Genomic DNA, 55701 nt, shown 5'->3' with positions numbered 1-55701 from the left:
ACCATCGGCATCGCCGTCGGCGCCCTCGGACTCGTCGCGCTCGGCTCGACCGCCGCGTTCGCCGCGACGCCGTCGAGCACGCCGACCTCCAGCGCCACCCCGCTGCACTCCACCTCGACCGACGCTCCGTCCACCGGTGCGCCGTCGACCGGTGCGCCGTCGACGGACGCGCCCGCCGAGGGCACCGCTCCCGACACCGAGGACGCCCCCACCGGAAGCTGACACCCGACCACCCGCCCCGCTCGCGCGGGGGAACGCCGACGGCCCGGAGGACACTGTCCCCCGGGCCGTCGGCGTCCGTCAGCGCGCGTCGCGGCGGCGGCGCGTGACTCCGAGCGCGAGCGCTCCACCGGCGAGCAGGGCGAGAGCCGCCGCGGCGGTCCAGCCCGTCTCGACGCCGGTGCTCGCGAGTCCCGAGCCGGTCCGCGGAGGAACGGCGCCGGCCGGAGCGGGAGCCGGCGTGCGGCTCGGCTCGGCCGAGGGGTGCGCGGTCGGCGCCGTGGTCGGCTCAGTCGTCGGCGCGACCGTGGGCTGCGCGGTCGGCGCCGTTGTCGGCTCAGCCGTCGACCCCGGAGTCGGCACCGTCCCCGCCTCGAATACGGACTCCGCGGAGCCGAGCGATGCGAGCACCGTCTCGCCGTTCGCGTCGTCCACGCCGTCGTTGTCGGTCACCGCGAACACCTCGCCGGAGCCGGTGATCCCGAGGCCCTCGAGCTTCTCCTGGGTCCAGCCGTTCCCGGCCTGCAGCGCGGGCAGCACGTCGACCGCGAGGGTCTTCTCGAGCATCGGCAGCGTCTCGCCGACCGCCGCGCCGGCCTCCGTCGGCAGCGGCACCGTGTACACGGCCTTCAGCGTGGCGTCCGGCCCGTTGAGCTTGTCGCGCTCGATCACCGCGAGCGTGCCCGCGGGGGTCAGCGTGATCTCCGAGAGCCCGTTCCAGTCGCCGTCCGCCCCGGACACGGCCTCCAGCGGGTAGCCGAAGAAGCTCCAGCTGTCGGCGGCGACGTCGTAGCGCCCGATCCGGACCACTCCGTCGGCGTCGATCGAGGCCTCGCGCTGCAGCGCCGTCCAGACGATCTCACCGGCGGCGCCGTCCTCGACGGTCACGCCCTCGAAGCCCTGCTTGCCCAGCGCTGAGGCGAGCTCCGCGGGCAGGGCGATCCGCTCGGTCACCGCGGCGTCCGCGTCGAGTCGCAGGAGCGCGTTGCCGTCGCCTGTCCCGCCCTCCGTCACGGCCCAGAAGCCGCCGTCGATCCGGGCGGCGATCCCCTCCAGATCCAGAGCGGCGGGCTCGCCGCCCTCGGTCACCGTGAGCGTCGTGTCGAGCAGCGCCGGCGAGACGGAGGTGTCGATCGAGTGGAGGGTGCTCGGCGCGTAGGCGCTGTCGCTCACCGCGTACAGACGGTCGGGCGCCGCCGGGTCGGTCGAGAGGCCCGAGAGCGCGCCCCAGGGCAGCGGCGATCCGTCGACGTCGGCCGACAGCACGGTCGGGAACGCGGGGGCGGAGGCGCCGAGCGCGTAGAGCTGCACGCTCGCGCGGACGGCGGCCTCGGCGTCGTCGGTCTCGCTCGAGACGACCAGCAGGTCGCGCTCGGGCAGGGCGAGCAGCCCCTCCGGGCCGGGCGTCGACGGCAGCGCCTGCACGAAGCGCGGCGCGGTCGGCTCCGACACGTCGTAGACGGCCACGAAGTTCGCCCGCTCGGCGCCGACGAACACGTAGGGGACGCCGTCGAAGGTGGCCGAGAGCAGGCCCTCGGGCTCGGAGCCCTTCGCGTCGGAGCGCTTGTCCGGGTAGAGCCCGAGGCGCACCGCGAGGTGGTCGAACGAGTTCCCGGCGTCCCACTGCACGGCCCCGGTCGCGGCGTCGAGGATCGACCAGCCGCGCGTGCCGCCCTTCCAGTCGCCCTCGTTCGCGATCGCGACGTGGTCGTCGCCGACCCAGCCGATCGCGTCGGGCTCGCGCGGGACGTCGGTGATCGAGCCGGTCAGCGAGATCGAGTCGTCGTCGAGCGTGTCGATGCCGCCGACGGAGGCGGTGCCCGCGGTGTACGAGGCGGTGACGGAGCGGGTGGCCAGGTCGACGATCGCGACGGCGTTGTTCTCCTGCAGCGTCACGGCGACGGCCGTGTCGGCCGGGTTGATCGAGACGTACTCGGGCTCCGGGTCCGACGGGGTGTCGAGGCCGGCGAGACCGGTGAGGTCGACGTGCTCCGGCACCCAGGCGGAGGGGTCCCCTGCGAGGTCCATCACCACGAGCTCCCCGGCGGTCGCCTGCGGGAGGTCGCCCTCCTCGCCGCCCTCGGGGGCGAGGTCCTCGTCGCGCTGGTTCTCGATCGCGATGACCGCGGTCGAGCCGTCGGTGGTGACGTCGATGGAGTCGGGCTGGCCGCCGAGCTCGATGCTCGCGACGGGCGCGAGGTCGTCGGCGTGCAGCACGCTGACGTGGCCGGAGGGGTTCGCGAAGTCGCCGTCGCTCGTGTCGACCACCGCGAGGACGTACTCGCCGGTCGCGTAGACCGACGTCGGCTCGCCGCCCACGCCGACGCCGCCGCGCGGCTCGGGGGCGTCGGGGTCCGAGATGTCGAGGACGTCGATGCGCTGCCCGGCGGAGTCCGTCGAGTAGACCAGGCGGCCGTCGGGCGACGCGCTCGAGATCTCGGCGACGGCGGAGTCGGCGGACGGGTCGGCCGCGTTGAGGTAGGCCGGCACCGTGGCGATACGGGTGAAGAAGGAGTCGCCCGCGGCGGAGGCGGGCAGGGCCGCGGCTCCGAGGGTGCAGCCGGCGAGGGTGACGGTGAGGGCGAGGGCGGCGGTGCGGGTGCGGGTATGACGAGAGGACACGGGTCTCCTGAGCGGCTTCGAAGGAACCCGCCCACGCTGGCCGCCCCCGGTGAACGCGCCGCCGCCCGCAGGTGTCCGCCCGGCGAACGCGCGGTGGCGGAGCCGCGACCGGGCGGGGGTCTCGAGACGCCGCGTGCCGCAGTCCGCCGCACGGACGCCTCGAGATCCGCCAGGCGGCGTGGTCAGCGCGCGAGGCCCTCCGCGGCCGAGCCCCAGGAGCCGAGGGCCGCGCGGACTCGCTCGTCGCGCGCGAGCGTCAGCGCCTCCGCGTACCCCTCCTCCAGCACGTCGTCGAGCCGCACCCGCGCACCCGTCTCGGAGGAGCGGACCGCCGCCTCCACCATCGCGAGGCTCCGCACGTTCGAGTGCACCTCGCCCGAGGGCACCGCCCCCGAGCCCAGCACCCGCACGAACTCCGCGAGCGAGCCCGCTATCTCCTCGGGCACGGGCTCGAGCGTGGCGGTCCGCACCGCCTCCGACTCGCGCGACTGCCACTCCGGAGCGCCGTCGCCGTCCCAGTGCGCGGTGCCGCCGGCCCCGTTCACGCGCCAGTCGCCGTTCCACGAGGTCTCGAGGCCGTCGGCGCACCAGCTGCCGGTGTAGCTGAAGCGCACTCCGCCGGCGAACTCGAACACGGCGCTCGCCGCGGCTCCGTCGGCGTACCAGCTCCAGGCCGGGTTGTACTCCTCGCAGTAGACCGCGACCGGGTCGCTGTCGAGCAGGTACCGCGCCGCGTCGAAGGCGTGGATCGCCATGTCGACCAGGAGCACGTGGTCCATCTCGTCGCGGAAGCCGCCGAAGCGGGGCGCCTTCGCGAAGTGCACGGAGGCGGTGCCCAGCTGCCCGAGCCCGGCGATCTGCTCGCGGAAGGCGGTGATCGCCGCGTAGTAGCGGCGCGACTGGCTGGTCATCAGGAGCCGGCCCGAGGCCTCGGCCGTCGCCGCGAGCACCAGCGCCTCGGCGATGGTCGGCGCGATCGGCTTCTCGGAGAGCACGGGCAGCCCGGCGAACAGCGCCTCCGAGCTGACGGGCAGGTGCGCCCGCGGCACGGTCACGTTGACCACGGCGTCGGCGCCGGAGCGCGCGGCGACCTCGGCGACGGAGGTGCCGACCGCGACCGGGCCGACCCCCTCCTCCTCCGCGGCAGCCGTGGCGAGGTCGACGTCGAGGTCGACCAGGCCGACGAGCTCGGCGTCCGGGGAGTCGCGGATGGTGCGGATCCAGGCGCGGCCCATCGCGCCGGCGCCGACCTGGACGAGGCGGACCGTCATCGGACGAGCGCTCCCTCGTAGTCCTGGCCGTTGTGGAAGTCCTCGGTCTCGTAGCGCTGCAGCACCGGGAGGCGGCGCTCGGGGCGCGAGGAGCGCACCCACTCGACGCCGTTCGCGATCACGCGGCGCACCTCGGCCTGGTGGTAGACGGGGTAGTCCTGGTCGCCGGGGGAGAAGAAGAAGATGCGCCCGTGGCCGCGCTTCCAGGTCATGCCGGAGCGGAAGACCTCGCCGCCCGTGAAGGTCGAGAGGAACACGAGCTCGTCGGGCGCCGGCACGTCGAAGAACTCGCCGTACATCTCCTGCTGCGGGATCAGGAAGGGGTGCGGGATCCCCTGGGCGATGGGGTGCGTGGGGTCGACGGTCCAGACCAGCTCGCGGTCCTGCTCCGAGCGCCAGCGCAGCGTGCAGGTGGTGCCCATGAGCTTGCCGAAGATCTTCGACCAGTGGCCGGAGTGCAGGACGACGAGGCCCATGCCCGAGAGGACGTGACGCTGGACGCGCTCGACGATCTCGTCGGAGACGTCGCCGTGGGCCATGTGGCCCCACCAGACGAGCACGTCGGTGGCGTCGAGGACGTCCTCGGTGAGGCCGTGCTCGGGCTCGTCGAGCGTGGTGGTGGAGACGGTGGCGCGCTCGCCGAGGTTCTCGCGGATGCCGTCGGCGATCGTGCTGTGCATGCCGTCGGGGTAGATCGCGCGGACCTTCTCCTCGATCTGCTCATGGCGGTTCTCGCCCCAGACGAGGACGCGGACGGGGGAGGAGGGTGTGGTCACGGTGTTCCTTCTTCGACGGTGGAGACGGTGCGGCGGTGGGCGGCCCGACACGGGGTTAACCGCTTTACCGGCCGCGTCTCCTAGGATGCGGGAGACGTCCGCCCCGCGTCAACCACGGCCGGGCGGCGCGAGCGGAGGAGGCGCGGTGGCCACGATGAGGGATGTCGCGCGCCTCGCGGGGGTCTCGATCGCGACGGTGTCGTTCGTGGTCAACGACACCAAGCCCGTCTCGCCCGAGACCCGCGAGCGGGTGCGGGCGGCGATGCACGAGCTCGGCTTCCGGCCGCACGCCCTGGCCCGCGCCCTCGCGCGGCGCCGCTCGGGGATCGTCGCGGTCGTCTATCCGCTCGTGTCGAGCCGGCCGCTCAACACCGCCACCTCGTTCCTGCTCGGAGCCGCCGAGGCCGCGGCGGAGCAGGACCACTCGATCGTCCTGTGGCCGACGGTCGGCGGCTCCGACCGCCTCGCCGACCTGCGCGCCGACGGCCTGATCGACGGCGTCGTGCTGATGCAGGTCACCAGCGAGGACGAGCGCGTACCGGTCCTGCGGGACTCCGGCACGCCCTTCGCCCTCATCGGGCGCACCCGCGACCCGTCCGCCCTCGACTGGGTCGACATCGACTTCGAGGGCATGGTCGAGGAGGCGCTCGGTCGGCTCGCCGGCCTGGGGCACGCGCGGGTGGCGCTCGTGCTCGGCCCGGACCGCGACGCCGCGGCCGACTTCGGCCCCTACGCGCGCACCCAGGAGGCGTTCGCACTCGCCTGCGCGGCCCGCGGCGTCGAGGGCGTGCTGCTGCGCTGCGAGGAGTCGCCCGACGGCGGCCGCACCCTCGCCCGCTCGTTCGACCCCGCCTCCGCGACCGCCGTGGTGATCGTCAACGGGGGCGCCGCCGTCGGGTTCGCGCACGAGGTGCGGCACCGCGGGCTGCGCGTGCCCGAGGACCTCTCGATCGTCCTGCTCGCCTCCGACCCCGACGTCGCCGACCTGGCCGACCCGGCGCTCGACCTGCTCGTCGCGCCCGGCCGCGAGCTCGGCCGCCGCGGAGTGGAGGCGCTGCTCGCCCGCCTCGCCGACCCCGCGGCACCGCTCCTCCAGGAGCGCATCGGCGGCCCGTGGCGCCCCGGCGGCTCGGTCGCCCCTCCGCACTGACGGCCGGCGCCCCGGGAGCGCGCGCTACGGCACGATCGAGTCGATGTAGCCGCCGTCGACGCGCACGGCGGCGCCCGTGGTGGCCGAGGCGAGCGGGGAGGCGAGGTACGCCACCATGTGGGCGATCTCCTCCGGCTCGATGAGGCGCTTCAGCAGCGACTGCGGCCGGTGCAGGCGCATGAACTCGCGCTGCGCCTCCTCCCACGGGAGCTCGCGGTCGACCAGCTCGTAGACGAAGTCCTCGACGCCGCCCGTGTGGGTCGGCCCGGCGAGCACGCTGTTCACCGTCACCCCGGTGCCGGCGGCGGCCTTGGCGAAGCCTCGCGAGACGCCCAGCAGCGCGGTCTTCGACACTCCGTAGTGGATCATCTCGGCGGGCGTGACGACGGCGGAGTCGCTGCCGATGTAGAGGACGCGGCCCCACTCGCGCTCCATCATCCCGGGGAGGTAGGCGCGGGTGAGGCGCACGCCGGTGAGCACGTTGACCTCGAAGTAGCGGCGCCACTCGTCGTCGTCGATGGAGAGCGCATCGGCGGAGCCGAAGATCCCGAGGTTGTTGACGAGCACGTCCACCTCGGCGGCCGCGCGCAGGAGGGAGGCCGTGCCCTTCTCCGTCGACACGTCGGCCGCGACTCCGCGCACCCGCGCCTCCGGCACCGCCGCGCCGACCGCCTCGATCGCCCGGCGGATCGACCGCTCGGAGCGGGCGTTCACGATCACCTCGGCGCCCGCCTCCGCGAGCGTCGTCGCGATGGCCAGCCCGATGCCCTGCCCCGACCCCGTGACGAGGGCCGTGCGCCCGGTGAGATCCAACCCGATCATGCTGCTCCGCTCCGCGCCGCCGCCCGCCGGCCGCGCTCGGGGTCGAGCATGCCACCGAGCCCTGACATCCGGCCCACTCCCGGCTGAGGACGCCCGCGGGTCGCCGCGGCGTCGCTCGGAACGGCGGAGACCGTTGCCAACCGGACACTCGTGCGTTACGGTCTAATCAATCGGCAATACGTATTACCCGCGGGTAGTAGGCCGATGACCCAGACTGTCGACGAGGACGAGGCGGACGCGTGACCCCGATGCAAGCAGATGTCGCCGTGATCGGCGGCGGACTCGGAGGAGTGGCCGCGGCGATCGCCCTCGCCCGCAACGGCCTCTCGGTCGTGCTGACCGAGCAGTACCCGTGGCTGGGCGGTCAGCTCACCTCGCAGGGCGTCCCGCCGGACGAGCACACCTGGGTCGAGCAGTTCGGCGTCACCGCCGACTACCGGCGCCTCCGCGACGGCATCCGCGGCTACTACCGCCGCAACTACCCCCTCACCGCCGAGGCGATGCGCGACGACCGCCTGAACCCCGGCCGCGGACTCGTGAGCAGGCTCTGCGCCGAGCCCCGCGTCGCCGTCGCCGTGCTCGACGAGATGCTCGCCCCCTACCGCTCGAGCGGAGCGATCCGCGTCGTCACCGGCGTCGTCCCCTTCGCCGTCGACGGCGGCCCGGGCCGGATCGAGCGCGTCCTGCTGCGCGACCCGGTCTCGGGCGAGGAGCTCGCCGTCTCCGGACGGTACGTGGTCGACGCGACCGAGACGGGGGAGCTGCTCCCCCTCGCGGAGGTCGACTACGTCACGGGCTCCGAGTCGCGCGACGAGCACGGCGAGCCCAGCGCTCCCGCCGTCGCCGACCCGATGAACGTGCAGGCCGTCACCTGGTGCTTCGGCTTCGACAGCGCGGACGGCGACCACACCATCGAGCGCCCGGCCGACTACGACTACTGGCATGAGTACGAGGTGCCGTTCTGGGGCGGGAAGCTCCTCTCCTTCACCGCGCCGAACCCGAGGACGCTGCGCCCCGAGACCCGCACGATGCACGTGAACGCCGTGGGCGACACCCGCACCGCGGACCAGCGCGCGCAGGGCGGGGACACCGACCTCTGGATGTTCCGCCGGATCCTCGCGACCGAGACCCTCCGGCCGGGCGCGCTCGACAGCGACATCGTGCTCGCGAACTGGCCGATGCTCGACTACCTCGACAGCTCGATCCTCGACGTGCCGGAGCCGGAGAAGCACCTCGCCGGCGCCCGCGCGCTCTCGCTGTCGTACTTCTACTGGCTCCAGACCGAGGCGCCCCGGCCCGACGGCGGCCGCGGCTGGCCCGGGCTCCGGCTCCGCGGCGACGTGATGGGCACCGCCGACGGCCTCGCGCAGGCCCCCTACATCCGCGAGTCCCGCCGGATCCGCGCGCTCACCACGGTGCGCGAGCAGGACATCTCCGTTGCCGCCCGCGGGACGGGGAGCCCCGCGCGCTTCGACGACTCCGTCGGCGTGGGCATGTACCGGATCGACCTGCACCCGACCACCGGAGGCGACAACTACCTCGACGTGGAGTGCTCGCCGTTCGAGATCCCGCTCGGCGCCCTCGTGCCGCGCACCCCGACGAACCTGCTGCCCGGGGGCAAGAACATCGGGACGACGCACATCACCAACGGCGCGTACCGCCTCCACCCCGTGGAGTGGAACATCGGCGAGGCCGTCGGCGAGCTGGCGGCCCTCGCCCTCGCCGAGGACCTGTCGCCCCACGAGATCGCCGCCGACCCCGCCCTCGTCGCCCGCCTGCAGGCGAGGCTCGAGTCGCGCGGCGTAGAGACCCACTGGCCCGACGTCGTCGGGTACTGACCGGGAACACCGAGAAGACCATTGGAGAAAGAGAGACGATGAGACCAGCGAAGAAGCTGATGGCCTCGCTCGCCGCAGTCGGAGTGATCGCCGCCCTCTCGGGCTGCGGCGCCGCCGGCGGCGGGGACGACTCAGCACCCGTCGCTCTGAGGATGTCCGTCTGGACCTCCGACGAGAAGCAGCTCGCCCTGTTCGACTCGATGGCCGACGAGTACATCGCCGACCACCCCGAGATCGAGTCCGTGACCTTCGAGTCCCTCCCGTTCGCGGACTACAACTCGACCCTGACCACGCAGGCCGCGGGCGGCAACGCCCCCGACCTCGCCTGGGTGGGCGACATCGCGAAGGACCTGATCGACGCCGGAGCGCTCGCTCCGCTGACCGAGACCTTCGAGGGGACCGAGGGCTACGAGTACGACGACATCCTGCCCAGCGTGGCGCAGTCGTTCAGCCAGGACGGCGAGCTCTACGCGTACCCGTTCTCCAACTCGCCGTTCGCGCTGTACGTGAACCAGGACCTCATCGCGCAGGCCGGGCAGACCGTCGACCCCGCGACGCTCAGCTGGGAGGACGTCGACCGCATCGGCGCGGCCGTCAACGAGTCGACCGGCAAGGCCGGCTACATCATCCGCGACTTCGACTTCTCGGGCTGGCTGAGCCTCGCGAACCTCTGGGCGGGCTGGGGAGCCCAGCCGTGGAGCGACGACGGGACCCAGTGCACGATGGACTCGCCCGAGATGGTGGAGGCGTTCCAGTTCTTCCACGACTCGGTCTACGTCAGCGGCGCGACCCCCGGACCCGGCGTGACGGCGGACTTCTTCGCCGGCGACGCCGCGTTCACGACCGCGCAGGTCTCGCGCGCGAGCCTGCTCGACGGCTCGTTCCCGTTCGAGATCTACCCGCTGCCCGTCGGCCCCGCCGGCGAGTACGGCAACATCGGCCAGGCCGGCATGGCGGCGCTCGCAGGCGGCGACCACGTGGAGGAGGCGACCGGCTTCCTCTCGTTCATGACCAACCCGGAGAACTCCGCCAAGCTCGCGCAGTTCTTCCCGCCGCCCCGCGAGTCGCTGCTGTCCGGTGAGGAGCTGGCGAAGGTCAACACCCGCCTCAGCGCCGAGCAGCTCGACCGCGTCGTGGTCGACGAGCTCGCCGACGTGTCCGCCACCCCTCCGGTGACGAGCCCCGCCGAGATCACCTCGGTCGGCAAGACGGCGCTGGACCGCATGTGGTCGGCCGACGCCGACGTCGCCGAGGTGCTCGGAGGCGTCTGCGACGCCATCGCGCCCGTCCTCCAGGGCAAGTGATCCCGTGACCGCGACCTCGACGGACAGCCGCCGATCCGCTCCCGCCGGCGCCTACTGGAACCTCCGGCGCCGCGACGCGCTCGCCGGCTGGCTCTTCATCGCGCCCCAGCTGCTCGGTGTGATCGTGTTCGTGCTGCTGCCCGTCGGGCTCGCGGTCTGGTTCAGCCTCAACGAGTGGAACGTCTTCACCGGCTCCATGACCTTCGTGGGCGGCGAGAACTACGAGCGGGCGATCAACGACCCGAGCATCGGCGCGGTGCTCGGCACGACCGCGGTCTTCTCCGGGGGAGTGGTCGTCCTGAACCTCGCCCTCGGGCTGGGCCTGGCCGTGCTGCTGAACCGGAGGATCCCGGGCGGCGCCCTGTTCCGCACGCTCTTCTTCTCGCCCGTCGTCATCTCGGTGGTCGCCTGGACCCTCGTCTGGGGCTTCCTCCTCCAGGACAACGGCGCGATCAACGGCCTGCTCTCGCTGGTCGGCCTCGACGGGCCGAACTGGCTCCAGGAGGGACCCACCGCGATGGCGAGCGTCATCGTCACGCAGGTCATCCGCAGCGTCGGCGTCAACATGGTGCTCTTCCTCGCCGCGCTGCAGGGGGTGCCGGGCGACCTCTACGAGGCGGCCCGGCTGGACGGCGCGAGCCCCCGCGCGATCTTCTTCCGGATCACGCTCCCGCTCATCTCGCCCACCCTGCTCCTCACCGGCATCCTCACGATCGTCGGCTCGCTGCAGGCGTTCGCGCAGGTCGCCGTCCTGACCGAGGGCGGGCCGGAACTGTCGACGACAGTGCTCGTCTACTACGTGTTCCAACAGGCCTTCGAGTTCAGCGACATCGGCTACGGCGCGACGCTCTCGCTGATGCTGCTCCTCTTCGTCCTGATCCTCACGGTCGTGCAGTGGCAGCTGCGCAGGAAATGGGTCTTCTATGAGAACTGACGCCGTCGTCGAGCAGGGGACCCCGCTCACGCCACGCCTCGAAGCCGTCCCGGAGCCGCCCGTCAAGCGCCGCCGCGGCCGCAGCCCGCTCATGACCGCCCTGCTCGTCGTGACGCTGATCCTGCTCGTGCTGCCGTTCGCGGTGCCGACGTTCTGGATGATCGCCTCGTCGTTCAAGCCGGTGAACGAGATCTTCTCGAACCCGCCGACCCTGCTGCCGGACTCGCCGAGCCTGGCGGGCTACGCCGAGGCGTTCCGGTTCCAGCCGTTCGCGCTCCAGTACTGGAACAGCCTCTACATCGCGGTCACGGTCACCGTGGTCACGCTGCTGGTGTCGAGCCTGGCCGGCTACGCCTTCGCCCGGATCCCGTTCCCAGGCCGCAACGCGGTGTTCCTCGTCGTCCTGACCGGCCTGCTGGTGCCGACGGAGGTGACGATCATCCCGCTGTTCCAGATCTTCCGGCAGCTCGGCTTCATCGACACCCACGTGCCGCTGCTGCTGGTGCCGATGGTCGGAGCGCCGGCGGTGCTGGGCACGTTCATCATGCGGCAGTACTTCATCGCGATGCCCGGCGAGCTCGAGGAGGCCGCGCGCCTGGACGGCCTCGGCCGCTTCGGGATCTGGCGGCGCATCTTCCTGCCGCTGTCCAAGCCCGCGCTGTCGGCCGTCGCGATCCTGACCTTCCTCGGGTCCTGGAACATGTACCTCGAGCCGACGGTCTACCTGACCTCGCCCGAGCTCTTCACCCTGCCCCAGGCGCTCACCCGCTTCACCGACGCCTACGGCGGGGAGATGTGGGACGTGCAGCTCGCCGCGGCGACGATGACGGTCGTGCCCGTGCTGGCCGTGTTCCTCCTCGCTCAGCGGCAGTTCGTGGAAGGGCTCGCGCACTCCGGTCTGAAAGGCTGACCCGGTGTTCACGGATCGCCCCCTCGCCGCCCTCCGCGAGTTCCGTGCAGAGGTCGCGGAGCCCGACGACTTCGACGCCTTCTGGCGGGCCACCCTCGCGCTCGGGTGGGAGGGCGGCTCCGCCGTGAGCGCCGCGCCGGTCGACGCGGGCCTCCCGCTGGTGCGGGTGCGGGACGTGCGGTTCCCCGGCTTCGCGGGCGAGCCGATCGCCGCCTGGCTGGTGACCCCCGCGGTCGACCCGGGCGCCCCGCTCCCCGTGGTGATCGAGTACCCCGGGTACGGCAGCGGACGGGGCCGGCCGATCGAGCACCTCTGGATCGCCTCCGCCGGGTACGCGCACCTGGTCGTCGACGCGCGAGGCCAGGGAGCCGGCCGCCTCGCCCGCTCCGGAGCCACCCCCGACCCCCACGGCAGCGGACCCGCGTACCCCGGGGTCACGACCCGCGGCATCGAGTCGCCCGAGACGTACTACTACCGGCGCCTGATCGCGGACGCGGCGCTCGCCGTCGACGCGGTGGAGGCGCTCCCCGGGCTGGACCCGGACCGCGTGTCGGTCTTCGGCGGCAGCCAGGGCGGAGCGCTCGCGACCGCCGCGGCGGCGCTGCGCCCCCGGGTGCGCGCGGCGATCGCCCTGGTGCCCTTCCTCTCCGACGTCCTGCGCGCGACGACCGTCACGAACGAGGCTCCCTACGTGGAGATCGCCCGCTACCTGGCGACCCGCCCCGAGGACCTCGACGCCGTCGAGCGGACCCTCTCCTACGTCGACGGCGTCCACTTCTCGCGGCGCCTGCGCTGCCGGGTGCACCGCTCGGTCGGCCTGATGGACCCGATCTGCCCGCCCTCGACGGTCTTCGCCTCCCACAACGTCTCGGGCGGCGAGACGTCGATCGACGTGTGGCCGTACAGCGGGCACGAGGGCGGCGGGGTCGGCGACCGCGAGCGGGCGCTGGAAGTGCTGCGAGAGGTCCTGTGACCGGACGGGCGTGACCCCGCGTCTCAGGACGTCGGCGCCTCCTCCATCCCCAGCCGCATCGCCAGGTGCATGGCGCGCAGGCGGGCCGGCGAGACGTCGTAGGGCAAGCTCCGGATGATCTCGCCGGCGCTCCGGGCGCGGGAGCCCTGTGCGGGATCGGGGGCCGGCGCGGGGTCCTCGGGCGGGTGCGCCTCGTCCCACGCGTCGAAGATCGCCTCGTCCTCCTCGAGCTGACCGGACTCCTCGACGACGCGCATCAGCCGGGCCTCGAAGGCGTGCCGCTCCCGCGCCACCTGCTCCACCCGGGGGTCGTCCTCGGCGACCGTGTCGTCGAGGGCCTCCTCGGCGGCGTCGACGCGGTCGGCCTCCGCCCGCAGCGCCGGATCGGCGGCCAGGACCACGAAGCGGCCGGCCTGGGAGACGGCGCCCAGCGGGCCGAACATCCGCTCGGTGACCAGCAGGGTGTCGAGGTCGGCCTGGCGCAGCGAGCCCTCGGGTGCGCCCTCGAGGCGGCGCGAGACGATGTCGTCGAGCAGCCCCAGCCGGCCGCCGAGGGTCCGCATGCGCCGGACCGAGGCCCGCTTCCGCTGCAGCTCCTCCTCCTGCGCGGCGAGCGCGGCGTCCAGCCGCGCGAGGACGCCCGCGACCTCGTCCTCGCGGTCGGCGCTGTCCTCGGCGCCGGCCGGGGCTGCGACGGCGAAGGCGTCCCGGATGTCCTCGAGTGCGACCCCGGCGTCGGCCAGGCGGCGGATCCAGAGCAGCCGGATGATGTCGTCGTAGCCGTAGCGCCTGCGGCCGTCTCCGCCCCGCTCGCGCTCGGTGAGCAGGCCGAGCCGGTGGTAGTGGCGGATCGCCCGCGGAGTGACGCCGGCGAACGCGGCGGCGTCGCCGATCTGCACCTGGCGGGGCGGGGCGGGGAACGACTGCATGGGGGGCCTCTCCGATCGGGACGGTGTGCATCGAGCAGACCACATGACGCAGGGGCAGGAGCAAGCCGGCTCGGCCTGCTCCCGCCCCCGCGTCCCCTCGCGCTCAGCGCGCCAGGCGCACCGTCGCGATCTCGAACGGACGCAGCTCGAGGCGCACGTCGGCCGACTCCGCCTCGACGGAGCTCTCGATGCGGACCTGCTCGGTCGGGCGCTCCATCAGGTCGGTGCGGGTGACCGCCCGGACGGCGAAGGCGGCGCGGAGGGTCGCTGCGGCGCGGCGGCCGAGTGACTCGTAGAGCCGCACGATCACGTCGCCGCTCCCGTCGTCCGCCGCCTTCACGGCCTCGACGATCACCGAGGGGTCGTCGATCGACACCAGGGGAGCGACGGGCGCGGCGCCGGTGAGCCTGCGGACCGGGGTGTTCAGCGCGTAGCCGGCCTCGACGGCGTCGGGCAGCTCGGCGCCGACCACGAGCGAGACCGCGAGGCGGTGGCGGCCCTGGTCGGCGTCCGGGTCGGGGAACAGCGGCGCGCGCAGGAGCGAGAGCCGGACCGTGGTCGTCGGTGTTCCGGCCGCGGCGCGGTCGCGGGTGATGTCGTGCCCGTAGGTGGAGTCGTTGACGACCGCGACGCCGAAGCCCGGCTCGCCGACGTGCACCCAGCGGTGCGCGACGGTCTCGAAGCGGGCGGCGTCCCACGTCGTGTTCACGTGGGTCGGGCGGTGCACGTGGCCGAACTGGATCTCGGACGTCGCCCGGTCCGAGAGCAGGTCGAGCGGGAAGGCGAGCTTGAGCAGCTTGCGGCGCTCGTGCCAGTCGATGTCGAGGCCGAGGTCGACGGCCGCCCGGCCGATCTGCAGCGAGACGGTCTGCACGACCGTGGAGCCGCCGAACGAGCGGGTGATCACGACCGCCGGCACCTCGCGGCCGAGCGGGTCGCTCACGGTGCCGGCGCGGACCGAGTCGACGCCGACGAGGTCCTCCACCGTGCGACGGTAGTTGTCGTCGAGGTCCCAGGCGTCCCACTTGTTCGGGGTGTCGCGGTGGAGCTGGAGGAGCCCCGCGGCGGCGCCGGCGGGCACGACCTCCCGGCCGCTCGCGAGGTCCACGACCGACTCGAGGAGCCCGGAGGCGCCGATCCGCACCCGGACGAGCCCGTTGTCGAGGACGTGGGCGTCGCCGTCGGAGCGGAGCGTCGGGGCCGAGTGCTCCGCGGCGGGGTCGGCCGCGGCCGCGCCGAGCGCCGGCACGCCCCCGACGGCGAAGGGGGAGGAGTTCACCAGCAGCTCCGCGGAGCCCTCGCCGGCGAGGGCCCGGACGGTCTCGGCGATCATCTCCTCGATCCGCTGCGCGATGCGGGCGTAGTTCTCCTCCGCCTCGCGGTGCACCCAGGCGATGGAGGTGCCGGGCAGGATGTCGTGGAACTGCTGCAGGAGGACCGTCCGCCACATCTCGCGCAGCTCGTCGGCCGGGTACGGGACCCCGGCGCGGACGAGGGCCGTGGTCGCCCACAGCTCGATCTCGCGGAGCAGGTGCTCGCTGCGGCGGTTGCCCTGCTTGGTGCGCGCCTGCGACGTGTAGGTGCCGCGGTGGAACTCGAGGTAGAGCTCGCCCGACCAGGTGGGCGCGTCCGGGTACTCGGCCTGCGCCTCCTCGAAGAAGCGGCGGGGCGTGGACAGCTCGACGGTCGGCGAGCCCTCGAGGCTGCGCGTGCGGCGGGCGGCCGCGATCATCTCGCGGTTGGGGCCTCCTCCGCCGTCGCCGTAGCCGAAGGGCACGAGCGACATGGTGCCGCTGCCCTTCTCGGCGTACTGGCGCTCGGCGCGGGCGAGGTCCTCGCCGGAGAGGTCGGAGTTGTAGAGGTCGACGGGCGGGAAGTGCGTGAACACGCGGGTGCCGTCGATGCCCTCCCACCAGAAGGTGTGGTGGGGCATCGTGTTGGTCTCGTTCCACGAGATCTTCTGCGTGAGGAACCAGCGCCCGCCCGCTCCTGCGATGATCTGCGGCAGCGCGGCGGAGTAGCCGAAGGAGTCCGGGAGCCAGACCTCCTCGGTGTCGATCCCGAACTCGTCGAGGAAGAAGCGCTTGCCCTCGAGCAGCTGGCGCACGAGCGCCTCGCCGCCGGGCATGTTCGTGTCCGACTCGACCCACATCCCGCCGACCGGCACGAAGCGGCCCGCGAGCACGTGGCCGCGGACGCGCTCGAACAGCTCCGAGTGGTCGCGCTTCAGCCACGCGTACTGCTGCGCGGAGGAGGCGGCGAAGACGAAGCCCTCCTCGCGCTCGATCAGGTCGCAGACGTTCGAGAAGGTGCGGGCCACCTTGCGGGCGGTCTCGCGGGCGGGCCAGAGCCAGGCGGAGTCGATGTGGGCGTGGCCGACGGCGTGCAGGTGGTGCGCGCTGGCCGAGGCGGGGCGCTCGAGGACCGTCCGCAGCGCCTCCCGGCCCGCGGCGGCGGTGCCGGACACGTCGTCCGGATCGAGGACGTCGACGGCGCGGTCGAGGGCGCGGACGATCTCGGCGCGCCGCTGGGAGGACCCGGGCAGCTGCCCGATCAGCCCGACGAGCACGGCCGTGTCCTGCTCCAGCTCCCAGACCTCCCGGTCGAGCAGCCCGAGCTCGAGACGGCGGAGGCGGTAGAGCGGGTCGGACGGCAGGGCGCCGTCGGCGGGGCGGCCGCCGAGCGCCGTGGGGGTGAAGGACCAGTCACCGGTGATGTTCGGGTTGGCGGCGGCCTCGATGTAGAGCTCGACCGTGCGGTCGCCCGCCTCGCGGCCGGGCAGCCGGTCGAGCGGGACCGACTGGTTGAACGGCTCGACGGCCTTCACGACCGTGCCGGTCGCGGTGAAGACGAGCCCCTCCGCCTCGAAGCCGGACTGGGCGCCGGTGTAGCCGAGGTCGACGACGAGCTCGGGCTCGCAGCCGTCGACGCCGATCCAGGAGGCGGGGATCTCGCCGCGCACGTGGAACCACACGGTGCCCCACGGGGCACCCCACGGCTCCCCGATGCGGGCGGGCGCGTAGGACGCGGCCCGCGCCTGCTCGAAGGGGACCGGCTCGCCCGGAGCGGTCCACGACTCGATCCCGAGCGGCTCGACCGCCCGGTGGATAGCCGGCCGGAGGCTCTCGGCGCGGAAGCGGGCGATGCGGGCTTCGATGCGGGTGCTGTCGTCATGCATGCGTTCTGGTGCTCGTTCCGTGTGCAGTGGGGGAGGGCGGCGGCGCGGAGGGCGCCGCCGCCCGGGGTCAGGAGGCGATGACGACGCGGTGCCCGTCGGGGAAGACGGCCACCTTCCGCCAGGTGTCGCCGGAGCGCTCCCAGCCCTCGTTGACCTGTCCGGCCGGAGGGGTCGGGATGGTCTCGGGGGCGCGGGCGACTGTGGTGTAGCCGGCCGCGCGCTCCACCCGGCCGCGGCCGAGCTCGAACGAGGTCAGGCGTCCGTCGTCGACGATCAGCGAGCCCTCGTCCACTCCCGCGGCGCCGCGCTCGATGAAGGGGTTCACGAGGCGCGTCTGCGAGGAGTCGCTGCCCAGCACGATCGCCTTCTGCTGCGGGAAGCGGCCGAGGCTGAGCCCGTAGAAGCCGCCGAGGACGGTGAGGTTGCGCACCTCGAAGTCCGCTCCGCCGTTCGTCAGGCCGACGCCGAGGCAGTTCGCGCCCGAGGTCGGGAAGAAGTTCGGGTTCACGATCATGTGGCTCGTGCCGGCCTCGATCAGCACCTCCCAGCCGTCGCGGGAGCCCTCCGAGCGGAAGTTGACCAGGGTCAGGCCGGAGTTGACCGAGCGCCGGTTCTCGTTGCGGATCGACCGGAGGCCGACCGTGCCGCCGATGGCCTGGCAGTCGAGCAGCGTCATGTTCGTCGGCGCGAGGAGGAAGCCGCCGAGGCCGGGGCTGATCGCCTCGACGTTGGTCATCGAGCCGCCGATGGAGGCCTTGCCCGAGTCCTCCACGCCCCAGCCCGCGGGGGCGACGATCTTGATCTTGTTCCAGGAGTTGGCGTACGAGTACTCGTCGTCGACGCCCGAGACGAAGGTGGCGCGCTCGCGGAAGATGCCCGACTTGCCGGTCTTCTGGATCCACAGGTTGCGGAACTCGCAGTTGACCAGCGAGCGCAGCGACATCCCGTGGCCGCCGGAGGGCGTGCCCGTCATCTCGAAGTCGGCGAGGACGACGCCGGTGGCCTTGTTGTTGTTGGCGGGGCCGGCCGCGTCGCCGGTCTGGCCGGAGACGGTGAAGATGTCGCGGGTCGAGCCCTCGATCTGGACGATCCTCGTCTGGCGCATGCCGGCGCCGACGATCTTCGGCCCGGCGTAGCCGTAGGGCGGCCCGTTCTCGGGCTGCACCGGGTAGCCGCGGTAGTCGACCGCGAGGCCCGTCACCCGGATCTCGCCGGCGGGCAGCGACACCTCGCCGCCCGGAGCGGTCATCGCCTTGTCGATGGCCGCCTGCACTGCGCGGGTGTTGTCGGCGCCGGCGCGGTCGTCCCAGCGGAACTCCTTGTCGAGCGGCGAGATCGGCCCCTCGGTGACGCTCAGGCGCTTCTTCTGCCCGGGAGCGTCGGCCGGGGGTGCGGCGGCGGCCGGAGTGGCGGCGCCGACGGCCCCTGCCGCGCCGGCGAGGGCGGCGGCGCCCCCAGCGAGGAAGAGGCGGCGCGAGTTGTCGGGCCTGCGCTGCGGATCGTGCTCGGGCTGGTGATCGGGCTTGTGCTGCCGATCGGGCCTCGGGGAGGCCGTGGTCTGGTTGTCTGGGTCTGCGGGATTCATCATCGTCGACGTTCCGCCCTCTCTCGCCCCGGATGGGCGTACGGCGATCCTTCGTCATCGGTAGCCTGAGGTCAAGAAGTAATACCTATTACCAGGATGAAGCGGGGGTGTCCGGGTGCCGCGGATCACGCAGAAGGACATCGCGCGTCTCGCGGGAGTCAGCCAGACGACGGTGTCGTTCGTGCTCAACGACAAGGGCGAGCAGCTCGCCCGGGTCCCGGAGGCGACGCGGGCGCGGATCCTCAAGGCGATCCAGGAGACGGGGTACGTCGCCGACCCCATCGCGCGCCGCCTCAAGCAGGTCGGCACCGGCATGATCGGCGTCTACACCTACGAGAGCCTGTTCCCGCTCGATCGCGAGGACTTCTTCCATCCGTTCCTCGCCGGCATCGAGGAGGAGGCGCAGAACCGCGACATCGACCTCCTCCTGCTGACCAGCGGCCGCGTCGGCGGCCGCCGCGGCGGCCTGAGCGGCGGCACCACCCGGCTGCGCCTGGCCGACTCCTGCATCCTCCTCGGGCAGCGCATGCCCCGTGAGGAGCTCGAGTTCCTCAACGCGAGCGGCTTCTCCTTCGTCAGCGTCGGCCGCCGCGACGACGCCGGCGGGCCCGTGCCCTACGTGGCCGCCGACTACGCGTCGATCGTCCGCGAGCTGATCTCCTGCGCGCGCGCCCTCGGCCACACCCGCTTCGCCTACGCCGGCCACGGCGAGGGCGTCGAGTCGTACACCGACCGCATGGCCGGCGCGCGGGCCGAGCTCGGCGACGGCTTCCTCCACCTCGTCCCGGGGCCGGAGGCGTCGCCGCGGAAGTGGATCCGCCGGATCGCCGCCGAGGGCGTCACGGTCGTCCTCGCCGAGCAGGAAGAGCAGTTCGTCCTCCTGCAGGAGGCCGCCGAGGCCGAGGGGGTGGCGGTGCCGGGCGACCTGTCGCTGGTGTCGCTCTCCGGATCCGCCGATCGCACCGGCTGGCAGGCCGGCTTCGAGCTGCCCCGGCGCGACATGGGGCGCCGCGCCGTGCAGATCCTCATCGAGGGCGACCCCGCGCGACGGGAGCAGCAGCTCCTCCGCTGCACGCTCGTCGACGGCGCCTCCCTGGCCGCGGCCCCGGCCTGACCGGCCGGCCCTGACCGCTCGGCCCTGAACGGCCGGGCTCAGCCCGAGTGGTGGCGCCCGATCGGCAGCACCAGCGGCGTCCGCGAGACCGGGTCCTCGATCACGCGCGACTCCATCCCGAACACCGCGCGCACCGTCTCCGGCGTCACCACCTCGGCGGGCGTGCCCGAGGCGTACAGGGCTCCGTCGCGCACGGCGACGAGGTGGTCGGCGTAGCGGGCGGCGAGGTTGAGGTCGTGCAGCACGATCACGATGGTCGTCCCGCGCGAGCGGTTGAGGTCGGTGAGCAGGTCGAGCACCTCGACCTGGTGCGACACGTCGAGGTAGGTCGTCGGCTCGTCCAGGAGGAGCACGTCGGTCCGCTGGGCGAGGGCCATCGCGATCCACACCCGCTGGCGCTGCCCGCCCGAGAGCTCGTCCACGGGGCGGTCGGCGAGCTCGAGCGTGCCGGTGTCGCGCAGCGCCTCCTCGACGATCGCGTCGTCGTCCGATCCGGAGCCGCGGCCGAACAGGCCCCGGTGCGGGTAGCGGCCGCGGGCGACCAGGTCCGAGACGGCGATCCCCTCCGGCGCGATCGGGGTCTGCGGCAGCAGCCCCACCTGCTGCGCGACCTGGCGCGTCGGGAGCCGGTGGATCGCGCGCCCGTCGAGCAGGACGCTCCCCGAGCGCGGGGTGATCAGCCGCGCCATCGCGCGCAGGAGCGTCGACTTGCCGCAGGCGTTCGCGCCGACGATCACCGTGATCCGGCCGGGCGGCACGGCGAGCGAGAGCCCGTCGACCACGACGCGCTCGTCGTAGGCGAGGGTGACCGCGTCGGCGGCGAGGGTGGGCGGGGCGTCGGTCACAGGGAGCCTCCGGAGCGGTTGCGGCGGGCGAGGAGCCAGAGCAGGAAGGGCGCGCCGAGGGCGCCGGTGACGACGCCGACCGGGAAGCGCGCGCCCGAGAACAGCGCGCCGACGACGTACTGGGCGAGCAGGTCGGCGGCGAGCACCACGACCGCGCCGACCAGGGCGGAGGGGATCAGCAGCGTGCGCGCGCTCGGCAGGATCCGCCGCGCGATCGGCCCCGAGACGAAGGCGACGAACGCGATCGGGCCGGTGGCGGCGGTCGCGACGGCCACGAGGCCGACTCCGACCGCGAGCAGGGCCAGCCGGCTGCGCCGCACGTCGAGCCCGAGCGCGGTCGCCGACTCGTCGCCGAGCTGCAGCACGCCGAGCCGGCCCGAGAGCAGCAGCGCCAGCGGCACCAGCACGAGCATCGTCAGCGCGAGCGGCGGGACGGAGGGCCAGGCGGCCGAGTTGAGGCTGCCGGTCAGCCAGCGCAGCGACTCCTGGACGTCCTCGAAGTCGGCGCGGGTCTGCACGTAGGCGATCACGCTCTGGAACATCGCCGCGACGCCGATGCCGATGAGGATCAGCCGCGCCCCGATCACTCCGCCGCCCTCGGCCAGCCCGGCGATGATCAGGGCCGTCGAGAGCCCGGCCGCGACCGCGATCACCGAGACCGCGCCGCCCGAGAGCCCGAAGAACGCGATCGCGACGACGGCCGCCGCGCTCGCCCCCGAGGTGATGCCGATGATGTCGGGGCTGGCGAGGGCGTTGCGCAGCATCGTCTGGAAGATCACGCCGCCCATCCCGAAGCCCACGCCCACCAGGACGGCGGTGATCGTGCGCGGCAGCCGCAGCGTGCCCACGGTGAAGGAGGCGCCCGGCACGGTCTCGCCGAGGATCACGCGGACGACCTGCGGCACCGAGTAGACCGTGCTGCCGACCGTGAGCGAGACGACGACGAGCGCCAGCGCGAGCACCGCGAGGACCGCGCAGCCGATGACCGTGCGTTGACGGCGCAGCGTGCGGCCGGCCGCGATGCCGACCGCGGCGGGCGCCTCCGCGGTCCTCACAGCGCCCGCACCTTCGAGCGGCGCACGATCGCGATGAGCACCGGGGCGCCGATCAGCGCGGTCACGATGCCCACCTCGACGTCGCTCGGCCGGGCGACCACGCGGCCGACCACGTCGGCGACGAGCAGCAGCAGGGCGCCGAGCAGAGCAGAGGAGGGCAGCAGCCAGGCGTGCGCGGGGCCGGTGACGCGGCGGGCGAGGTGCGGGACGACCAGGCCGATGAATCCGATCGGTCCGGCGATCGCGGTCGCGGCGCCGCAGAGCAGCACGGCCGCGAGCCCCGCGACCAGGCGGATGCGCCCCACGCGCCGGCCGAGGCCGGTCGCCAGGTCGTCGCCGAGCGCGAGGGCGTCGAGCCCCCGCGCGCTGGACAGGGCCAGCACCGCGCCGACCGCGAGGAACGGGAGGACCTGCAGGATGCTCGCGGTCTCGGCGCCGCCGACTCCGCCGACCTGCCAGAAGCGGAAGCGGTTCAGCGTGGTCTCCTGGGTGAGCAGGACCGCGCTGATGAGGGAGGTGAGCGCGGCGGCGGTGGCGGCTCCGGCGAGGGCGAGCTTCAGCGGAGTGGCGCCCTCGCGGCCGAGCGAGGCGACCGCGTAGACGAACGCCCCGGCGGCGGCGGCTCCGAGGAACGCGAGCCAGATGAACTGCGGCAGGCTCGTCGCGCCGACCCCGGCGATCCCGAGCACGACCGCGAGCGAGGCGCCGGAGTTGAGGCCGAGGATGCCCGGATCGGCGAGCGGGTTGCGGGTCAGGCCCTGCATCACGGCTCCGGCGAGCCCGAGCGCGGCGCCGACCAGGATCGCGAGGACCGTCCGCGGCACCCGCCCCTGCACCGCCGCGTCGACGATGGACGCCGGATCGGGCGAGGTCAGCGCCGGCCAGACCTCGCCGAGCGGGATCTCGCGGGAGCCGTACACGAGCGAGAGGACCGAGGCGACGGCCAGCGCGACGAGGGCGACCGCCAGCGCGGTCGCCCTCGTCTTCCGGGTGGGTGCGGTGCGGGTCACGACACCTTGTCGGCGGCCGCGGCGAGGCCGGCGGTGTACTCGTCGAGCACCCACGGGATGCTGAGCAGGTTCGGCGACGAGGTGGCCATGGCGGCGGAGGAGCCGTCCTCGAGCACGTAGACGGAGCCCCGCTCGACGGCCGGGATCTTGGAGAGCAGCGGGTCGGCCTGCAGCGCGGCGAGGGTCGTGTCGTCGCCGTAGACGACGAGCACGTCGGCGTCGAGCTGGTCGGCGTTCTCGGAGCTGATGGTGCCGCTGAACGCCTCCGAGTCGCCGGAGAGCTCGGCGACGCTCGGGGCGACGTCGAGACCGAGGTCCTCGACGAACTTCACGCGCGCGTCGTTCGGCGTGTAGTAGGTGAAGGTGCTCGCGTCGGTCGGGTCGTACCAGCCGTACATGAACGTGGTGCCCGCGAGCTGCGGGTAGGACGCGGTGGTCTGCGTGATGTCGCTCTCGATCTCGCCGACCTTCGCGACGGCCTCGTCCTCGAGGCCCAGCGCGGCGCCGTCGAGCTTCGCGGAGTCCTGCCAGGTCGTGCCCCAGGGCAGGCCCGGGTAGGCGACGGTGGGGGCGATCTGGCTGAGGGTGTCGTAGTCCTGCCGGGTGATGCCGGAGTAGGCCGAGAGGATCACGGTCGGGCTGAGGTCCGAGATCGCCTCGAAGGGCACGCCGTCGGTCTCGTCGAACAGGGTCGGGGTCTCGGCGCCGGAGGCGTCGAGCGCCTCCTTCGTCCACACCAGCAGGCCGTCGCCGTCCTCGTCGCCGTAGGAGGCGCGGGTGAAGCCGACAGGGGTCACACCCAGCGCGAGCGCCACGTCCTGGTTGGTCCAGCTCGTCGCGACGACGCGGTCGGCCGACTCGACGGTGGTGCTGCCGAAGGCGTGGTCGACGGTGACGGGGAAGCCCTCGCTGCTCTCGGCGGCGCTGCTCTCGGACGTGCCCTCGGAGCCGGCGTCGGCTCCTCCCGAGCAGGCGGTGAGCAGCAGCGCGGCGAGGCCGAGCGAGGCGACGGCGGTCAGGCGGAGGGGGGTGCGAGTGGCGGGCACGGCGATCCTTCGAAGGGGGTGGTGGGGGTTGCGAAGGTTAACCTAACCTAACCGTCTGGACGGGGCCAGTGGCCGAGCGGATCAGCGGACGGCTCGCACAGCCACCACCGCATCCATCCGTCGTCTGCGGCCCGTGCCCGCCGCGGGGACGGGCCGCTGCTGACGGATCGATCGCGGGTGCGGCCCAGCGGGAGCATCGTTAGCGTGGAGGTCCGCGCCGACCGCCGGCGCCGAGGGGAGCCCCATGGATCAGACCGTCGAGATCGACGCCCGGGCGGAGGCCCTGCGCGCCGACCCCGAGAGCTTCGCCGCGATGGACGCGCTCTGGCGCAGCGTCTACGCCCTGCCGATGTGGTGCTTCATCGCGCGGGGGCCGGACGACGCGCCCACCCCCTTCGTCGGCGGCCTGGAGTCGGGGCCGATGGTCTTCGCCTTCACCACGGGGGAGCGCGCCCGCGCCGGGGCGCTGCACGCCGGCCTCTCCGACGAGGACGCGTCGCGCGTGCTGAAGGTGCCGATGCCGGCCGCGCTCGAGTGGATCGCGGCGATGGGGTCCTCCGGAGTCGCGGGAGTGGTCTTCGACCTGCCCCGCTTCGGGTACTTCGCGCCCCTCCAGAACCTGCTGCCGATGCGCGACTTCATGGCGGCGAACCCGCCGGCCTGAGCCCCGCCCCGTCGAGACCAGCGGATCCGCCGCTACCAGCTGATCCGGTGGTTGTCGCCGCCCCGAACGGGTCACTGGACGACACCCGAGGATGGTGGGCCGGAGGCGCGCCCGTCTTCCGAGGACGAGGCCGGGAGACGCCGATGGGGAAGCTGCACTACGACGGATCGGTCGAGATCGACGTCGAGGACCGGGTGCTCGCCCACCTGCAGATCGTCCTCACCGCGAAGCTGCGCCGGGGGGAGTCGTGCCTGCTCACCTGGCGCGACGAGAACGGGATGAGCGACGGCCGCAGCGCGATCTGGCTGCACCCCTCGCACACGCTCCGCTACACCTACGCCGGCGGCCGCATGCCCCGCATCAACCCCGCCTGGATCTCGGCGCTCACCGATCTCGCGAACTCCGCTGGCGGCCTCCGCTTCGTCCCCGAGCCGCCGGAGCCCGTGCATCCCCCCGGCGGGAGCGCTCGCCGGTGACCGGCGGCCGGCCCCGTGCCCGGCCTCGGGCTCAGCAGCCGGAGTCGGCGGCGTCCGCGTCGAGCGCCGCCGCGGTGCCGAGCGCGATCAGCGACTGATCCGTCGCGACCGCGACCCTCGGGAAGCCGAGCGCTCGCAGCAGCCCGGCGCGCTCGCGGTCGCCCGCGTAGGCCCCGGCGCCCTTGCCCGCGCGCCGGGCCGCCGCGGCGATCCTCGGCAGCGGGTCGTCCGGTCCGTCCGCGGCGAGCAGGTCGGACAGGTCCCGCCCGAGGCCGATCGCGAGGTCGAACGGGCCGACGAAGACTCCGCTCACGCCCGGCACCGCGAGAATCCGATCGACGGCGTCGAGGCCGGCCTGCGTCTCGATCATGACCCAGAGCGCGGTGCGCGCCTCGGCGGCCGACGGGGGAGCGGCGCCCCAGAGATCGGACATCGGCCCCCAGCTGCGGCGGCCGAGCGGCGGGTAGTGCGCGGCGCGGACGGCCGCGAGCGCCTCCTCGACCGTCTCGATCATCGGGACGACGACGACGTCCGCTCCGGCGTCGAGCGCCCTGCCGATCAGCGCGTCGGAGAGTCCGGCGACCCGGACGCCGACGGGCGGCCTCCCGCTCACGGCGTCGAGCGCGCGAAGGGAGGCGAGGACCGCGGCGTCGTCGAACGCGCCGTGCTGCGCGTCCAGGCACAGCCACGCGGGCCCGCCGCGAGCGATCTGCGCGACCGTCAGCGGCTCCCCGAGCCGGCACCACACCCCGTCGGCCCGACCGTCTCCGAGAACCCGTTCCGCATCCACGGGTCCGATCCTCGCGCACGGAGCGCCGCCTAGGCGAGGACCGCCAGCGCCGTCGACAGGATCCCGAGGACGACGCCCGCCCCGAGCAGGATCAGCCCGGTCAGGCGCAGGGCCCGCACCGCGTCGCTCCACCGGTGCAGGCGGATGCGGTGCGGATCCTCCTCGCGGTAGTGCACCTCCCGCTGGTCCGACCGCGTCGGCGTCAGCGGGTCCCCGGCGGACAGCGGACGCGACCGGACCTCGCCGGCCCGGGTCACCCAGTGCAGCGCGAGGGGCGGCCCCTCCTCGAGGTAGGCGGTCGTCGTCAGCCAGCGTCCGTCGATCAGCGCCGCGACGAACGCGGCGAGCAGGAACAGCACGCCGAGGGGGAGGGTGACCAGCGAGAGGGCCTCGGAGATCGTCTCCAGCATGCAGCGTCCCTCCGACCGGATCCGGTGCTGAGCGTACCGAGTCGGCGGCCGGCGCGTCCGCAGTGGGACGCGCCCCGCCGCCGAGCCCGCGGGCCTCAGCCCCAGGCGACCTCGAGGTCGACGACGAACGTCACTCCGAAGCGATCGCGCAGCATCCCGTAGAGGGGCGACCAGGCCGCCGGGGCCAGGGGCACGACGACCGCCGCCCCCTCCGAGAGGCCGTCCCAGAGGCGGTGCAGCTCGTCGGCGTCGGAGCCGCGCAGCGACACGAACACCGGGATCGTGCCCGGGTCGTAAGCCGTGTGCGCGGGGACGTCGTACGCCATGACGCGGAAGCCGGCCTCGGAGACGACCTGGCCCCACATCAGCTGGTCGGCCTCGTCGGGCGCGGTGACAGCGTTCGCGTCCGCGTAGGACATCGCGTCGACCCGGCCTCCCGTGACCGAGGCGTAGAACTCCAGTGCCTCGCGGGCCTGTCCGCGGAAGTTGAGGTGGGTCGTCGTGGTGATGCTCATGGTGCGCTCCTCGCAGTCGTGCCGGGTCGATCACCCGGTGCCCCGACGCTCCTAGGAGAAGAGGACGGTGACGGTCCTCTTCTCGGAATACCCTCGGGACGTGCCCACGACGACCGAGCGGCTCCTCGTGCTCCTCTCCCTCCTGCAGACCCGCCGCGACTGGCCGGGCGGAGTGCTCGCCGAGCGCCTGGGGATCGCGCCGCGCACGGTGCGTCGCGACGTCGACCGGCTCCGCACGATGGGCTACCGGATCGACGCGGCGAAGGGCCCCGACGGCGGGTACCGGCTCGAGGCCGGCGCCGAGCTCCCGCCGCTGCTCTTCGACGACGAGCAGGTGCTCGCCCTCACCGCCGCCCTGCGCGCGCCGATCGCGGGGCTCGAGGAGGCGTCGGCCCGTGCGCTGGCGACGGTGCGGCAGGTCCTGCCCGCCCGGCTCCGGCCCCGAGCTGATGCGCTGCGCTTCACGGTCGCGGCGGCGCCGGCCCCCGCAGTCCCTCCGGAGCGGCTGGTCGCGGTCGCGGCGGCCGTCCGGGCCTCGGAGGTGCTCCGCTTCGCGTACGCGGAGGCGGTGCGCCGCGTCGAGCCCCACCACCTGGTCGCGCGTCAGGGCCGCTGGTACCTCATCGGTTTCGACCTCGACCGCGACGACTGGCGGGTGTTCCGCGTCGACCGGCTCGAGCCGCGCTCGCCCCGCGGGGCTCGCTTCCGCCGCCGGGTGCTGCCGGGCGGGAGTCCCGCCGAGTTCCTGGAGGCGCGGTTCCGCGGCGGAGCGCCCGGGGAGGGGTGGCCGTGCCGCGGCTCGGTGGTGCTCGAGGCGCCCGCCGCCGAGGTCCTGCCCTACGCGGGCGACGGGGAGGTGGAGGACCTCGGCGATGCGGGCTGCCGACTCGCCCTCGGCGCCTGGTCGTGGGAGGCGCTCGCCGCGTCGTTCGGCCGGTTCGACGCTCCGATGGCCGGGGCCGAACCGCCCGAGCTGGCCGCCGCGTTCCGCGTGCTCGCGGAGCGGTACGCCGCGGCGGGAGCCTGACAGGACCGCGGCGGCCGTCCGGCGCCGCTACTTCACCGAGTACCGGGCGCTCCCCGTGCTGCCGTCCGCCGTCGTGACCGTCAGCGTCCAGCAGGTGCCCCGCTTCGCGGGCACCGTCCACGCCTTCACGTAGCGGTTCGTCGCGGTGTCGTAGCGGAGGCGTCCGGTCAGGGTGGTCGTCGGCGCTCCGGTGAGGACGGCGCCGGCGGTGCAGGAGGTCTGCCTCTGCGTGACGCTGCGCACGTCGGCGAGGGCGGAGTGGCGGAACGTTCCCGCGGAGGACGTCGAGGTCACCTGGAACGTCATGCCGGTCGCGGCTCCGGCGGCCACGCTCTTCACCGAGGTGCTGAGCCCGCCGATCGTCCACGGGGTCACGGTGTAGGACGCGGTGAGGGTCGAGACGTTGCCCGCCCGGTCGGTCGCGGTCGCCCGGTACACGTGCGGACCGACGGAGCGGCCGCCGCCCGTGATCACGCAGGCGCCGGTGAGGCCCGAGAGCGCGTCGTCCGCGAGACAGCGCGCCTCCGGGAGCACCGTGCCGTAGGGGTAGGACCCCTCGGGCCTCGACGTGAACGAGAGCTGCGGCTTCGTGGTGTCGATGGCGATGCCGCTGCGGGTCGTCGTGGCGCGGTTGCCCGCGTTGTCGACGGCGGTGCCGGCGACGCTCTGGCCGGGGCCCTCGCGCAGGATCCGCGCGGGGGTGCAGCTGCGGATCCCGGAGCCGCTGCCGTCGGCGCAGGAGAAGCCGATGGAGACGGGGGAGCGGAACCAGCCCGCGGCGTTCGGAGCCGCCGGCGCGGTCGTCGCGATGATGGTGGGGACGCCGGTGTCGACGATCCGGTAGGTCGCGGCGGCGGTCGTGGTCAGTCCTCCGGGGTCGGTCCAGGTGCAGGTCGCCGTGCGGGTGCCGAGGCCGTTCACGAGCGTGCCGGTGACGACGGCCTCCTCGCTGAACGTTCCGCTCTCCGCATCCGTGATCGCGCAGGCGGCCCTCGGCTCCGAGCCCTTCTCGTAGGAGGCGCCGTCGGTGGCGGAGGCGACCGTCACGACGGGCGGGGTGTTCGCGGGGACCACGGTGACCGTGTGCGGCACGCCGGCCGTGGTGCCGTACGCGTTCCGCGCGCTCACCGTGAAGGTGGAGTCGCCTGCGGTGGTCGGCCTGCCCGAGACGACGCCCTCCGGCGAGAGGGCCACCCCCGCGGGAAGGGCGCCGGACGAGACCTCGAAGGTCGCGGCCGGGCCGGACGCCGTGAAGGTCGCGGAGTAGCGGGTCCCGGTCTTGACGAGCGTCTCGGCGGTGTCGGCGGTGAGGGTCGGCAGCGGGCCGATCGCGAAGGCGTGGTTGAAGCCGACCGCGATGCCGGTGGCGCCGGTGATCCCGGCCGGGACGTCCAGCTCCGTGTCGCCGTCGGGGTGCAGGGAGACGACGGTGCCGTCGGACGTCAGCAGGACGCTGAAGCCGATGCCGGCGGCGATCGCGGTGATGCCGCCGAGATCGGCGGGGACCCGCGGCAAGCCGGAGTCGACGGGGTCGCCCCAGGTGACGACGGTGCCGTCCCGCTTCAGGGCGAGGCTGTGGGAGTAGCTGACCGAGACGGCGACGACGTCGCGGAGGCCTGCCGGGGCGGTGTACGCGCCCCTGTCGTCGCCGCCCCACGCCACGACCGTCCCGTCGGCGCGCAGCGCGAGGCTGTTCCAGCCGCCCGCGGCGATCGCGACCACTCCGGAGAGACCCGCCGGCACGTCGGTCGCTCCGAACTGATCGGAGCCCCAGGCCGCCACGGTCCCGTCGCCCCGCAGAGCGAGGGTGTGGTAGCTGCCCGCGGCGACGGCGGTCACGCCGCCGAGTCCGGCCGGGACGTCGGTCTGGCCCTGACGGTCGTCGCCCCACGCGACGACCGTCCCCTCCATCGTGAGGGCGATGCTGTGGAGGTACCCGGTCGAGATCGCGGTCACCTCGCGGAGCCCGGCCGGCACGTCCCGCTCGCCCTCCAGATCCGCTCCCCAGGCCTCGACGGTGCCGTCGGTTTGGAGCGCGAGGGTGTGGCTGTAGCTGCTCGCGACGTCCGTGAGGTCGGACATGCCCGCCGGCACGTCCCACTCCCCGTTGAGGTAGCGCCCCCAGGCGGCGACGCCGTTGGCGAGGTGGTCGTTCCCGACCGGCACCGGGTCCGGCTCGGCGGAGGCGAGGGGAGCCGCGGTGCCGGCGAGCAGGGCGACGGTCGCGGTCAGAGCGAGCAGAGTGCGGCGCAGACCCGCGGCGGTGCGGGCGGGGCGCGGAGAAGCGGGGTCGGTCACGGGCTCACGCTAGGGGTCGGCTCTCCTCCGCGGCGGGGCAGGGGGCGCCCTGTAGCGGACATGTCCTCTAGAGGGCGGAGCGCCGCTTCTCCAGGGCGGAGCCCGTCTCCTCCAGGGCGGAGCCTGGCCCCTCGGGGCCCGCGGAGGAAGGGCTTGCCCGGATCCGCGGCGGGCGATTGGCTGGAGGGCAGGAGAGAGAGGTGTCACCATGACGCAGACCTTCCCCGCCTGGTTGCGGGATCAGCAGAAGAGGGACGACGAGGTCGGCCGCTTCGCGCAGGCCTTCGGCGGTCGCGACGACCTGCCCGAGCACGGCGGCCGCGCGATCTACGACGGCTACTTCGCCAGCGAGCCCGAGTCGGCGCAGGCCGATCTGGACCGCGCCTGGATGGAGTTCGAGGCGCACCCCGAGCCGTCCGCCACGTCCGACGAGCCGGAGGGACTCCGATGAGCGACCAGACCCCGAGCCCCGTCGAGGACCCGGACGACCAGTCCGACAAGCCGTCGCAGGCCGAGGGCGAGGACGAGCGCGACACCCCGCACGAGGTCCTGCCCGCCGAGGGCAAGCCCTCGAAGGCCGAGGGCTGAGCCGACGCACTGAGCCGACGCACTGAGCCGACGCACTCCCCGGAGGGGCGCATCCTGCAGAGGGTGCGCCCCTCCATCGCGTCAGCGCCCGGTGACCGCCAGCAGCTCGTGCGCTGCGGCGCTGTCCGGGTAGCGGGAGAGCACGCGGTCCAGATCGCGCCGAGCAGGAGCCGTGCGCCCGTCCGAGAGGAGCCTGCTCGCGCGCTCGAGCAGCGCCTCCGCCCCCAGCTCCACGGGACGCGCGCTGGTGACGGTCGGGCGCACCACGCGGTCGAACGTCTCGAGGGCGCCCTCGATCAGGCCGAGCTCGCGAAGAGCGACGCCGCGGCGGATGAGCACCGCGGCGGAGGCGGCGTCCACGTTCTCGACGGGCGCCGAGAACTCGGCCACGTCGCTCCAGCGGCGGCGGGCGGAGTAGAGGGAGGCGAGCGTCGACGCCGCGAGGGTCGACGGCTCCAGGGTCTCGACCGCCACGACAGCCGCGGTCGGATCCATCGGTGCTGCCAGCTCGGCGTAGAGCAGGCGCAGCGCCGGGGCGTCGAGCGGCACCTCCACGTCGAGGCCGCCGCTCAGCGGCAGGCGGACGGTCAGCGCGATCCCGTAGCGGCGGAGGAAGGAGTCGGCCGACGGGTCGTAGCGGATGCGCACCAGCCAGCCGGTGAGCCGCAGAGAGCGATCGTCGTCCGCGGAGTGCAGGGCGTCGCGGACGAGCTCGACGACGGCCGCGAGGCGCGAGCCCTCGGGGGAGCCGGTGGTCGCCTCGTGCAGGTCCTCCGCCGGCGCCCCGGCGCGCACGAGCCGGAGCAGGGGCGCCTCCCACGCCGGAGCGAGGGCGGAGGGGCGCACGAGACCCGGCCCGCCGGGCATGCTGAGCCAACCGGACAGCCGGGAGCGGTGGTCCTCGGGGGAGAGCGGGTCGCCGGCCGCCCGGAGCCGGGGGCGCGCGAGGGCACGGAGCTCACCGCTCCGCCGGAAGCCGACTGCCACGGCCGATCCCCCTCCGCGTGCGGCGGCGGCTGAGGACCGTCGATCCGCCGAGTCTACGGCGTCGCCCCCCGCCGTCACCCCCGAACGGGGAGCGACGCGCTGGCGGCGATCCCCCGCCTCCCGTCGTCGCCCCCCGGCGCTGTCAGGCGCCGATCGAGCCCGCCGTGCGCAGCGGCATCACGTCGGGCTTCTCGGCGGTGCTCGCGATCGTCACGACCGCCTTCTCCTCGTTCGAGCGGAGCACGGCGTCCATGATCTCGAGCACGTGCAGGGCCACGCGGCCGGAGGCGCGGTGCGGGCGGTCCTCCGCGATCGCCTCCGCGAGGTCGGCCAGTCCCACTCCGCGACCGGTGTCGATCACGCCGGCGGAGTCGGGGACGACCCGCCAGTCCTCGTCGCGGACGGCGACCTCGACCGGGTCCGAGAACATGTTCGGATCCGGGACCGAGATGGTGCCCTCGGTGCCGTAGACCTCGAACTTCGGGGCCCGGCTGCGCCAGACCTCGAAGCTCACGGTGACGGTGGTGGCGACTCCGCTCGCGTGCTCGAGCAGCGCGGTGATGTGCGTGTCGATCGTCACCTCGATCGGCGTGCCCGCCTTCGGCCCGGTCTCGATCGTGCGCGGGCGGTCGGAGCGGGTGGCCAGGCCCGTGACGCGGACGACCGGCCCGAAGAAGTGCACGAGCGCCGTCAGGTAGTACGGGCCCATGTCCAGCAGCGGGCCGCCGCCGGGCTGGTAGTAGAACTCGGGCGCCGGGTGCCAGCGCTCGTGGCCGGGAGCGGCCCAGTGCACCTGCGCGGCGATCGGGGTGCCGATCGCTCCGGAGTCGAGGGCGAGGCGCGCGGTCTGCACGCCGGTCCCGAGCACCGTGTCCGGGGCGCTCGCGAAGCGCAGGCCCAGCTCGTCCGCGAGGTCGAGCATCGGCGCGGCCTCGGCCTGGTTCAGCCCGAGCGGCTTCTCGGCGAAGACGTGCTTGCCCGCCTTCAAGGCGCGGGTGCCGATCTCGACGTGCGCCGCCGGGATCGTGAGGTTCAGCACCGCGTCGATCTCCGGGTCGTCGATCAGCGCGTCGACGGTGAGGGCGCGGACGCCCTGCTCGTCGGCGACCTGCTGCGCCCGCTCCTGGTTCAGGTCGGCGACCGCGACGAGGCGGAGGCCGGGGAAGGTCGGGAGGTTCGCGAGGTACTGCTCGCTGATCTTCCCGACGCCGATGATGCCGACTCTCAGCGGGACGCCCACAGCATTCCCCTCTCGATGATCGTGCGGACGTTGTCGTCCTGGAGGATCTCGACGCGGTGGCCCGGCGTCGAGACGAAGATGCGGCCCTCGCCCCAGAGGCGGGTCCAGATCGCGGGGGAGGTGATGGGGCGCTTCCACGGGTCCCACGGGCGGACGGCCTGCGTGGTCGTGGCGAGCACGTCGTTGTAGTCGTCGTGCAGCACCCAGTACTGCTCCGTGACCAGCTCGAAGTCGGTGATGCCCTGCGTGATCGGGTGGTCGGCGGCGAGGGCCGTCATCTCGATCGTGTGCGGCATGTAGTTGTCCGACTGCTCGCCGGTGCGCTCGTCCGGGTGCTTGCCGGGGTGCGAGGCGAACTGGCCGCCGATCAGCTGCAGGTAGTCGGAGTTGTCGCGGTAGGAGTCGGCGATCCCGCCGTGCCAGCCGGCGAGGCCCGTGCCGCGCTCGACCGCCGCGCGGAGGCCCAGGAACTCCTCCCACTGGATGGAGGTCATCGTGTTCGACTGCACGATCAGGTCGACCGTCCGCATGTAGGCCTCATCGGCGTACACGGCGGTCGACTCCTCGACGCGCACGTCGTAGCCGTTGTCGCGGAGGAACGGCAGGAACAGCTCGGTCGCCTCGACCGGTTGGTGGCCGTCCCAGCCCCCTCGGACGACGAGGGCCGTCTTGCCGGGAGTGGTCGGGGAGTGGTCGGTCATCGTCGTCCTCACGTGCGGGCGGATCGCTCCGCGGTTCGTCATCGAACAGGACTTGCGCAACTTCTGTGCGGGAGTCCCGGCGTCCGACCATCATGCACCGCGGTTCCCGGCGGAGCAAGCCGTCCTGGCGCAGGGCTAGTTGCGAAAGTCGGCATCCGCTACGGTGAGCACATGCCCGACCACGACGACGTCTCCGGAGCGACCACCCGCCCGACCATGGCGCTGATCGCCGAGCGCGCCGGGACGAGCGTCCCCACCGTCTCGAAGGTGCTCAACGGCGGCACCGACGTCTCGGAGGCGACCCGTCTGCGCGTGATGGAGGCGGCGCACGCGCTCGGCTACCGCCGCCGCCCGCGCCTGCGCCCGCCGGTCGAGGATCCGCACTCCGCCCAGATCGTCGACGTCGTCGTCGGCCACATCGGCGGCACCTGGATCGGCCCGGTCCTCGAGGGCATCGAGGCCGAGGCCTCCGCCGCCGGGGTCGACCTGGTGCTCACCCGCGCCCGCGACGACGGCGCCTGGATCAGCCGCCTCCTCCGCCGCCCCTCGCTCGGCGCCATCGTGGTGCTGGTCAACGTCTCGGCCGCGCAGCTGCACCTGCTGACCACCGCCGAGCTGCCCGTCGTCGTCGTCGACCCCAGCACGCGGCCGCCGGCCGACGTCGCGAGCGTCGGCGCGACCAACTGGGACGGGGGCCGCATGGCCGCCGAGCACCTCCTCGACGCCGGCCACACCCGCTTCGGCGTCCTCGGCGGCACTCGCACCCAGCTCTACAGCAGCGCCCGGATCGACGGCTTCACCACCGCGCTCCGCGCCGCCGGGGTCGAGGATCCGCGCGTCGCCTACTGCGACTGGGACCGCGAGCTGGCCCGCGAGGCCGCCGGGCTGATGCTCGCCGAGCCGGACGCGCCGACCGCCTTCTTCGCCTGCTCCGACGTGATGGCGCTCGGCGTCTACGAGGCCGCCGACGACGCCGGCCTCCGCATCCCGCGAGACCTCAGCGTCATCGGCTTCGACGACGTCGAGGAGTCGGCCTGGGCGACCCCGCCGATGACCACGATCCAGCAGCCCATCGGCGAGATGGGCGCCATCGCCTTCCGGATGCTGCACCAGGCGCACCGGTCGGCGACCCCGCTCGCCTCGGGAGCCTCGGCCACCCGCATGGAGCTGGAGACGCGGCTGATCCGCCGCGCCTCCGTCGCACCCGTGCGCGTCTAGCGCCGCCCGCGGGCCCTCCCGCCTCCCGCCCTCCCCGAGATCGATGCGTCACGATCGGCCCCTCTCCCGCGCCCGTGACGACCGTTCGTGACGCATCGACCCCGGCGGGCGCCGCGGTCGGTGGCGACCCGGGTCGCACCGCCTATGCTGCCCGGATGCGCAGCGCGACCGGGGGGATGGTGGTCGCGTCGTTCGTCTCGCGGATCCTCGGGTTCGTCCGGCTGGCGCTCCTGGTCGTGGCGGTCGGCGGCACGAGCGCGTCGGTCGGCGGGCAGGTGTTCGAGGTCGCGAACTCCGCGCCCACCTACCTGTACGGGCTCATCGCGGGCGGGGTGCTCGGCGCGGTGCTCGTGCCGCAGATGGTCCGGGCGCGGGCCGACGGACCGGAGGGCGTGCGGACCCTCGAGCGGCTGCTCACCGTGTGCCTCGGCGGAGCGGCGCTCCTCACGGCCGCCTGCACGCTCGCGGCGCCGCTGATCGTCGGGCTCTACGCCGGGGGCTGGTCGGCCGACTGGGCTCTGCTCGCCACCCAGATGGCCTACTGGTGCCTGCCGCAGATCTTCTTCTACATCGTCTTCGCCGTCTTCTCGCAGCTGCTCAACTCCGCCGAGAAGTACGGGCCGGGCGCGTGGGCGCCCGCCTGCGCGAACGTGATCTCGGTGCTCGGGATCGCGGTGTTCCTCCTGATCCACCCCGAGGCGGCGTCGACACCCGCCGACGAGTGGACGCCGGAGATGGTGGCGCTCCTGTGCGGCACTGCCACTGCGGCGATCGTGGTGCAGGGGGTGATCGCGGTCGCGTTCTCGCGGTCCGTCGGCGTCCGCCTGCGGCCGCGCTTCGGCGTCGCCGGGCTCGGCGGAGTGTCGCGGGACGCGGTCTGGGTGTTCCTCGGCGCCCTCGTCGCAGAGGTGTCGTACATCGTCGTCTCGAACGCGGCGACGGCGGCCGGCCAGGCCATGAACCGCGCCGGCGTCGACGGGCCGAGCCTCAACTCCTTCTCGAGCGCGCAGCTGCTGCTCCTGCTGCCGCACGGCATCCTGGTCGTCTCCGTCGCCACGGCGATGTTCACGCCGCTCAGCCGGGACCTGCACCGCGGCGATCGGGCGGCCGCGGCGGTGAACCTCCGACGGACCGAGGACGCGGTGCTCGCCGTCACTCTGCTCGCGACGCTCCTGTTCGTCGCGGCGGCGCCACTGCTCACGCAGCTCGTCTTCGGCACACCGGTGATCGGCGGAGTCCTGCAGCTGCTCGCCCTGAGCCTGGTCGGCTTCAGCCAGACCTACGTCCTCAACCGGGCGATGTTCGCGCTGGGTCGGGCCCGCGACTCGCTGGCGACCCAGGTCGTCTCGGCCGTCGGCGTCGCGGCGGGGGCGCTCGTCGGCGGGCTCCTCCTGCCTGCCGAACTCGTCGTGCCGGCGATCGCGGGCGGCACCGCCCTCGGGACCACGGCCGCGTGGGCCCTCGCCCACTGGCTGGTCCGGCGCCGGATCGGCGTCGTGCCGCAGCCGACCCGGGACCGCCGCGCCGCTCTCGTCGCGGCGCTGGTCGCAGCCTGCGCGTCGGTGCCGCTCGGCCTGCTGCTCGCCGTGCCCCCCGACCGCCTCGCGGCCGGCGCCGTGCTGCTGCCGGTCGGACTCGCGATCACCGCCCTGTTCGTGGTCGTGCACCGGGTCGTCGGCGGGCGCTGGCTCTGGTCGCTGGTGCTCGCGCCGCTCTGAGGGGCTGCGCGTGCGGTCCCGCAGCCCCGACCCTCAGTGCCCCGCGCCGAGATTCCCGGCGAGGCGGCCGTGCATCCGGGTGGAGGCGTCGTTCATGCCCGCGATCACGGCGCGGGTGCCGTGGCGCTCGTACTTGGTCGTGACGGCGTCCAGCGCGGCGACGGTCGAGGCGTCCCAGATGTGGGAGCCGGAGAGGTCGATCACGACGTGCGCAGGGTCCTCCGCGTAGGAGAACTGCGTGGTGAGGTCGTTGCTGGAGGCGAAGAACAGCTCGCCGGTGACCGTGTAGTGGGCCGTCGATCCGTCGGCCGAGAGGGTGCGCTCGACGGTGGCGAAGTGGGCGACCCGGCGGGCGAAGACGACCATGGCGGCCAGGACGCCGATGACGACTCCGATCGCCAGGTTGTGGGTGAGGACGACCACGACGACCGTGGCGATCATGACGACCGTCTCGCCCACGGGCATCCGCTTCAGGGTCGACGGGCGGATGCTGTGCCAGTCGAAGGTCGCCACCGAGACCATCACCATCACCGCGACCAGCGCGGCCATCGGGATGATCGCGACGAGGTCGCCGAGCGCGACGACGAGGATCAGGAGGAACACGCCGGCGAGGAAGGTCGAGATGCGGGTGCGGGCGCCGGACGCCTTCACGTTGATCATCGTCTGGCCGATCATCGCGCAGCCGCCCATGCCGCCGAACAGGCCGGAGAGCACGTTCGCGGCGCCCTGCCCGAGCGACTCGCGGGTCTTGCGGGAGGGGGTGTCGGTGATGTCGTCGACGAGCTTCGCGGTCATCAGCGACTCCAGGAGTCCGACGAGCGCCATCGCGACGGCGTACGGCGCGATGGTCGTGAAAGTCTCCCAGGTCAGCGGTACGTTCGGCAGGAACAGCTCGGGGAGGCTGCGGGGCAGCTCGCCCTGATCGCCCACGGTGGGGACGGCGACCGCCGTCACGACGACCGCCGCGGTGATGAGGACGATGGCGACGAGAGGCGCCGGAACGGCCTTCGTCAGGCGCGGCATCACGACCATGATCACGATGCCGACGGCGACCAGCGGGTAGACCAGCCAGGGCACGCCGATCAGGTTGGGGATCTGCGCCGAGAAGATCAGGATCGCCAGCGCGTTCACGAATCCGACCATCACGCTGCGGGGGATGAAGCGCATGAGCTTCGCCACTCCGAGCAGCCCGAGCACGATCTGGAGCACGCCCGCGAGGATCACCGTCGCGATGAAGTAGTCCATCCCGTAGTCGCGGGCGACGGGGGCGATCACGAGGGCGACGGCGCCGGTGGCGGCGGTGATCATCGCGGGGCGGCCGCCGAGGAAGGCGATCGACACGGCCATCACGAACGACGAGAAGAGGCCGACCCGCGGATCCACGCCCGCGATGATCGAGAACGAGATCGCCTCGGGGATGAGCGCGAGCGCGACCACGAGGCCGGCGAGGACCTCGCGGGTCAGGATGCGGGGGGTGCGCAGCGCCGTCATCACTGTGGGCTCGGCGTGCGGGCGGGCAGGGGTCTTCGAGGCGAGGGCCATCGCGGCGGCTCCAGGGAGTGGGAGGGGTGCTCGACGAGGAGCGCGGAGGGCTGCGGCATCAGGTCGGCGGAAGCGGGCGGGGATGCCAAGCTTGCAGAGGCGTGTCAGCAGCACGGGCAACCCTACCCTCACGTAAGGGTAGATCTGAAGGGGTGAGCAGGATCGGCACCATGCACATCGGCGAGCTCGCCGAGCGGACCGGCCTCTCGCTCCGGACCCTGCGCCACTACGACGAGATCGGCCTCGTGAAGGCGTCCGGCCGCACCGAGGGCGGCTTCCGCCTCTACACGTCCACCGACTACGACCGCCTGATCCTCATCCGCCGCATGAAGCCGCTCGGCTTCTCGCTGGAGGAGATGGCCGCGCTGCTCCGCGTGATCGACACCCTCGAGGCCGAGGGCGACGACGCCCCGGCCGAGGTCCGCGCGCAGCTCGACGGCTTCGTCGCGCAGGCCCGCGAGCGCCGCGAGGCGCTGAGCGCCCAGCTCGCGATGGCCGACGAGTTCGTCGAGCTGCTCACCAGCCGCTGAGCCCGGCCGCCGAGCCCCGCCGCCCGGCCGCCTGCGCGATCGATGCGTCGCGAACGGCTCCCCTTCGCCTCCGATGACGACCTTTCGCGACGCATCGGATCCCGGGAGCGCGGGAGAGCCGCTCAGGTCGCGCTCGCGTCGGGCAGCTGCTCCGGGCAGTCGCCGCCCGGCTCGGTGGCGAGCTCGAAGTGCCAGATCTCGTTCGCGTAGATCTGGCAGAGCCCGTAGTCGGTGCCGTGCTGCGCGAGCCGGCTGTCCGCGTCCGTGTAGCCGATGTCGACCGCGCCGCCGGTGAGGTGGGCGGAGGAGGTGACGGATGCGACGCGGCCGCCGCGGCCTGACGGCGGCTCTCAGCCGCGCGGACCGCGGGCCAGCAGGGCGTGCAGCAGCGGCAGCGCCGACGCGATCATCAACACGGTCCCGAAGCCGCTGTCGTCCGGGCGCACGACGGCGCCCGCGATCAGCAGGCCCGCGAACAGCACGGCCGAGATCACGCGGCGGACGGTGCCCTCGAGCCGGTTCAGCCGGCGCTCGATGGTGGGGACGGTGACCGCGAGCTCGCCGTCGTCGAGGGTCGTGACGAGCTCGTCGAGTCGGCGCGGCAGGCGCCAGATCAGGCCGAGCGTGTCGACGGCCTGCTTGCCGACGTCCTGCACGACGGAGCCGCGCTCCTCGCGGATCAGCTGCTGCGCGTAGGGCTCGACCGAGTCCCACAGGTTGAAGGCCGGGTCGAGCGCGCTGCAGACGCCCGAGGTCAGCGACATCGCGCGGATGACGAGCAGGAAGTTCTCGGGGAGCTGGAACGGCAGTGCGCGCACCACGTCGCCGAACTGCACGGCGAAGTCGCGGAACTCGCGCGGATCCACCTCCCGCAGCTCGGCGAAGCCCATGCCGCCGAAGCGGGCGAAGAGCTGCGTGAGCGCCCGCTCCAGCTCGCGGGAGTCGGCCGAGGGGAGGAGGACGCCGACCGCTCGGGCCGCGTCGACGAGCCCCTTGCCGTCGCGGGAGGCGGCGGCGATCAGCATCCGGCGCAGGCCCGCGCGGGTGCTCGGCGGCACCTCGCCCATCATCCCGAAGTCGATGAAGGTGAGGCGCCAGGGCAGCTCGCCCCCGGGGGTCGGCGTGACGAAGACGTTGCCGGGGTGAGGATCCGCGTGGAAGTAGCCGTTGGTGAAGAGCTGGTCGAACATCACGGCCGCGAAGACCGGAGCGACCTCCCGCGGGTCGATCCCGGCGGCCAGCAGCGCGGCGTGGTCGGTGATCTTGATCGCGGTGACGTCCTCGAGCGTGAGGACCTTGCGGGTCGAGCGCTCCCAGACCACGTCCGGGACGGCCACCCGGGCGTCGCCCGCGAAGTCGGCGGCGAAGCGGACGGAGTTGGCCGCCTCCTGCAGGTAGTCGATCTCCTCGAGGCTGGTGACCGCGAACTCCTCGACGAGGGCCGGGGCGTCGACGCGGTCCGAGACGAGGCGCACGTGGCTGAGCCAGCCGCCGACGCGGCGCAGAGCCGCGAGGTCGACCTCGACGATCTGGTCGATCCCCGGCCGCTGCACCTTCATGATGGCGGCGGAGTAGCCGGTGTCCCCGGCGTCGACGGGGGAGAGCCGGGCGCGGTGAGCCTGCCCGAGGGAGGCGGCGGCGACGGGCGACTCGTCCACTCCGGCGTAGGCACGCTCGAGCGGCAGCCCGAGCTCGGACTCGGCCAGCGCCCGGATCCGCGGGAACGGGACGGGCGGGACCTCGTCCTGCAGCCCCTCCAGCTCGCGCGTGATCTCGGGCGGCAGCACGTCCAGGCGCGACGACATGAACTGGCCGACCTTGATCATCAGGCCGCCGAGGTCGACCGCGAGCACGTGGAAGCTGCGGGCGAAGCGGCGCATCCGGCCGGGCCGGGTGCGGAGCGCGACGCGCGTGAGCCCCACCCGCGGCAGGAGCAGGTCGAAGAACCAGGTGACCGCGAGATGCCACGCGGCGAAGCGGAGGATCCGGCGGTAGCGCCGCCGGTCCTCCCGCTCTCGGTGGCCCGGGGCGGCAGGACCCGGGCTGACCGAGGCCACCCGGGTCAGTCCTGCGCGAGGATCGCGTACAGGCGGCGGCGCACGTCCTCGAGTTCGGCGACGGCCTTGCGGATCTGCTCGGGGGTGCCCGAGCGTCCGACCTGGGCCGCGGCCTGGGCGAGCTCGAGGCCCGCCTTGGGCAGGGCGCCGAAGTCGACGTGGTCGGAGTCGTTCCACGGGGTCGAGGTGCCGTGCTCGGCGACCGTCGCGCGGCCGGCGTCGGTCAGCGTGTAGGTCTTGCGGCCGTTCTGCTCGTCGGCCGTGATGAGGCCCTCGTCCGCGAGGAGCTGGAGGGTCGGGTAGACGGAGCCGGGGCTCGGCTTCCAGTCGCCTCCGCTGCGCTCCTCGATCTCGCGGATGATCTGGTAGCCGTGCATGGGCTGCTCGGCGAGGAGCGCGAGCACCGCGGTGCGCACGTCCCCGCGGCCGACCCGGGAGCCGACGCGCTTCTCCATGCGGGAGCGGGCCTGCTCCATCGCGCGCCAGATGCTCTCGATGGGCGTGCCGGTGCCGAACGCGCCGGTCGATGACGATCCGTTCATGATGACCTCCTGTTTCTCCGAACGATACTCAGCGATATGGGTGGCGACTGTGAACGACTGCCGCGTCGGCTCAGAGCTTCGCGAGCTTCGCCCGGGCGACGAGGAACAGCCCGTACATGACCAGTCCCGCGCTGACGAGGGTCAGGGCGATCGTGCCGTACGGAGGGACGTCGAGGAAGTGGATGGCCCCGTCGAGCCCGGTCGCCTGGCGAGCGTCGCCGGTCAGCGCCGCGACCACGAAGATCCCGCCGGCCAGGCCCAGAGCGAGCCCCTTCGTGATGTAGCCGGTCGCGCCGAGGATCAGCACTGCCGTCCCCGTCGGGCCCTCGGGGATGCGGACGAGCTTGCGGAAGCCGCGCCGGATCCCGATCGCGACGAAGCCGATACCGCTGCCCAGCACGATCCCGCCGACGATCACGAGGATCACGACGCCGACGGTGCTCGTCAGCAGCTCGGTGTTGATGCGGCGGATCGTGGCCGAGGAGCTCGTCGAACCGCCGAGGGCGAAGACGAGCGTGGTGCCCGCGAGCGTGAGCGAGGCGAAGCCTTTGCCCGACTCGACGATCCGGCGGCCCAGGCGGGCGGGGAGCCCCGGCGCGGAGGAGCGCCCGCCGAGGGAGAGCTGCCAGAGCCCGAGCGCGACCAGCCCGACCAGCGCAGCCCAGACCACCACGAGCCCGACGGGGGAGTCGGCCATGCGCCCGATCGCTCCGGACGCGTCCGCCTCCCGCGAGGTCTCGTCGCTGACCGCGACGCGCAGGGCGAGGCCGCCGATCAGGAGGTGGATCAGTCCGTTGACGGCGAAGCCCGTGCGGGCGAGGCGCCGGAAGCGCCGGGTCCGGACTCCGGCGCGCGGCGACGGCACGCTCGCAGTGGACATCGCGCAACCCTCTCATCCCCGGCGCCTCCTGACCCGCCGACGCGCGCGTGGCAACCCTCTCCCCGGCCCGGGTGCCCACGTCGTGTGATGGAGGTGCGGTGCAGTTCGCGCCGCAGCAGGACGAGAGAAGGAACCCCATGCGTGCACGCCGACGTCGCGCGGGCGGCCGCCGAGGGCCGAGGCGGGGCGGACGTCCCGGACCGGTCCCGGGCAGGGGAGGGCGGCGACGATGACCGGAGCGACGCTCCTGGTCCGCCGCCCGTCGAGCCCGGCCTCGCGGGTGCTGGTGCTCCACGCGACTGCGGTCGAGCTGGAGCTGCTGGTGGCCGCGCTGCTCGGGCTCGCCGAGGAGACGCCGTGCCTGGACGTGCGGGTGGCGGCGAGGTCGCGGGCGGCGCTCCTGCTGGCGACCGTCGATCCGGAGGCGGTGCTGCCGCTGGCCGAGGCGCGGCGGGTCCGCGTCGGGCTCCGCCGCGAGCGCGAGGAGCTGGAGCGCGGCGGGATCGGGTGCCGGCACGTCGTCGAGGCGCGGGCCGGCCGTCGGTAGCTCCGGAGCGGGTCCGATCGGCCGCCGGCCTCGCGACGAAGTCCTGACGGAGGTCGTCCACCGCCGATGTGCACCGCGCCGTCCCGCCCCCGTCAGCAGCAGCCGCAGGCCTCGGAGTCCTCGCTCGTGAGCGCGGAGATCGGCGTCGTGCAGGACTCGCCGCGCCAGGCCTCCAGGCCCTCGCGGACGGCGACCGCGGCGATCACGAGGCCGGCGACGGGGTCGGCCCACGTCCATCCGAGCGTGCTGTTCAGCAGCAGGCCCACCAGGACGGCGGCGGAGAGATACGAGCAGAGGAGCGTCTGCTTCGAGTCCGCGACGGCCGAGGCCGAGCCGAGCTCGCGGCCGGTCCGGCGCTCGAGCAGGGAGAACGCGGGCATCACCAGCAGGCTGACGGCGGCCAGCACGATGCCGACGGGGGAGTGCTGGGCCTCCGAGAATCCGAGCAGCGCCCGGACCGAGTCGACGGCGACGAACGAGGCCAGGCCGAGGAACGAGACGGCGATCACCCGCAGCGCGGTGCGCTCGCGCGCCTCCGGATCGCGGCCCGAGAACTGCCAGGCGACGGCCGCGGCGGAGAGCACCTCCACCACGGAGTCGAGGCCGAAGGCGACGAGCGCGGTGGACGAGGCGACCGTCCCGGCGGCGAGGGCCACGATCGCCTCCACCACGTTGTAGGCGATGGTCGCGCCGACGATCCAGCGGATCCGCCTCTGCAGCACGCGGCGGCGGGCGGGGAGGAGCGGAGCGCGCAGGGCGGTCATGCGCAGCGGCAGTCGTCGCCGGAGCAGCAGTCCGGATCGACGACCAGGGCCAGGCGGAGCAGGTGGTCGAGCGCCCCGGCGATCCGGGTCTCGGCCAGCCGGTACCAGGTGTACCGGCCGTCCTTCACGGCCTCCACCAGCCCGCATCCGCGGAGGCACGCGAGCTGGTTCGACATCACCTGCCGCGACACCCCGAGCGCGTCCGCGAGGTCGGAGGGGACGGCCGGAGCCTCGCGCAGCGCGAGCAGGATCCGTGACCGGGTCTCGTCCGCCAGGGCGGATCCGAGGCGCGCGAGAGCAGCGGAGTGGGTGAGGGTCGCGGAGGCGGGCACGGGAGCGACGGTACACGCGATGCTGTATCGAGCGCGAGGGCGGTGGTCTCTCCTCGAACGGGTGAGCTCCCCTCCCGCTCCCCCCGTCGGGTGGGCGGACGGGCCGCACTGCCGCGGATCCCCGGGGCCGGCCTCCACGGCGCGCCCCGAGCGGCCCGCGCGCCGTGACAGGATCCCCTTGATCACGGCGCCCGTCCGCCGCTCCGCCGCTCGGTCTCCTGGAAGGGCCACGGACCCGCCTTGCTCGATGCCACGACCCTCCGCGTCGCCTTCGGGGTCACCGCCCTCACCCTCTTCCTGCTGTTCGCGCTGGTCACCTACCGGTCGACGCGCTCGTCCTTCAGCTTCTGGTGGTGCACGGCGCTCGCGCAGTTCATGGGCGGCTCGCTCGCCTACCTCCGCGACGGCACGGCCGACCAGGTGTGGGCGAATCCGCTCGGGAACGGGCTCATCGTGGCCGGCGCCGCCGCGGTCTGGGCGGCGAGCCGCTCCCTCCGCGGCCGGCCGACGCCGTGGTGGCTGGTGGTCGCTCCGACCGTGGTGGTGACGGGCGTGTCCAGCCTCGACTCGCCCGCCGTCAACGACTGGTCGGGAGGGCCGCTCTACCTCGCCTCGATGGCGCTCCTCATCGGCCTGTCGACCCGCGAGGTCGCGCTGCTCGGCGCCGGACGCTCGCGCACGCGCTGGCCGCTGCTGCTCAGCTCCGGCGCCCTCTCCCTCTACTACGCGCTCCGGTTCGCCGTGTTCCTGGCCGCGGGGCTGCGCAGCGAGCTGTTCGCGACCTGGTTCGGGACCCCGACCACCACGCTGATCACGCTGGTGCTGCTGGTCGTGGTGTCGTTCAGCATGGCGTCGCTCAGCGGCGAGCAGGTCGCGCAGATGCTCACCGCCGGCGCCGCCCGCTCGCGGCAGGAGCTCGCCGACGGCGAGAGGGTGCAGCGGCGGCTCGAGCCCCGCTCGGTCCCGGACCTCCCGGGCTACGACGTCGCCGGCGCCTGCGTGCAGAGCGGGACGGTGAGCGGCGACTTCTTCGACTGGCGCTGCACGCCCGACGGGCTCGCCGTCACCGTCGCCGACGTCATGGGCAAGGGGGTCGGCGCCGCGATGATCGCCGCCACGGTCCGCGCCGCCCTGCCGCCGCGGTCGCCGGCGTCACCCGCCTGGCGGCCGAGGGGCTGCTGGCGGACGACGTGACCGTGGTCGCGATCCGGCGGACCTCAAGGAGCTGACCCGGCCTCAGCCCCGCCCCGCCTGCAGCCGGAGCCCGGCCAGCAGCAGGTCGAGGCCGGAGCGGAACACGTCGAGGTCGTCGTGCGTCGCCATGACGTCGGCCGCGTGGTGGCCGAAGGGGAACTCCTCCGGATCGAGGGCGCGCCAGCGGTCGGCCAGGTGCTCGAGGAACTCGCCCCTCTCCATCCCGCTCTCGAGGAACTCGCGGGGCGGCGGCTGCGCCAGGTCGGCCGCGACTCCGACGACGTAGCTGACGATGGACGACACGGCGTGGAACCGCTGCCGGGGCGTCAGGTCGAGAGCCATGAGCTGCTGCCCGAGGCGCTCGTACATCGCCATCGAGTTGGGCTGCACCCCGGTCGTGCGGAGCATGTAGAGGCCGAACCAGGGTCGGCGGACGCACTCGTCGAAGAGGGCCAGTGCGACGGCGCGGACGTTGTCGATCGGGTCCGGCCCGTGGGTGAGCGGCTCGCTGTCTGCGAGGACCCGGCCCATGACCTCGTCGGTCGCCCGCTCCAGCAGCTCGTCGCGGCTGCCGACGTACCAGTAGATGCTCGCCACGCCGCCGCCGAGTCGGGCCGCGAGCGCGCGGAACGTGAGGGCCGACTCCCCGGACTCGTCGAGGATCGCGATCGCCTCGGCCAGCACGGTGTCGAGCGAGTGCGACGCTCGGCGGCGGCCCCGGGCGGGGGAGGGCGCGGCAGCGGTCTCCGTCGGGCGATCTGCAGGCATGGCTTGCATCTTACCGAACGGCGTTCCATACTATCGAACGCCGTACGAGAGTCGAACGGCGTTCGATAGGAAGGCGCCTCGATGTCCGCTCCGACGACCACCTCCGCCGAGTCCCGCGCTCACACCTCCCTCCGCTCCGCGGCACTCCCGCTCGCCGCTCTCTGCCTCGCGTTCTTCGTCGAGATGGTCGACAACACGCTGCTCTCGATCGCCCTCCCGACGATCGGACGCTCACTCGACGGGTCGACCGCCGGACTGCAGTGGGTGACCGGTGCCTACTCCCTGACCTTCGGCGGGCTGCTGCTGACAGCCGGGTCCGCCGCCGACCGGTTCGGCCGCCGCCGCGTGCTCCTCACCGGCCTCGCCGCGTTCGGGCTGATCAGCCTCGCCGTCGTCCTCGTCACCGACATCGGCCAGCTGATCGCCCTCCGCGCGGCGCTCGGCTGCGCCGCGGCCGCCATGGCGCCCGTCACGATGTCGCTGGTGTTCCGGCTCTTCGACGACGAGAGGCTCCGCATGCGGTCGATCACGATCGTGATGATCGTCGGGATGTCCGGCATGGTCCTCGGCCCCCTCCTCGGCGGCTCGATCCTCAGCACCGTCAGCTGGCAGTGGCTGCTCGTCGTCAACGCCCCGATCGCGCTGCTGGGCTGGATCGGCGTGCGCCTCGGAGTCCCCGCGGACCAGCGCGCCGACCTCACCTCCGGTCGGCTCGACCTGCCGGGGACCGCCCTCACCGTCGCCGCGGTGGGGCTCGGCTGCTACACGCTCACCAGCGGAGTCGAGAACGGCTGGCTGTCGCTCCTCACGATCGCCTGCGCCGCGGGCACCGTCGCCGCCGTCGCGGGATTCGTCGTCCGCGAGCGCCGCGCCGTCTCGCCCATGATCGACCTCGCGGTCTTCCGCGCCGGCCCCGCGCGGGGAGCGGCGCTCACGCAGCTCGGCGCCTCGGTCGCCTTCGCGAGCGTCCTGTTCGGCCTGATACTGCACTTCCAGTACGCCTACGGCTGGAGCCCGGTGCGCGCCGGCCTCGCGAACCTGCCCGTCATCGTCACGATGCTCGCCGCCACTCCGGTCACCGAGCGCCTCGCCGCGAAGCTGGGGCACCGCGCGGCCTGCCTGATCGGCACCGGGCTCCTGGTCGGCGCGCTGCTCGGGATGTCCTGGGCGGTGGACCGGGGCTACCTCGCGATCGCCGTGATGATGGTCGTGATGACGGTGGGCCTGCGGACGATCATGACCATCTGCGCCGTCGCCCTCGTCGAGGCGATGCCCACGAACCGCACCTCGATCGGTGCGGCGCTCAACGACACGGCCCAGGAGATCGGCACCAGCATCGGCACGGCCGTCGTCGGCACGCTGATCGCCGCACTGGTGGCGACCACCCTCCCGGCGGGCGCGTGGAGCGCAGACCTCGTCCGGAGCTTCTTCGCGGGTGAGCGGGTCGCTTTCCTGGTCGTGGCGGTCCTCGTCGGCGTGATCGCGACGATCGGCTCGCTGTCCCTCAGCGACTCCCGCTCCACCGAGGAGCCGGCGGCGGCCTAGTCCGTCGGGTCGCGCCGGGCGTCCTCGAGGTCGGCGATGTCCGTGTACTCGAGGAAGTCCAGCGGCGGGATGTCCGTCATCTCCTCGCTCCAGGAGGGGCGGGCCGGCTGCATGCGGCGCGTCTCGAGCTCGATGTGGGCGATGACTTCCGCGTCGTCCGGCTCCTCCACCTCGCTGCTGTCGATCGGCACCGACCAGAGCTGGCTCGCCGGCCCGATCAGCAGGTGGGCGTAGGCGCGTCCGCCGCCCTCGGTCAGGACCGGCACCGAGACGACATCCGACTTGCTGACGTCCGCGAGGGCCCGGGCGTACCGGAGGACCGCCTTGCAGGTCAGGTCGCCGACGAGCAGGTGGCCGCTGGAGTAGTGCAGTTTCCGCATGCATCCAGCCTCCGCGCGCCGCCCGCGGGCCCTCAAGAGGGTTGCCCTGTGAAGGCGGTGCCCCTAATGGGCCGGGAGGTCCCGCCCGATCGGGGTCATCGCTCCGGGTGTCCGGCGCTCTCGCGGAGCTCGCGGCCGTCGGCGACGTCCTCGGCGTGCTTCTCGGCTTTCTTGTCGCTCTGCCGGGTGTCGCGGGGCGGGAGCTGGATGTGCTCCTCGGCTTCGATGCCGGCCTGCAGCTGGCGGCCGCGCTCGAGCTCGGCGTCGAACTCGGCCCCGAAGAGCAGGGCGAGGTTCGTGATCCAGAGCCAGAGGAGGAAGACGATCACGCCGCCGAGGGCGCCGTAGGTCTTGTTGTAGTTGCTGAAGTTGGCGACGTAGAACGCGAAGCCGGCCGAGGCCAGCGCCCAGACGACGAGGGCGAGGATCGAGCCCATGCTGGTCCAGCGGAACTTCGGCTGCCGCACGTTGGGGGACCAGTGGTAGAGGACCGCGACGATGACGACCATGATCGCGATCAGCACCGGCCACTTGGCGATGCTCCACACGGTCAGGGCGACCTCGCCGAGGCCGATCGCGTCGCCGATGGTCTGCGCGATCGAACCGCTGAGCACGAGGATCAGTCCGGCGATGACGAGCAGGAGGACCGTCACGAGGGTGACGGCGAGCATCGTGGGGCGCAGCTTCCAGATCGGGCGGCCCTCGTCGATCTCGTAGACGCGGTTCATGCCGCGCCCGAAGGCGCCGACGTAGCCGGAGGCGGACCAGAGGGCGCCGAGGACACCGGTGACGAACGCCAGGCCGGCGGCGGGGCTGGAGGTGAGCTCCTGGATCGGGCCGCGGACCGTGTCGAGGACGTCGGCCGAGACGAACCCGCCGGCGATCTCGAGCACGGTGTCGGTCGTGGTCTCGGCCTGGCCGAAGAGGCCGAGGATCGAGACGATCGCGAGCAGCCCGGGGAACAGCGCGAGGACGGCGTAGTAGGTCAGCCCCGCCGCGATGTCCGTGCACTGGTCGGCGCCGAACTCGCGGAGCGTCTTCTTGAGGACGTAGCCCCACGAGCGCTTGGTGACGTCCGTCGGTCCGTCGGGCTTGCGGGAGTCGTCGGGGTCGGGCGCGGTGCGGTCGCGCTCGGTGCTGGTCTGGGCCACGGTCGTCCTCCATCTCGAGCGTCTGCGGATCGTCGGGGACGGAAGGATCGCCTGCGATCGCTCCGGCGCCCCGGCGACGCCGTGCTCGCCACCGACCGTAGGAGCGCCGGACGCTCGAGGCAGGACGGTTGACAGCCGCCCGTCGAATCCGGTGGGGGAGGTGTTCCGCGGTGGCGCCCGCGCTCAGAGATGCGCGAGCAGCCTCTCGCACGCCTGCTCGCAGCGGCGGCAGGCCTCGGCGCAGATCCGGCAGTGCTCGTGCATCCCGGCGTGCTGCTCGCAGTCGTCGGCGCAGGCGCGGCAGGCCAGGAGGCAGGCCTCGACGAGGGCGCGGACGGCCGCGGATCCGACGACGCCTCGGCGCGAGAGCACGGCGCCGGTCGCGGCGCACACGTCGGCGCAGGCGAGGTCGGTGCGGATGCAGTGGACCAGCTCGGCGACCGACTCCTCGCCCAGGCACGCGTCGGCGCAGGCGGTGCAGGTGAGTGCGCAGGCGCCGCACGCGTCGATGCACTTGGCCAGGACCTCCGGATCGACGCCGCGCAGCTCCTCGGGGTGGCTCCGGATCATGTCGCTCGTGCTGCTCATCGCGCGTCCTCTCGTCGTGACCCCGGCGGGTCGATCGGTCCGGGCGACGCTACGGGCCCGCCCGCCGCCGGGCGAGGGCCTGGCCAGGCACCGCGGCCGGTGGTAGCCGGGCGGTCAGCCCCTCACGACGAAGGCGTCGTGGATCAGGTTGCCCCCGGTCGCCGCCGGATTCCGTGTGCTGCCGCGGGTGATCGTGACGGTGTGGGTGCCGGCGGGCAGGGTCCCGCTGGTCCAGACGGTCTGGGCGGAGCGGGTGGTGGCGCTGTAGCGGTCGACCGAGGCCACGAGGACGCCGTCGAGGCGGACCTCGTCGATCCCGGACGTGCTGGACCGGCGGCTCACCCACGAGACTCCGGTGCCGGTGAAGCGGAGGGTCGCCGAGGCGCCCCCTGTCGACGAGAAGGAGACGCCTCCGCCGCTGTCCGCGGAGGAGGAGGTCGTGGACCAGGTGCCCGTGACGGCGACGGCCGGCGAGCCGTTCTGGTGGGTGCCGGCCCCGACGGCGGCGAGCGGAGTCGCGGTGGCGGTCGGCGTCGAGGTCGGCGCGGCGGTGGCGGTCGGCGTGGGCGTGGCCGTCGGCACCGGAGTGGCGGCCCTCTTCGCGAGCACGATGGACGCCGTCGCTCCCTTCAGCCCGCTCGGCCGGAACGTGATCGTCGTCGCGGTGCTCGTCCTGCTCGTCACGCTCAGGGCGGCGCTCGAGGACACCGTGCCCGCGGTCGGCCGCGCGAGCGTCACGGTGAGCGCGCTCGTCGAGACCTGCGTCGGGTCGACGGTCGAGACGGTCACCGTGTCCGCGTCCTCCCGGATCGAGACCAGTCCGGCGCCGGTGATGCTCGCGACCCGGGTGCCTCCGACGAGGACGGGGCTCGTGGTCCCGGCCTTCCACGACACGGCGCTCACGGTGCCGGTCGAGCGGTCGCGGGCGGCGCTCAGCTGGGGTGTGTTGCTGAGCACGGTCACGTCCGGGTCCGCCGCGTACGCGGCGGTCGCCGCCTCGGAGGCGCCGGGGAGGACCGTGTACGCGTAGGAGGCGCCGGTCGGGTTCGTGCCGTGGCTCGTCGTGAGGGAGTAGTAGTGGCCGGTCACCGGCGCCGTCGGACCGGCGGCGCTCACGGCGCTCCAGGCTCCGGTGCGGGTCCGCCCCTGCGCGGTCAGGGCGATCGGCGTCGGGAAGACGTAGCCCACCGACTCCGCGGAGCCGGTGATCGAGGCCCAGCGGGCGGTGCTCGTGGCGGTCGCCTCCGCACCGCGGAGGACGCCGTCGACGCGGAGCCTCGCGTCGGGAGCGACGTCGCGGCGGTCGTCGATCACCGTCTCCGCGCGCCGGCGCACCCCGTCCCAGCCGGTCCCGGACATGTCGGTCGCGGTGATCCCGGAGCCGAGCGCGAGGATCTCGTCGTCGAAGGTGAACCAGGCCTTCTTCGCGACCAGGCTCACCGACGCCGCGTCGAAGTCGAGCGCCGCGATCCCCGTCCGCCGCGACGGGCTCTCGAGGCTCCCGGTGAAGGTCGTCGTCGGGCGGGACGACGCGCCCTCGCCCGCGCTCCGGACGATCGTGTCCTCGGTGGTGCCGGGCATCCGGTACGGGTTCGCCGTGGCCCAGTAGCCGTCGTCGTACTGGCGCCCGCTGCCCAGGTGGAGCGACGTCGCTCCGTCGCCGGTGTACCAGCCGCTGCGGTTCTCGCCGTTGAGCGACTCGTAGCGGGCGATCCGCGTGCTCGACAGCCCGACGGCGAAGCCCGAGGTCGCCGTGGTCCGCGTGAAGCGGTCCATCCCGGCGAAGGCCCGGACGCCCGAGCCGATCGGGGTCGCGATCAGGCCCGTGTCGGCGAGGACGAGCCGCGCGCGCACGACGTCGCTGACGGACCCGGCCGTCTCGATGCTCACGGGGCTGCCGGCGTTGCAGGCCAGCCAGCTCTTCGCCAGCGCGTTCGTCCGTGTCCTGGCCGAGGGAGGGGCGCTGTCGGCGAGGCGCAGCACCGCCGCCTGCAGCTGGACGCCGACGTCGCCGTCCTCCGACTCCGCCCGCGCGGTCTCGCGGCCGCGGACCGTCGACATCACGGCGCCGCACCAGGTGACGGGGGCGAAGGAGGAGGCGAGCCGGTCGTACACGCCGAGCCCCTCCGGGCTCGTGATCTCCCAGCGGGAGCCGTCGAGCAGCGCGTACAGGTCGTCGAGGGTGTCGAGCATCGAGAGCCCGTACCCGCCGCTGTAGGCGAAGACGCTGTGCTGCACGAAGGAGCCGTCGGCGTGGAAGCCGTCGCCGGACGCCACCGTCCGCAGCGCCGGGTCGATGCCGGCGGCCGCCTCCGCGATCTTCGCCGGCTGCTTCAGAAGCACTGCCCGCCCGGCGATGACCGCCGCCGTCCAGACGCGGTTGGCGCCGGTCCGGGTGACGGTGTCGGCGAAGCGCGTCGAGGCCGACAGGTAGGCCTGCACCTGCGCCGCCGAGAGGTCGGGGTAGAGGAGGGCGGTGATGCTGTTCAGCTCGAGCGGGATGCCGATCTGCTGCTCCCACCAGCGGGAGGTGCCGGTGGTCGAGCGGTTGTAGCGGTTCGCCGAGAGCCAGTCGGCGGTCGTGACGACGTCGCGGAGGAGCGCCGGGTCGCCGCTGAGCGCGGTGCCGGGGGTCTTCAGCGCGGTCGCGAGGACGGTGACCCGCTTGTAGGCGGTCCACACCTCCACCGCCGAGGTGCCCGTGACCAGATCGGGCCAGGGCTCGCCGCCGTCGGTCTCGAGCGTCGACCAGTAGCCCTCGGCCTCGGCGACGAGGCGGCCCTTCGCCGCGGCGAGGCCGCCGACGCTCCCGCTTCCCGGGATCGTGCCCGTCAGATCGGCGACGAGGGCGAGGCGCATCGCGTCGTACTCGTCGCCCGCCGAGTCGACGGCGGACGCTGTCGGCGCGGTGGCGAGCGGGAGGATCAGGACGGTCACGAGCAGGAGCGCCGCAGCGAGCGGGCTCCCGCGCCGGGGCGCGTCGGATCGAGAGGGTCGGTTCGTCTCCGCGCGCGATCGGCGGAGGGGACGCGGCTGGGTGGGCACGGGCGCTCCTGAGGCGACGCCCACGAGCCTGCGGGCTTCGGGTGCTCGCGGGTCGCCGGGGGAGCGTCGGGTGAAGAGTAGGGGTCCGCTCCGTCCGGCGGCAAGAGGCGGAGGCGAGGACGGCCGGGATCGGCCATCGCCGACGCTCCCGACCGCGCGATCTGCGACAGCCGTACCCCGTGAGGGGTACAGAGGCGCCGAAGGTCCCCCACCCGTCAAGCGGGGCGATACGGTCGGAGGTGCGTGTGCGCTCCGGGGAGTCCCGGCGCGGCGCGCAGGGGGAAGGGGGCACGGATGATCGAGGCCGAGCAGGATCCGCGGCTGGTGGCGCTCGAGGCGCTCGAGATGATGGGGTCGGCTCCGGAGGAGCGCTTCGACCGGATCACACGGATGGCCGAGGAGCTGTTCCGCGTGCCCGTGGCCGAGATCCACTTCCTCGACGACACCACGCTGTTCACGAAGTCCCCGCAGCGTCCGGACGCCGTGCTCGCCTACCCGCGCGCCGGCACATTCTGCGACGCGACGCTCGAGAAGCGCACCACCTTCGTCGTGCCGGACCTCGGTGCCGACGAGGCGTGGGCCGGGCACGAGCACGTCGCGGGGTACCCGCACGTCCGCTTCTACGCCGGGCGGCCGCTGTCGGTCGAGGGCGACCTGCAGCTGGGCACCCTCTGCCTCATCGACTTCGTGCCCCGGAGCCTCACCCCGGACGAGCGGCAGCTGCTCGAGGAGTTCGGCGAGTGGGTCGAGCGCGAGCTGCGCGACACGGCGGAGCGCGACCGCGCCGCCGACATGCAGACGCAGATGGCTCCCTCCTCCCTCCACCACCCTGCCGGCTACGAGCTCTCGGGGCTCTCGCTGCCGCGGTGGACGATCACCGGCGACTTCTACAGCTGGCGCGGCGACGACGAGACGGTCGACCTGACCCTCGTGGACGTGATGGGCAAGGGGACGGCAGCGGCGATCGTGGCCGCCTCGATCCGCTCCGCGTTCCGGGCGCGCCTGGGCGGCGACCCCGACGCGGTCGTCAGCGCGGTGAGCGCCCAGCTGCACGACGACTTCACGGCCACCGAGACCTTCGCGACCCTCTTCCACGGGCGCCTCGACACCGCGTCCGGCCGGATCGACTTCGTCGACGCGGGCCACGGGCTCACCGTCCTCCTCCGCGCCGACGGCTCGTTCCAGCGGCTCGCGGCACTGGGCCTCCCGCTGGGCATCGCGGAGGACGGCGGCTGGATCACCCAGACCGTGGAGCTCGCGGTCGGCGACTCGCTCCTGGCCTTCACCGACGGCGTCCTCGACCTCTACGACGGGACGCTGCAGTCCCTGGCGCGCGCGGTCGACCTCGCCCGCGACTCCGCCGACACCGCCGAGTTCCTGCAGGCGCTGAGGGCGCTCGCCGCCTCCGGCTCCGCGTCCGACGACATCACCGCCCTCGTGCTGACCCGCACGGGCGCCGACCGCTCCGCCGAGAAGGACCCCGCATGACGTTCACGACCGAGACGATCGCCCCCGACATCGCCGTGCTGCGGGGGGAGGGGCGGCTCAACGCGGCCTCGGCTCCGGAGCTGCGCTCGGCCGTCCGCCGGGCGATCGACGAGGGCAGCCCCCGCATCGTCGTCGAGCTCAGCGCGGTGACGTTCATGGACTCCTCCGGCCTCGGCGCCCTGGTCGGCGCTCTCAAGACCGCGCGGCAGGCGGGCGGCGACCTGCGGATCGCGGCGCCCAGCGAGCAGGTCGTGATGGTGCTGCAGCTGTCCAATCTGGACCGGGTGCTCACCCTCTTCGACACGGCCGGCGACGCGTACCGTGACTGAGCGCAGCGTCGGGTTCCGCACGCCCCCGGACAACACCGAGGTCGTCCACGAGATGCTCGCCGGGCTCTGGGGCGAGCGGCCGGACCTGCCGGCCCGCGACCGCATGGCCGTCGAGACGGCGCTGGTCGAGCTGGTCGACAACGTCATCCAGCACGCGACGTCGACGACGACGATCGTCTGCCGCCTCGTCGTGCGGGTCGAGGGAGACGCGATCCACGCGGAGCTGGTCGACACGGCCGATCCGCCGGACATCGGCACGGGGCCGCGGGAGATGCCGGACGTCTTCGCGGAGTCGGGCCGCGGGCTCGCTCTCATCCAGGCTCTGACGACCACGTTCGAGCACGAGCGCTCGGAGGGGCGCAACGTCTGGACCCTGACCCGGGCGCTGGACTCCTAGCGACTGGCGCGGATCAGCGGATCGTGTGCGCGGTGATGACCGCGGCGGCACGCGCCAGGTCGTCCGCCATGCCGTTCAGCCCGGGGGAGGCCTTCAGCACCTCCGCGCTGACCTCGTCGTAGCGCTCGTCCACCTGCGCGAGCAGCTGCTCCCCGGAGGCGGTGAGGCGCAGGAGGACGCTGCGGCGGTCCTGCGGGTTGGCGAGCCGGTCGACGTGGCCGGCGGTCGCCAGCCGGTCGAGGAGCGCGGTCACGGCGCCCGTCGAGAGGGAGAGCTCGAGGCCCAGCCACTTCGGCGTGAGGTCGGGCGACTCGCCGAGGACCTCGAGCGCGGTGAGCTCCGAGATGCCCACGCCCACGCCCGCGGCGATGCTCGCGCGGAGGTGCCGCTGCGCGTTCTCGAGCAGGCGGAGCGACTGCCGCAGCTGCACGGCGGGCGCGTCCTGGTCGACGTCGCGCGGGGTCGGTCTCTCGGTGGTCATTCGTCCTTCTCGGGGTAGGGCTGGGGTCATCGTACGGGTCGCCCTCGGGGGTCCCGGCCTGTCACCCGGACAGGGGGCGAAAGAACGATTGCAATGTATCTTGGTCATCAAGTAACTTAGCGGTCAATCGAGTTCGGATGACCACCAGCCGGACCCTCCCCCTTCAGCATCAGCCCGCCCCACCCGATCAGGAGTCCTGCCATGTCGACCCACACCGCCAAGTCCAAGCGCGTCCGCTTCGCTCCCCTCGCCATCGCGACGAGCATCGCCGCCGCCGCTCTCCTCTCCGTCTCGATGTCCGGCACCCTGTCCGGCTTCGTCGCGAGCATCTCCAACACCGGCAACACCGCCGCCTCCGGCTCGCTCGTCATGGAGGAGAAGTCGACCGGCGCCAGCCCCATCACCTGCCTCAGCACCGACGGCGGCTCGATCAGCACCAACACCGCGACCTGCGCGACCATCAACAAGTTCGGCGGATCGACCACGATGGTCCCCGGCCAGACCGTCACCACCGCGATCACGCTGAAGAACACCGGCACCGTCAACGCCAACACCTTCACGCTGACCCCCGGCGCCACCTGCTCGCAGAGCAACAACGTCGCGGCCGGCGCCTCCGGCTCCGCCACCGACTTCTGCGGCAAGCTCAACGTCGTGATCACCTCCGGCGGGACCACCGTCTTCACGGGCACCGCCGCGACCCTCGCCGGCTCCGCCGTCAAGACCCTCAACACCGCCCCGGTCACCCCCGGCACCTCCACCCCCTTCTCCATCGCCGTGACCCTCGACTCGTCGGCCACCAACGCCTACCAGGGCCTGTCCGCCTCGCTCCCGCTCACCTGGACCTTCGCGAGCTGATCCCCTCCCCACCCGGCCCGGAGCGCCCCCGCGCGACGGGCCGGGGGAGGAGCGTCCCGCAGCGCTCCTCCTG

53 protein-coding genes (1 of these 53 only partly in view) are annotated in these 55701 nt (G+C 73.5%); 23 read left to right on the top strand and 30 right to left on the bottom strand.

All coding sequences use genetic code 11. The features are described 5' to 3' along the window. On the top strand, window positions 1–222 hold the 3' portion of the coding sequence (locus tag C5B98_RS13745) for a hypothetical protein (RefSeq protein ID WP_104327941.1). The gene continues 72 nt to the left of window position 1, outside the view; only the last 222 of its 294 coding nucleotides appear in the window; the start codon falls outside the window, past its left edge; it ends in the stop codon at window positions 220–222. A 78-nt stretch (window positions 223–300) separates the two neighbouring features. On the opposite strand, the gene C5B98_RS13740 is transcribed toward C5B98_RS13745, so the two are convergent. From C5B98_RS13740 to C5B98_RS13730, 3 genes are all read right to left on the bottom strand, one after another. Then, complete coding sequence (locus C5B98_RS13740) at window positions 301–2841, bottom strand: esterase-like activity of phytase family protein (protein ID WP_104224319.1); 2541 nt, start codon at window positions 2839–2841, stop codon at window positions 301–303. A gap of 182 nt (window positions 2842–3023) precedes the next feature. Then, window positions 3024–4112 carry a Gfo/Idh/MocA family protein gene (locus C5B98_RS13735; RefSeq protein WP_104224318.1) on the bottom strand — a complete coding sequence of 363 codons (1089 nt, stop codon included), beginning with the start codon at window positions 4110–4112 and terminating at the stop codon, window positions 3024–3026. Continuing rightward, complete coding sequence (locus C5B98_RS13730) at window positions 4109–4888, bottom strand: ThuA domain-containing protein (RefSeq protein ID WP_104224317.1); 780 nt, start codon at window positions 4886–4888, stop codon at window positions 4109–4111. Before C5B98_RS13730 ends, C5B98_RS13735 begins: the two co-directional genes overlap by 4 nt. A 154-nt stretch (window positions 4889–5042) precedes the next feature. Here C5B98_RS13730 and C5B98_RS13725 point away from each other — a divergent pair, with 154 nt between their 5' ends. Further along, window positions 5043–6038 carry a LacI family DNA-binding transcriptional regulator gene (locus C5B98_RS13725; RefSeq protein ID WP_258062335.1) on the top strand — a complete coding sequence of 332 codons (996 nt, stop codon included), beginning with the start codon at window positions 5043–5045 and terminating at the stop codon, window positions 6036–6038. 24 nt (window positions 6039–6062) lie between these two features. Here C5B98_RS13725 and C5B98_RS13720 read toward each other — a convergent pair whose 3' ends face one another. Continuing rightward, window positions 6063–6857, bottom strand: a complete 795-nt coding sequence (locus tag C5B98_RS13720) for an SDR family NAD(P)-dependent oxidoreductase (protein WP_104224325.1) — start codon at window positions 6855–6857, stop codon at window positions 6063–6065. Window positions 6858–7108: 251 nt separating this feature from the next. Between C5B98_RS13720 and C5B98_RS13715 the strand changes: the two genes are divergently transcribed. Genes C5B98_RS13715 through C5B98_RS13695 form a run of 5 tightly spaced genes read left to right on the top strand, consistent with a single transcriptional unit; the run spans window position 7109 to window position 12819 of the window. After that, window positions 7109–8698, top strand: coding sequence for an FAD-dependent oxidoreductase (locus tag C5B98_RS13715; RefSeq protein WP_104224324.1), 1590 nt, complete (start codon window positions 7109–7111; stop codon window positions 8696–8698). A gap of 38 nt (window positions 8699–8736) precedes the next feature. Next, window positions 8737–10002: a sugar ABC transporter substrate-binding protein gene (locus C5B98_RS13710; RefSeq protein WP_104224315.1), complete on the top strand. Its 1266-nt coding sequence runs from the start codon at window positions 8737–8739 to the stop codon at window positions 10000–10002. A 4-nt stretch (window positions 10003–10006) separates the two neighbouring features. After that, on the top strand, window positions 10007–10936 hold the full coding sequence (locus tag C5B98_RS13705; protein WP_104224314.1) for a carbohydrate ABC transporter permease: 930 nt from the start codon (window positions 10007–10009) through the stop codon (window positions 10934–10936). Then, entirely contained in the window at window positions 10926–11846 is a 921-nt protein-coding gene (locus tag C5B98_RS13700) for a carbohydrate ABC transporter permease (RefSeq protein WP_244229554.1), read from the top strand. Before C5B98_RS13705 ends, C5B98_RS13700 begins: the two co-directional genes overlap by 11 nt. A 4-nt stretch (window positions 11847–11850) precedes the next feature. Beyond that, the gene (locus tag C5B98_RS13695; protein WP_104224313.1) at window positions 11851–12819 is read left to right on the top strand and encodes an acetylxylan esterase; all 969 of its coding nucleotides are present in this window, start codon (window positions 11851–11853) and stop codon (window positions 12817–12819) included. Between the two features lie 23 nt (window positions 12820–12842). Here C5B98_RS13695 and C5B98_RS13690 read toward each other — a convergent pair whose 3' ends face one another. The 3 genes from C5B98_RS13690 to C5B98_RS13680 all read right to left on the bottom strand — a co-directional run bounded on the left by C5B98_RS13690 (window position 12843) and on the right by C5B98_RS13680 (window position 18514). Continuing rightward, window positions 12843–13748, bottom strand: a complete 906-nt coding sequence (locus tag C5B98_RS13690; protein ID WP_219812935.1) for a MerR family transcriptional regulator — start codon at window positions 13746–13748, stop codon at window positions 12843–12845. A gap of 103 nt (window positions 13749–13851) precedes the next feature. After that, a complete protein-coding gene (locus C5B98_RS13685; RefSeq protein WP_104224311.1) occupies window positions 13852–16926 on the bottom strand; it encodes a glycoside hydrolase family 38 C-terminal domain-containing protein in 3075 nt (1024 codons plus the stop codon). A 67-nt stretch (window positions 16927–16993) separates the two neighbouring features. Further along, window positions 16994–18514 carry a hypothetical protein gene (locus C5B98_RS13680; protein ID WP_104224310.1) on the bottom strand — a complete coding sequence of 507 codons (1521 nt, stop codon included), beginning with the start codon at window positions 18512–18514 and terminating at the stop codon, window positions 16994–16996. A 112-nt stretch (window positions 18515–18626) separates the two neighbouring features. Here C5B98_RS13680 and C5B98_RS13675 point away from each other — a divergent pair, with 112 nt between their 5' ends. Then, on the top strand, window positions 18627–19625 hold the full coding sequence (locus C5B98_RS13675) for a LacI family DNA-binding transcriptional regulator (protein ID WP_104224309.1): 999 nt from the start codon (window positions 18627–18629) through the stop codon (window positions 19623–19625). Window positions 19626–19663: 38 nt separating this feature from the next. Here C5B98_RS13675 and C5B98_RS13670 read toward each other — a convergent pair whose 3' ends face one another. Genes C5B98_RS13670 through C5B98_RS13655 form a run of 4 tightly spaced genes read right to left on the bottom strand, consistent with a single transcriptional unit; the run spans window position 19664 to window position 23581 of the window. After that, window positions 19664–20470 (bottom strand): ABC transporter ATP-binding protein, encoded by an 807-nt coding sequence (locus tag C5B98_RS13670; RefSeq protein WP_104224308.1) that lies wholly within the window; start codon window positions 20468–20470, stop codon window positions 19664–19666. Next, window positions 20467–21525, bottom strand: coding sequence for an iron chelate uptake ABC transporter family permease subunit (locus C5B98_RS13665; protein ID WP_104224307.1), 1059 nt, complete (start codon window positions 21523–21525; stop codon window positions 20467–20469). Before C5B98_RS13665 ends, C5B98_RS13670 begins: the two co-directional genes overlap by 4 nt. Then, the gene (locus C5B98_RS13660) at window positions 21522–22535 is read right to left on the bottom strand and encodes an iron ABC transporter permease (protein WP_104224306.1); all 1014 of its coding nucleotides are present in this window, start codon (window positions 22533–22535) and stop codon (window positions 21522–21524) included. Before C5B98_RS13660 ends, C5B98_RS13665 begins: the two co-directional genes overlap by 4 nt. Next, complete coding sequence (locus C5B98_RS13655) at window positions 22532–23581, bottom strand: iron-siderophore ABC transporter substrate-binding protein (protein WP_181027213.1); 1050 nt, start codon at window positions 23579–23581, stop codon at window positions 22532–22534. Before C5B98_RS13655 ends, C5B98_RS13660 begins: the two co-directional genes overlap by 4 nt. 244 nt (window positions 23582–23825) lie before the next feature. Here C5B98_RS13655 and C5B98_RS13650 point away from each other — a divergent pair, with 244 nt between their 5' ends. Both C5B98_RS13650 and C5B98_RS13645 read left to right on the top strand, forming a co-directional pair. Continuing rightward, complete coding sequence (locus C5B98_RS13650) at window positions 23826–24245, top strand: hypothetical protein (RefSeq protein ID WP_104224305.1); 420 nt, start codon at window positions 23826–23828, stop codon at window positions 24243–24245. A 143-nt stretch (window positions 24246–24388) separates the two neighbouring features. Next, on the top strand, window positions 24389–24721 hold the full coding sequence (locus C5B98_RS13645; protein WP_104224304.1) for an ATP-dependent DNA ligase: 333 nt from the start codon (window positions 24389–24391) through the stop codon (window positions 24719–24721). Window positions 24722–24752: 31 nt separating this feature from the next. On the opposite strand, the gene C5B98_RS17075 is transcribed toward C5B98_RS13645, so the two are convergent. From C5B98_RS17075 to C5B98_RS13635, 3 genes are all read right to left on the bottom strand, one after another. After that, window positions 24753–25511, bottom strand: a complete 759-nt coding sequence (locus tag C5B98_RS17075; RefSeq protein WP_181065548.1) for an HpcH/HpaI aldolase/citrate lyase family protein — start codon at window positions 25509–25511, stop codon at window positions 24753–24755. Between the two features lie 29 nt (window positions 25512–25540). Then, window positions 25541–25921, bottom strand: a complete 381-nt coding sequence (locus C5B98_RS17070) for a hypothetical protein (RefSeq protein WP_104267914.1) — start codon at window positions 25919–25921, stop codon at window positions 25541–25543. Between the two features lie 95 nt (window positions 25922–26016). Further along, the gene (locus tag C5B98_RS13635) at window positions 26017–26436 is read right to left on the bottom strand and encodes a VOC family protein (protein WP_104224302.1); all 420 of its coding nucleotides are present in this window, start codon (window positions 26434–26436) and stop codon (window positions 26017–26019) included. A gap of 100 nt (window positions 26437–26536) precedes the next feature. Between C5B98_RS13635 and C5B98_RS13630 the strand changes: the two genes are divergently transcribed. Continuing rightward, window positions 26537–27463 (top strand): YafY family protein, encoded by a 927-nt coding sequence (locus C5B98_RS13630; protein WP_104224321.1) that lies wholly within the window; start codon window positions 26537–26539, stop codon window positions 27461–27463. Between the two features lie 27 nt (window positions 27464–27490). Here the strand turns inward: C5B98_RS13630 and C5B98_RS13625 are convergent, their stop codons facing one another. Then, window positions 27491–29761: a PxKF domain-containing protein gene (locus tag C5B98_RS13625; RefSeq protein ID WP_104327940.1), complete on the bottom strand. Its 2271-nt coding sequence runs from the start codon at window positions 29759–29761 to the stop codon at window positions 27491–27493. A 208-nt stretch (window positions 29762–29969) separates the two neighbouring features. Between C5B98_RS13625 and C5B98_RS13620 the strand changes: the two genes are divergently transcribed. Both C5B98_RS13620 and C5B98_RS17065 read left to right on the top strand, forming a co-directional pair. After that, complete coding sequence (locus C5B98_RS13620) at window positions 29970–30212, top strand: hypothetical protein (protein ID WP_104227148.1); 243 nt, start codon at window positions 29970–29972, stop codon at window positions 30210–30212. After that, entirely contained in the window at window positions 30209–30349 is a 141-nt protein-coding gene (locus C5B98_RS17065) for a hypothetical protein (RefSeq protein ID WP_159940045.1), read from the top strand. The genes C5B98_RS13620 and C5B98_RS17065 overlap by 4 nt, the downstream gene beginning before the upstream one ends. Before the next feature lie 81 nt (window positions 30350–30430). On the opposite strand, the gene C5B98_RS13615 is transcribed toward C5B98_RS17065, so the two are convergent. The 3 genes from C5B98_RS13615 to C5B98_RS13605 form a co-directional block, all read right to left on the bottom strand. Beyond that, window positions 30431–31336, bottom strand: coding sequence for a tol-pal system YbgF family protein (locus C5B98_RS13615; protein ID WP_104327939.1), 906 nt, complete (start codon window positions 31334–31336; stop codon window positions 30431–30433). 142 nt (window positions 31337–31478) lie between these two features. Beyond that, window positions 31479–32576 (bottom strand): Gfo/Idh/MocA family protein, encoded by a 1098-nt coding sequence (locus tag C5B98_RS13610; protein WP_104327938.1) that lies wholly within the window; start codon window positions 32574–32576, stop codon window positions 31479–31481. After that, window positions 32561–33277 carry a ThuA domain-containing protein gene (locus C5B98_RS13605; protein ID WP_104227162.1) on the bottom strand — a complete coding sequence of 239 codons (717 nt, stop codon included), beginning with the start codon at window positions 33275–33277 and terminating at the stop codon, window positions 32561–32563. The genes C5B98_RS13610 and C5B98_RS13605 overlap by 16 nt, the downstream gene beginning before the upstream one ends. 171 nt (window positions 33278–33448) lie before the next feature. On the opposite strand from C5B98_RS13605, the gene C5B98_RS13600 reads away from it, so the two are divergent. Both C5B98_RS13600 and murJ read left to right on the top strand, forming a co-directional pair. Further along, the gene (locus tag C5B98_RS13600) at window positions 33449–34495 is read left to right on the top strand and encodes a LacI family DNA-binding transcriptional regulator (protein ID WP_104224297.1); all 1047 of its coding nucleotides are present in this window, start codon (window positions 33449–33451) and stop codon (window positions 34493–34495) included. 155 nt (window positions 34496–34650) lie between these two features. Continuing rightward, window positions 34651–36213, top strand: a complete 1563-nt coding sequence (gene murJ / locus C5B98_RS13595) for a murein biosynthesis integral membrane protein MurJ (protein ID WP_104250998.1) — start codon at window positions 34651–34653, stop codon at window positions 36211–36213. 33 nt (window positions 36214–36246) lie between these two features. Here the strand turns inward: murJ and C5B98_RS13590 are convergent, their stop codons facing one another. Then, entirely contained in the window at window positions 36247–37755 is a 1509-nt protein-coding gene (locus C5B98_RS13590) for a SulP family inorganic anion transporter (RefSeq protein ID WP_104224295.1), read from the bottom strand. 170 nt (window positions 37756–37925) lie between these two features. Here C5B98_RS13590 and C5B98_RS13585 point away from each other — a divergent pair, with 170 nt between their 5' ends. Beyond that, window positions 37926–38285, top strand: coding sequence for a MerR family DNA-binding transcriptional regulator (locus tag C5B98_RS13585; RefSeq protein WP_104224294.1), 360 nt, complete (start codon window positions 37926–37928; stop codon window positions 38283–38285). A gap of 350 nt (window positions 38286–38635) precedes the next feature. Here the strand turns inward: C5B98_RS13585 and C5B98_RS13575 are convergent, their stop codons facing one another. From C5B98_RS13575 to C5B98_RS13565, 3 genes are all read right to left on the bottom strand, one after another. Continuing rightward, complete coding sequence (locus C5B98_RS13575) at window positions 38636–40342, bottom strand: AarF/ABC1/UbiB kinase family protein (RefSeq protein WP_104224293.1); 1707 nt, start codon at window positions 40340–40342, stop codon at window positions 38636–38638. A gap of 5 nt (window positions 40343–40347) precedes the next feature. Further along, window positions 40348–40884, bottom strand: coding sequence for a PadR family transcriptional regulator (locus C5B98_RS13570; protein ID WP_104224292.1), 537 nt, complete (start codon window positions 40882–40884; stop codon window positions 40348–40350). A gap of 70 nt (window positions 40885–40954) precedes the next feature. Continuing rightward, entirely contained in the window at window positions 40955–41764 is an 810-nt protein-coding gene (locus C5B98_RS13565) for a DUF1206 domain-containing protein (protein WP_104224291.1), read from the bottom strand. A 229-nt stretch (window positions 41765–41993) separates the two neighbouring features. Between C5B98_RS13565 and C5B98_RS13560 the strand changes: the two genes are divergently transcribed. Then, the gene (locus C5B98_RS13560; RefSeq protein ID WP_104224290.1) at window positions 41994–42311 is read left to right on the top strand and encodes a hypothetical protein; all 318 of its coding nucleotides are present in this window, start codon (window positions 41994–41996) and stop codon (window positions 42309–42311) included. 92 nt (window positions 42312–42403) lie between these two features. Here C5B98_RS13560 and C5B98_RS13555 read toward each other — a convergent pair whose 3' ends face one another. Both C5B98_RS13555 and C5B98_RS13550 read right to left on the bottom strand, forming a co-directional pair. Next, window positions 42404–43075: a cation diffusion facilitator family transporter gene (locus tag C5B98_RS13555; protein ID WP_104224289.1), complete on the bottom strand. Its 672-nt coding sequence runs from the start codon at window positions 43073–43075 to the stop codon at window positions 42404–42406. After that, complete coding sequence (locus C5B98_RS13550) at window positions 43072–43407, bottom strand: helix-turn-helix transcriptional regulator (protein WP_104224288.1); 336 nt, start codon at window positions 43405–43407, stop codon at window positions 43072–43074. The genes C5B98_RS13555 and C5B98_RS13550 overlap by 4 nt, the downstream gene beginning before the upstream one ends. 240 nt (window positions 43408–43647) lie before the next feature. On the opposite strand from C5B98_RS13550, the gene C5B98_RS17340 reads away from it, so the two are divergent. Further along, window positions 43648–44601 carry a PP2C family protein-serine/threonine phosphatase gene (locus tag C5B98_RS17340; RefSeq protein WP_104224287.1) on the top strand — a complete coding sequence of 318 codons (954 nt, stop codon included), beginning with the start codon at window positions 43648–43650 and terminating at the stop codon, window positions 44599–44601. A gap of 42 nt (window positions 44602–44643) precedes the next feature. Here C5B98_RS17340 and C5B98_RS13540 read toward each other — a convergent pair whose 3' ends face one another. Next, on the bottom strand, window positions 44644–45369 hold the full coding sequence (locus C5B98_RS13540; protein WP_219812210.1) for a TetR/AcrR family transcriptional regulator: 726 nt from the start codon (window positions 45367–45369) through the stop codon (window positions 44644–44646). Window positions 45370–45450: 81 nt separating this feature from the next. Between C5B98_RS13540 and C5B98_RS13535 the strand changes: the two genes are divergently transcribed. Continuing rightward, the gene (locus C5B98_RS13535) at window positions 45451–46914 is read left to right on the top strand and encodes an MFS transporter (protein WP_104327937.1); all 1464 of its coding nucleotides are present in this window, start codon (window positions 45451–45453) and stop codon (window positions 46912–46914) included. Here C5B98_RS13535 and C5B98_RS13530 read toward each other — a convergent pair. The 4 genes from C5B98_RS13530 to C5B98_RS13515 all read right to left on the bottom strand — a co-directional run bounded on the left by C5B98_RS13530 (window position 46911) and on the right by C5B98_RS13515 (window position 51970). Next, complete coding sequence (locus C5B98_RS13530) at window positions 46911–47294, bottom strand: hypothetical protein (protein ID WP_104224284.1); 384 nt, start codon at window positions 47292–47294, stop codon at window positions 46911–46913. The genes C5B98_RS13535 and C5B98_RS13530 overlap by 4 nt on opposite strands. A 95-nt stretch (window positions 47295–47389) precedes the next feature. Next, window positions 47390–48445 (bottom strand): YihY/virulence factor BrkB family protein, encoded by a 1056-nt coding sequence (locus tag C5B98_RS13525; protein ID WP_104224283.1) that lies wholly within the window; start codon window positions 48443–48445, stop codon window positions 47390–47392. Window positions 48446–48628: 183 nt separating this feature from the next. Next, window positions 48629–49033 (bottom strand): four-helix bundle copper-binding protein, encoded by a 405-nt coding sequence (locus C5B98_RS13520; protein ID WP_104224282.1) that lies wholly within the window; start codon window positions 49031–49033, stop codon window positions 48629–48631. A 114-nt stretch (window positions 49034–49147) separates the two neighbouring features. Beyond that, window positions 49148–51970: a polysaccharide lyase 8 family protein gene (locus C5B98_RS13515; RefSeq protein ID WP_146076963.1), complete on the bottom strand. Its 2823-nt coding sequence runs from the start codon at window positions 51968–51970 to the stop codon at window positions 49148–49150. Window positions 51971–52372: 402 nt separating this feature from the next. On the opposite strand from C5B98_RS13515, the gene C5B98_RS13510 reads away from it, so the two are divergent. The 3 genes from C5B98_RS13510 to C5B98_RS13500 are packed head-to-tail and all read left to right on the top strand — an operon-like array spanning window position 52373 to window position 54292. Beyond that, window positions 52373–53566: a PP2C family protein-serine/threonine phosphatase gene (locus C5B98_RS13510; protein ID WP_104224280.1), complete on the top strand. Its 1194-nt coding sequence runs from the start codon at window positions 52373–52375 to the stop codon at window positions 53564–53566. Next, window positions 53563–53895 carry an STAS domain-containing protein gene (locus C5B98_RS13505; protein ID WP_104224279.1) on the top strand — a complete coding sequence of 111 codons (333 nt, stop codon included), beginning with the start codon at window positions 53563–53565 and terminating at the stop codon, window positions 53893–53895. Before C5B98_RS13510 ends, C5B98_RS13505 begins: the two co-directional genes overlap by 4 nt. Next, entirely contained in the window at window positions 53888–54292 is a 405-nt protein-coding gene (locus C5B98_RS13500) for an ATP-binding protein (protein ID WP_104224278.1), read from the top strand. Before C5B98_RS13505 ends, C5B98_RS13500 begins: the two co-directional genes overlap by 8 nt. Window positions 54293–54305: 13 nt before the next feature. On the opposite strand, the gene C5B98_RS13495 is transcribed toward C5B98_RS13500, so the two are convergent. Next, window positions 54306–54773, bottom strand: coding sequence for a MarR family transcriptional regulator (locus tag C5B98_RS13495; RefSeq protein WP_104224277.1), 468 nt, complete (start codon window positions 54771–54773; stop codon window positions 54306–54308). 201 nt (window positions 54774–54974) lie between these two features. On the opposite strand from C5B98_RS13495, the gene C5B98_RS13490 reads away from it, so the two are divergent. Next, entirely contained in the window at window positions 54975–55628 is a 654-nt protein-coding gene (locus C5B98_RS13490) for a hypothetical protein (RefSeq protein ID WP_104224276.1), read from the top strand. Window positions 55629–55701 lie beyond the last annotated feature (73 nt).

Source organism: Rathayibacter sp. AY1A5, from assembly GCF_002930875.1.
Lineage (GTDB): Bacteria > Actinomycetota > Actinomycetes > Actinomycetales > Microbacteriaceae > Rathayibacter.
The sequence above is the reverse complement of the archived record's forward strand: the minus strand, read 5'-3'. Positions and strand labels throughout refer to the sequence as shown.

Coding starts and splice junctions, on each gene's coding strand:
- murJ (WP_104250998.1), top strand. CDS start 34,651: ATGCGCAGCGCGACCGGGGGGATGGTGGTCGCGTCGTTCGTCTCGCGG.
- C5B98_RS13690 (WP_219812935.1), bottom strand. CDS start 13,748: ATGCAGTCGTTCCCCGCCCCGCCCCGCCAGGTGCAGATCGGCGACGCC.
- C5B98_RS13520 (WP_104224282.1), bottom strand. CDS start 49,033: ATGAGCAGCACGAGCGACATGATCCGGAGCCACCCCGAGGAGCTGCGC.
- C5B98_RS13570 (WP_104224292.1), bottom strand. CDS start 40,884: ATGAACGGATCGTCATCGACCGGCGCGTTCGGCACCGGCACGCCCATC.
- C5B98_RS17070 (WP_104267914.1), bottom strand. CDS start 25,921: ATGCTGGAGACGATCTCCGAGGCCCTCTCGCTGGTCACCCTCCCCCTC.
- C5B98_RS13680 (WP_104224310.1), bottom strand. CDS start 18,514: ATGATGAATCCCGCAGACCCAGACAACCAGACCACGGCCTCCCCGAGG.
- C5B98_RS13530 (WP_104224284.1), bottom strand. CDS start 47,294: ATGCGGAAACTGCACTACTCCAGCGGCCACCTGCTCGTCGGCGACCTG.
- C5B98_RS13645 (WP_104224304.1), top strand. CDS start 24,389: ATGGGGAAGCTGCACTACGACGGATCGGTCGAGATCGACGTCGAGGAC.
- C5B98_RS13555 (WP_104224289.1), bottom strand. CDS start 43,075: ATGACCGCCCTGCGCGCTCCGCTCCTCCCCGCCCGCCGCCGCGTGCTG.
- C5B98_RS13505 (WP_104224279.1), top strand. CDS start 53,563: ATGACGTTCACGACCGAGACGATCGCCCCCGACATCGCCGTGCTGCGG.
- C5B98_RS13725 (WP_258062335.1), top strand. CDS start 5,043: ATGAGGGATGTCGCGCGCCTCGCGGGGGTCTCGATCGCGACGGTGTCG.
- C5B98_RS13715 (WP_104224324.1), top strand. CDS start 7,109: ATGCAAGCAGATGTCGCCGTGATCGGCGGCGGACTCGGAGGAGTGGCC.
- C5B98_RS13585 (WP_104224294.1), top strand. CDS start 37,926: ATGCACATCGGCGAGCTCGCCGAGCGGACCGGCCTCTCGCTCCGGACC.
- C5B98_RS13685 (WP_104224311.1), bottom strand. CDS start 16,926: ATGCATGACGACAGCACCCGCATCGAAGCCCGCATCGCCCGCTTCCGC.
- C5B98_RS13560 (WP_104224290.1), top strand. CDS start 41,994: ATGACCGGAGCGACGCTCCTGGTCCGCCGCCCGTCGAGCCCGGCCTCG.
- C5B98_RS13735 (WP_104224318.1), bottom strand. CDS start 4,112: ATGACGGTCCGCCTCGTCCAGGTCGGCGCCGGCGCGATGGGCCGCGCC.
- C5B98_RS13620 (WP_104227148.1), top strand. CDS start 29,970: ATGACGCAGACCTTCCCCGCCTGGTTGCGGGATCAGCAGAAGAGGGAC.
- C5B98_RS13600 (WP_104224297.1), top strand. CDS start 33,449: ATGCCCGACCACGACGACGTCTCCGGAGCGACCACCCGCCCGACCATG.
- C5B98_RS13540 (WP_219812210.1), bottom strand. CDS start 45,369: ATGCCTGCAGATCGCCCGACGGAGACCGCTGCCGCGCCCTCCCCCGCC.
- C5B98_RS13565 (WP_104224291.1), bottom strand. CDS start 41,764: ATGTCCACTGCGAGCGTGCCGTCGCCGCGCGCCGGAGTCCGGACCCGG.
- C5B98_RS13490 (WP_104224276.1), top strand. CDS start 54,975: ATGTCGACCCACACCGCCAAGTCCAAGCGCGTCCGCTTCGCTCCCCTC.
- C5B98_RS13700 (WP_244229554.1), top strand. CDS start 10,926: ATGAGAACTGACGCCGTCGTCGAGCAGGGGACCCCGCTCACGCCACGC.
- C5B98_RS13495 (WP_104224277.1), bottom strand. CDS start 54,773: ATGACCACCGAGAGACCGACCCCGCGCGACGTCGACCAGGACGCGCCC.
- C5B98_RS13535 (WP_104327937.1), top strand. CDS start 45,451: ATGTCCGCTCCGACGACCACCTCCGCCGAGTCCCGCGCTCACACCTCC.
- C5B98_RS13590 (WP_104224295.1), bottom strand. CDS start 37,755: ATGGCCCTCGCCTCGAAGACCCCTGCCCGCCCGCACGCCGAGCCCACA.
- C5B98_RS13510 (WP_104224280.1), top strand. CDS start 52,373: ATGATCGAGGCCGAGCAGGATCCGCGGCTGGTGGCGCTCGAGGCGCTC.
- C5B98_RS13650 (WP_104224305.1), top strand. CDS start 23,826: ATGGATCAGACCGTCGAGATCGACGCCCGGGCGGAGGCCCTGCGCGCC.
- C5B98_RS13605 (WP_104227162.1), bottom strand. CDS start 33,277: ATGACCGACCACTCCCCGACCACTCCCGGCAAGACGGCCCTCGTCGTC.
- C5B98_RS13635 (WP_104224302.1), bottom strand. CDS start 26,436: ATGAGCATCACCACGACGACCCACCTCAACTTCCGCGGACAGGCCCGC.
- C5B98_RS17065 (WP_159940045.1), top strand. CDS start 30,209: ATGAGCGACCAGACCCCGAGCCCCGTCGAGGACCCGGACGACCAGTCC.
- C5B98_RS13710 (WP_104224315.1), top strand. CDS start 8,737: ATGAGACCAGCGAAGAAGCTGATGGCCTCGCTCGCCGCAGTCGGAGTG.